47 protein-coding genes (2 of these 47 running past the window's edge) are annotated in these 57091 nt (G+C 69.5%); 20 read left to right on the forward strand and 27 right to left on the reverse strand.

Features of this window, described 5'->3' with window-relative positions; all coding sequences use genetic code 11:
- The 6 genes in view from ACEN9Q_RS07925 to ACEN9Q_RS07950 are tightly spaced (at most 40 nt apart) and all read right to left on the reverse strand, a layout consistent with a single transcriptional unit that may run on beyond the window.
- Nucleotides 1–921 carry the 5' portion of a HAMP domain-containing methyl-accepting chemotaxis protein gene (locus tag ACEN9Q_RS07925; RefSeq protein WP_495627953.1) on the reverse strand. It extends 981 nt beyond the left edge of the window, so the window shows 921 of its 1902 coding nt (coding positions 1–921); its start codon is at nt 919–921; its stop codon lies beyond the left edge, outside the window.
- Between the two features lie 33 nt (nt 922–954).
- On the reverse strand, nt 955–2589 hold the full coding sequence (locus ACEN9Q_RS07930) for a methyl-accepting chemotaxis protein (RefSeq protein ID WP_495627954.1): 1635 nt from the start codon (nt 2587–2589) through the stop codon (nt 955–957).
- Nucleotides 2590–2629: 40 nt separating this feature from the next.
- Nucleotides 2630–4747 (reverse strand): chemotaxis protein CheA, encoded by a 2118-nt coding sequence (locus ACEN9Q_RS07935; RefSeq protein WP_495628927.1) that lies wholly within the window; start codon nt 4745–4747, stop codon nt 2630–2632.
- Nucleotides 4748–4749: 2 nt separating this feature from the next.
- Nucleotides 4750–5049 (reverse strand): STAS domain-containing protein, encoded by a 300-nt coding sequence (locus ACEN9Q_RS07940; RefSeq protein WP_056450413.1) that lies wholly within the window; start codon nt 5047–5049, stop codon nt 4750–4752.
- Between the two features lie 39 nt (nt 5050–5088).
- Complete coding sequence (locus tag ACEN9Q_RS07945) at nt 5089–5457, reverse strand: response regulator (RefSeq protein WP_056450415.1); 369 nt, start codon at nt 5455–5457, stop codon at nt 5089–5091.
- An 8-nt stretch (nt 5458–5465) separates the two neighbouring features.
- Nucleotides 5466–6599, reverse strand: coding sequence for a methyl-accepting chemotaxis protein (locus ACEN9Q_RS07950; protein ID WP_495627955.1), 1134 nt, complete (start codon nt 6597–6599; stop codon nt 5466–5468).
- Nucleotides 6600–7002: 403 nt separating this feature from the next.
- Here ACEN9Q_RS07950 and ACEN9Q_RS07955 point away from each other — a divergent pair, with 403 nt between their 5' ends.
- Nucleotides 7003–7755, forward strand: coding sequence for a sulfite exporter TauE/SafE family protein (locus ACEN9Q_RS07955; protein ID WP_056450420.1), 753 nt, complete (start codon nt 7003–7005; stop codon nt 7753–7755).
- 147 nt (nt 7756–7902) lie between these two features.
- On the opposite strand, the gene ilvD is transcribed toward ACEN9Q_RS07955, so the two are convergent.
- Nucleotides 7903–9765 carry a dihydroxy-acid dehydratase gene (gene ilvD, locus ACEN9Q_RS07960; RefSeq protein ID WP_056450424.1) on the reverse strand — a complete coding sequence of 621 codons (1863 nt, stop codon included), beginning with the start codon at nt 9763–9765 and terminating at the stop codon, nt 7903–7905.
- 228 nt (nt 9766–9993) lie between these two features.
- Here ilvD and ACEN9Q_RS07965 point away from each other — a divergent pair, with 228 nt between their 5' ends.
- Nucleotides 9994–10812, forward strand: coding sequence for an alpha/beta hydrolase (locus tag ACEN9Q_RS07965; RefSeq protein ID WP_495627956.1), 819 nt, complete (start codon nt 9994–9996; stop codon nt 10810–10812).
- 128 nt (nt 10813–10940) lie between these two features.
- Here ACEN9Q_RS07965 and ACEN9Q_RS07970 read toward each other — a convergent pair whose 3' ends face one another.
- Nucleotides 10941–12623 carry a sodium:solute symporter family transporter gene (locus tag ACEN9Q_RS07970; RefSeq protein WP_495627957.1) on the reverse strand — a complete coding sequence of 561 codons (1683 nt, stop codon included), beginning with the start codon at nt 12621–12623 and terminating at the stop codon, nt 10941–10943.
- Between the two features lie 428 nt (nt 12624–13051).
- Nucleotides 13052–14653, reverse strand: a complete 1602-nt coding sequence (locus ACEN9Q_RS07975; protein ID WP_495627958.1) for a methyl-accepting chemotaxis protein — start codon at nt 14651–14653, stop codon at nt 13052–13054.
- Nucleotides 14654–14879: 226 nt separating this feature from the next.
- On the opposite strand from ACEN9Q_RS07975, the gene ACEN9Q_RS07980 reads away from it, so the two are divergent.
- From ACEN9Q_RS07980 to ACEN9Q_RS08035, 12 genes are read left to right on the forward strand one after another with little or no spacing between them, the layout of a single operon-like run.
- A complete protein-coding gene (locus ACEN9Q_RS07980) occupies nt 14880–15530 on the forward strand; it encodes a cytochrome c3 family protein (RefSeq protein ID WP_495627959.1) in 651 nt (216 codons plus the stop codon).
- 10 nt (nt 15531–15540) lie between these two features.
- Nucleotides 15541–18330, forward strand: a complete 2790-nt coding sequence (locus tag ACEN9Q_RS07985) for a 4Fe-4S dicluster domain-containing protein (protein WP_495627960.1) — start codon at nt 15541–15543, stop codon at nt 18328–18330.
- The gene (gene nrfD / locus ACEN9Q_RS07990; protein ID WP_495627961.1) at nt 18327–19724 is read left to right on the forward strand and encodes an NrfD/PsrC family molybdoenzyme membrane anchor subunit; all 1398 of its coding nucleotides are present in this window, start codon (nt 18327–18329) and stop codon (nt 19722–19724) included. Before ACEN9Q_RS07985 ends, nrfD begins: the two co-directional genes overlap by 4 nt.
- Entirely contained in the window at nt 19721–20257 is a 537-nt protein-coding gene (locus ACEN9Q_RS07995; protein WP_495627962.1) for a DUF3341 domain-containing protein, read from the forward strand. Before nrfD ends, ACEN9Q_RS07995 begins: the two co-directional genes overlap by 4 nt.
- The gene (locus ACEN9Q_RS08000; protein WP_495627963.1) at nt 20254–20853 is read left to right on the forward strand and encodes a c-type cytochrome; all 600 of its coding nucleotides are present in this window, start codon (nt 20254–20256) and stop codon (nt 20851–20853) included. Before ACEN9Q_RS07995 ends, ACEN9Q_RS08000 begins: the two co-directional genes overlap by 4 nt.
- A complete protein-coding gene (locus ACEN9Q_RS08005) occupies nt 20850–21887 on the forward strand; it encodes a hypothetical protein (protein ID WP_495627964.1) in 1038 nt (345 codons plus the stop codon). Before ACEN9Q_RS08000 ends, ACEN9Q_RS08005 begins: the two co-directional genes overlap by 4 nt.
- Entirely contained in the window at nt 21880–22275 is a 396-nt protein-coding gene (locus ACEN9Q_RS08010) for a hypothetical protein (RefSeq protein ID WP_495627965.1), read from the forward strand. The genes ACEN9Q_RS08005 and ACEN9Q_RS08010 overlap by 8 nt, the downstream gene beginning before the upstream one ends.
- The gene (locus ACEN9Q_RS08015; RefSeq protein ID WP_495627966.1) at nt 22272–23048 is read left to right on the forward strand and encodes an SCO family protein; all 777 of its coding nucleotides are present in this window, start codon (nt 22272–22274) and stop codon (nt 23046–23048) included. Before ACEN9Q_RS08010 ends, ACEN9Q_RS08015 begins: the two co-directional genes overlap by 4 nt.
- Nucleotides 23045–23995 carry a cytochrome c oxidase subunit II gene (gene coxB, locus ACEN9Q_RS08020; RefSeq protein ID WP_495627967.1) on the forward strand — a complete coding sequence of 317 codons (951 nt, stop codon included), beginning with the start codon at nt 23045–23047 and terminating at the stop codon, nt 23993–23995. The genes ACEN9Q_RS08015 and coxB overlap by 4 nt, the downstream gene beginning before the upstream one ends.
- Nucleotides 23970–25616, forward strand: a complete 1647-nt coding sequence (gene ctaD, locus ACEN9Q_RS08025) for a cytochrome c oxidase subunit I (RefSeq protein ID WP_495627968.1) — start codon at nt 23970–23972, stop codon at nt 25614–25616. The genes coxB and ctaD overlap by 26 nt, the downstream gene beginning before the upstream one ends.
- Nucleotides 25613–26296, forward strand: a complete 684-nt coding sequence (locus ACEN9Q_RS08030; RefSeq protein ID WP_495627969.1) for a cytochrome c oxidase subunit 3 — start codon at nt 25613–25615, stop codon at nt 26294–26296. The genes ctaD and ACEN9Q_RS08030 overlap by 4 nt, the downstream gene beginning before the upstream one ends.
- Before the next feature lies 1 nt (nt 26297).
- A complete protein-coding gene (locus ACEN9Q_RS08035; protein WP_229412709.1) occupies nt 26298–26624 on the forward strand; it encodes a cytochrome C oxidase subunit IV family protein in 327 nt (108 codons plus the stop codon).
- 15 nt (nt 26625–26639) lie between these two features.
- Here the strand turns inward: ACEN9Q_RS08035 and ACEN9Q_RS08040 are convergent, their stop codons facing one another.
- The 3 genes from ACEN9Q_RS08040 to ACEN9Q_RS08050 form a co-directional block, all read right to left on the reverse strand.
- Entirely contained in the window at nt 26640–27041 is a 402-nt protein-coding gene (locus tag ACEN9Q_RS08040) for a hypothetical protein (protein WP_495627970.1), read from the reverse strand.
- Between the two features lie 101 nt (nt 27042–27142).
- On the reverse strand, nt 27143–27430 hold the full coding sequence (locus ACEN9Q_RS08045; RefSeq protein WP_056442378.1) for a high-potential iron-sulfur protein: 288 nt from the start codon (nt 27428–27430) through the stop codon (nt 27143–27145).
- Nucleotides 27431–27458: 28 nt separating this feature from the next.
- Nucleotides 27459–28766: a cytochrome C gene (locus ACEN9Q_RS08050; protein ID WP_495627971.1), complete on the reverse strand. Its 1308-nt coding sequence runs from the start codon at nt 28764–28766 to the stop codon at nt 27459–27461.
- 236 nt (nt 28767–29002) lie between these two features.
- On the opposite strand from ACEN9Q_RS08050, the gene ACEN9Q_RS08055 reads away from it, so the two are divergent.
- Entirely contained in the window at nt 29003–30160 is a 1158-nt protein-coding gene (locus tag ACEN9Q_RS08055) for a GGDEF domain-containing protein (protein WP_495627972.1), read from the forward strand.
- Nucleotide 30161: 1 nt separating this feature from the next.
- Here ACEN9Q_RS08055 and ACEN9Q_RS08060 read toward each other — a convergent pair whose 3' ends face one another.
- From ACEN9Q_RS08060 to ACEN9Q_RS08095, 8 genes are read right to left on the reverse strand one after another with little or no spacing between them, the layout of a single operon-like run.
- The gene (locus tag ACEN9Q_RS08060) at nt 30162–30959 is read right to left on the reverse strand and encodes a YdcF family protein (protein ID WP_495627973.1); all 798 of its coding nucleotides are present in this window, start codon (nt 30957–30959) and stop codon (nt 30162–30164) included.
- A gap of 55 nt (nt 30960–31014) precedes the next feature.
- A complete protein-coding gene (locus ACEN9Q_RS08065) occupies nt 31015–32190 on the reverse strand; it encodes a family 1 glycosylhydrolase (protein ID WP_495627974.1) in 1176 nt (391 codons plus the stop codon).
- Nucleotides 32190–33347 carry an alpha-hydroxy acid oxidase gene (locus ACEN9Q_RS08070; protein WP_056442369.1) on the reverse strand — a complete coding sequence of 386 codons (1158 nt, stop codon included), beginning with the start codon at nt 33345–33347 and terminating at the stop codon, nt 32190–32192. The genes ACEN9Q_RS08065 and ACEN9Q_RS08070 overlap by 1 nt, the downstream gene beginning before the upstream one ends.
- A 12-nt stretch (nt 33348–33359) precedes the next feature.
- Nucleotides 33360–34997, reverse strand: coding sequence for a GMC family oxidoreductase (locus ACEN9Q_RS08075; protein WP_495627975.1), 1638 nt, complete (start codon nt 34995–34997; stop codon nt 33360–33362).
- Nucleotides 34994–35596: a gluconate 2-dehydrogenase subunit 3 family protein gene (locus ACEN9Q_RS08080; protein WP_495627976.1), complete on the reverse strand. Its 603-nt coding sequence runs from the start codon at nt 35594–35596 to the stop codon at nt 34994–34996. The genes ACEN9Q_RS08075 and ACEN9Q_RS08080 overlap by 4 nt, the downstream gene beginning before the upstream one ends.
- A 10-nt stretch (nt 35597–35606) precedes the next feature.
- Nucleotides 35607–36551 carry a hypothetical protein gene (locus tag ACEN9Q_RS08085; RefSeq protein WP_495627977.1) on the reverse strand — a complete coding sequence of 315 codons (945 nt, stop codon included), beginning with the start codon at nt 36549–36551 and terminating at the stop codon, nt 35607–35609.
- Entirely contained in the window at nt 36530–38563 is a 2034-nt protein-coding gene (locus ACEN9Q_RS08090; RefSeq protein WP_495627978.1) for a thiamine pyrophosphate-requiring protein, read from the reverse strand. Before ACEN9Q_RS08090 ends, ACEN9Q_RS08085 begins: the two co-directional genes overlap by 22 nt.
- Before the next feature lie 25 nt (nt 38564–38588).
- On the reverse strand, nt 38589–39593 hold the full coding sequence (locus tag ACEN9Q_RS08095; protein ID WP_495627979.1) for an SDR family oxidoreductase: 1005 nt from the start codon (nt 39591–39593) through the stop codon (nt 38589–38591).
- Between the two features lie 212 nt (nt 39594–39805).
- On the opposite strand from ACEN9Q_RS08095, the gene ACEN9Q_RS08100 reads away from it, so the two are divergent.
- Together ACEN9Q_RS08100 and ACEN9Q_RS08105 are read left to right on the forward strand one after the other, a co-directional pair.
- Complete coding sequence (locus ACEN9Q_RS08100; RefSeq protein ID WP_229412707.1) at nt 39806–40297, forward strand: hypothetical protein; 492 nt, start codon at nt 39806–39808, stop codon at nt 40295–40297.
- A 48-nt stretch (nt 40298–40345) separates the two neighbouring features.
- Nucleotides 40346–41224: a hypothetical protein gene (locus ACEN9Q_RS08105; protein ID WP_495627980.1), complete on the forward strand. Its 879-nt coding sequence runs from the start codon at nt 40346–40348 to the stop codon at nt 41222–41224.
- Nucleotides 41225–41277: 53 nt separating this feature from the next.
- On the opposite strand, the gene ACEN9Q_RS08110 is transcribed toward ACEN9Q_RS08105, so the two are convergent.
- The 4 genes from ACEN9Q_RS08110 to ACEN9Q_RS08125 form a co-directional block, all read right to left on the reverse strand.
- Nucleotides 41278–42231: an IS1595 family transposase gene (locus tag ACEN9Q_RS08110; RefSeq protein ID WP_495627981.1), complete on the reverse strand. Its 954-nt coding sequence runs from the start codon at nt 42229–42231 to the stop codon at nt 41278–41280.
- Between the two features lie 137 nt (nt 42232–42368).
- Nucleotides 42369–43250 carry a PEP-CTERM sorting domain-containing protein gene (locus tag ACEN9Q_RS08115; protein ID WP_056442347.1) on the reverse strand — a complete coding sequence of 294 codons (882 nt, stop codon included), beginning with the start codon at nt 43248–43250 and terminating at the stop codon, nt 42369–42371.
- Between the two features lie 234 nt (nt 43251–43484).
- Nucleotides 43485–46229, reverse strand: a complete 2745-nt coding sequence (gene galB / locus ACEN9Q_RS08120) for a beta-galactosidase GalB (protein ID WP_495627982.1) — start codon at nt 46227–46229, stop codon at nt 43485–43487.
- A gap of 138 nt (nt 46230–46367) precedes the next feature.
- Nucleotides 46368–47573 carry an MFS transporter gene (locus tag ACEN9Q_RS08125; protein WP_495627983.1) on the reverse strand — a complete coding sequence of 402 codons (1206 nt, stop codon included), beginning with the start codon at nt 47571–47573 and terminating at the stop codon, nt 46368–46370.
- Between the two features lie 183 nt (nt 47574–47756).
- On the opposite strand from ACEN9Q_RS08125, the gene ACEN9Q_RS08130 reads away from it, so the two are divergent.
- Nucleotides 47757–50525: a glycosyl hydrolase 115 family protein gene (locus tag ACEN9Q_RS08130; RefSeq protein ID WP_495627984.1), complete on the forward strand. Its 2769-nt coding sequence runs from the start codon at nt 47757–47759 to the stop codon at nt 50523–50525.
- A gap of 107 nt (nt 50526–50632) precedes the next feature.
- Nucleotides 50633–51523, forward strand: a complete 891-nt coding sequence (locus ACEN9Q_RS08135) for an SDR family NAD(P)-dependent oxidoreductase (protein WP_495627985.1) — start codon at nt 50633–50635, stop codon at nt 51521–51523.
- Here ACEN9Q_RS08135 and ACEN9Q_RS08140 read toward each other — a convergent pair.
- The 3 genes from ACEN9Q_RS08140 to ACEN9Q_RS08150 form a co-directional block, all read right to left on the reverse strand.
- A complete protein-coding gene (locus tag ACEN9Q_RS08140; protein ID WP_495627986.1) occupies nt 51512–54076 on the reverse strand; it encodes a bifunctional diguanylate cyclase/phosphodiesterase in 2565 nt (854 codons plus the stop codon). The two genes, ACEN9Q_RS08135 and ACEN9Q_RS08140, sit on opposite strands and share 12 nt — an antisense overlap.
- Nucleotides 54077–54137: 61 nt before the next feature.
- Complete coding sequence (locus tag ACEN9Q_RS08145) at nt 54138–54944, reverse strand: LytR/AlgR family response regulator transcription factor (RefSeq protein WP_495627987.1); 807 nt, start codon at nt 54942–54944, stop codon at nt 54138–54140.
- Nucleotides 54941–56053 carry a sensor histidine kinase gene (locus tag ACEN9Q_RS08150; protein WP_495627988.1) on the reverse strand — a complete coding sequence of 371 codons (1113 nt, stop codon included), beginning with the start codon at nt 56051–56053 and terminating at the stop codon, nt 54941–54943. The genes ACEN9Q_RS08145 and ACEN9Q_RS08150 overlap by 4 nt, the downstream gene beginning before the upstream one ends.
- Nucleotides 56054–56196: 143 nt before the next feature.
- Here ACEN9Q_RS08150 and ACEN9Q_RS08155 point away from each other — a divergent pair, with 143 nt between their 5' ends.
- Nucleotides 56197–57091, forward strand: partial view of an MBL fold metallo-hydrolase gene (locus ACEN9Q_RS08155; protein WP_495627989.1) — the 5' portion only. 62 nt of this gene lie beyond the right edge of the window; 895 of the gene's 957 nt are visible here — the first part of the coding sequence; it begins with the start codon at nt 56197–56199; its stop codon lies beyond the right edge, outside the window.

Below are 57091 nucleotides of genomic sequence, written 5' to 3' on the forward strand. Positions count from 1 at the left end.
GGTCGTCGCAACCAGCTGGTTCAGGCCATCGCCCATCTCCTGCTGGAAGCCGCGCATGCCGGTGGTGTCGACGCGCACGTCGAATTCGCCGCGGTTCGCCGCTTCCACGACGGCGCGCTGGCCGGCGATCACCTGGCGCAGCTTGACGACCATCTGGCCGACGGCGTGCAGCATGCTGTCGTTGTCGCCGCGGCGCAGGTCGACGTCGCCGGACAGGTCGCCGTCCGCGATGCGCTTGAGCAGGTCGGCTGCGTAACCCGGCTCGCCGCCCAGCGTGCGCGTGAGGCTCAGCGTGATCCACAACGCCATGCCGACGCCCAGCAGCATGGCGGCCACGCCCAGCACCGTGAGCTGGCTGCGGGTGGCGGCGTATTCGGCGGCCGCGTCCTTGCCGGACTGCTGCATCGACGTGTCCTGGTGCTCGATCAGCTTTTCGATCGCCTTGATGTAGGCATCCTGCATGGGCTGGATCTGCGTCATCAGCAGGTCGCGCGCTTCGGCGCGCTTGCCTTCGTTCGCGAGACGGATGAACTGGTCCTGCACGGTCAGGTATTTCTGGCGCTGTTGCTGGACGCCTTCCAGCAGCTGCCGGCCCGTCCCCGACTTGACGCGCGCCTGCAGCTTCTCGACGTCCTTGCGCTGGTCGTTGCGCGATTCGTCGATCTGCGCCAGTTCGCGGCGCGTCGCGTCCGGGTTGTCCGTCAGGACGACATTGCGCATCGCGATGGCGATTTCCTCGATATTGCCGATCGTGTCGTAGGCGATCACGACTTTCGGATACTTGTCGGAGACCATTTCGTCGACGTTGGCGTTGAGGCTCGCCAGGCTGCGGACGCCCATCAGGACGACGGCGGCCAGCAGCAGGCTGACGATGCCGAAGCCCAGGCCCAGGCGGACACTGACTTTAAGATTGCGGAACATGTTATGTCTCCTCGCGGGGTTTGCCGTGTGTGATCAGAATCGGGTGAAGCTGGACTCGTCCAGGTCCGCTTCGCTGGCGAACGCTGGGTTGTGCATCGTGATGCCCTGGCGCTTGGACGGCGCGACCGGCGCGCGCCGCGCCGGCTTGCGGGCCGCTGGCGCAGCATCGCCGCCGGCGAGGCGGAAGAACGCCATCGCCTGCTGCAGCTGCTCGGCCTGGGAACTCATCTCCTCGGCCGTCGCCGCCAGCTCTTCGGAACTGGAGGCGTTCTGCTGCGTCGTCTGGCTCATCTGGCCGACGGCGGCGTTGATCTGGCCGACGCCGGCCGACTGCTCTTCCGATGCCGCCGTGATTTCCTGCACGAGGTCGGACGTCTTGCGGATGTTCGGCACCATGCGGTCGAGCAGGCCGCCGGCGCGTTCCGCCAGGTCCACGCTGTTCGACGCCACTTCGCCGATCTCCTGCGCGGCCACCTGGCTGCGCTCGGCCAGCTTGCGCACCTCGGCTGCCACGACGGCGAAACCCTTGCCGTGCTCGCCCGCGCGGGCCGCCTCGATGGCGGCATTCAGCGCCAGCAGGTTGGTCTGGTAGGCGATGTCGTCGATGATGCCGATCTGCCTGGCGATCTGCTTCATCGCCGCGACCGTGGCCTTCACTGCGTCGCCGCCTTCCGCCGCCTCGCGCGCGGCCTGTGCGGCCATGCCGTCGGTGACGCGGGCGTTTTCGGTGTTCTGCGCGATCGACGCGGTCATCTGTTCCAGCGAGGCGCTGGTTTCCTCGACGCCGGCCGCCTGTTCGGATGCCGCCTGCGACAGCGATTGCGCCGTGGCGCTGACCTGTTCCGACGCCGACGCCAGCGACTGCGCGCCGCCATTCACGTCGCCGACCACCTGCGTCAGCTTCGCGATCATGTTCTTCATCGCGGCCAGCAGCCGGCCCGCTTCGTCGCGCGACGTGGCGCCGATGTCGACGGTCAGGTCGCCGCCGGACAGGCGGTCGGCCGCATCGACGGCGATGCGCAGCGGACGGGTGACGGACAACGTGATGAGCGTGGCCACGAGCAGGGCGAGAATGGCGGCGCCGGCGGTCATGGCGAGCACCTGCTGGCGGGTCTGCTCGTAGTTGCGGCTTGCGTCGTCGGCCACCGTCTGCATCTTGTCCGACTGGTGCTTGGCCAGTTCGTCGACGGCTTCGATCAGCTCGCGGTTGAGCGGCATGTACTCCTTGCTGACGAATTCCGCCGCACGCTGGCGGTCGCCGCGCACCACGCCGTAAAACTGGGCGTACGCCGGTTCGATCGCCGCGTGCTTCTCGACGATTTGCTTGAGCAGCTTCTTGCCCGTCTCGCTGGCGACGAGTTTCGTCAGGTCGCCGACGCGTGCATTCGTGTCGGCGCGCAGCTGTTCGATCAGCTTGCGATAGCGTTCGTTGTCCGCCTCGTCGCTCGTGAGCAGCATGCCGCGCATCTGGCGCGGGATGTCGACGACGTCGCGGATCAGGTCCTTGGCGATGACGACTTTCGGATAGGCGTCCGCCGTGATGTACACGGTGGCCTGGTTCATCGCCGCCATGCGGTTCGTGGCGAGCAGCGCGATCGCCAGCAGCAACAGCAGCACCACGCCGAAGCCGAGGCCGAGACGGATACCGATTTTCAGATTCTTAAGCACGATGGCTCTCCACTTCATTTGAATTGAGACTGGCGATGTATCAGGCCGCCGCGGCCTGGCTTTCGGTTTCGACGCCGGCCAGCAGGGCCGCCATGTCGAGGATCAGCGCCACGTCGCCGTTGCCGAGGATCGAGGAACCGGACAGGAAGCGCGCGCCGGCGAACACCTTGCCCAGCGGTTTGATCACGGTCTGGAATTCGCCCAGCAGGCTGTCGACGACGAGGCCCGCCTTGCGGCCGCCGTAGCGCACGACGACGATGCTCTTGCGCCGCGCCGGCGCGCCCGCCACGCCGAAGCGCTCGCGCAGGCGCACGAAGGGCAGGGGCTGGCCGCGCAGGTCGACCCAGTCGCAGCCCGGCTGGTCGTGGAACTCGATGCATTCCTCGACCATCTCCATCGGAATCACGAACACGGACTTGCCGACGCCGACCTGGAACCCGTTGATGATGGCCAGCGTGAGCGGCAGGCGCACCGTGACGGTGGTCCCGACGCCTTCCGTGCTGGCGACGTCCACGCTGCCGCGCAGGGCGACGATGTTGCGCTTGACGACGTCCATGCCCACGCCGCGGCCGGACAGGTTCGTCACCTGTTCCGCCGTCGAGAAGCCGGGTTCGAAGATCAGGTTGAAGATTTCCTTGTCGGTCAGCAGGCGCCCCGGCTCGACGAGGCCGCGTTCGACGGCCTTGGCGAGGATGCGCTCCCGTTTCAGGCCGCCGCCGTCGTCCGTCACTTCGATCACGATGCTGCCCGAGTCGTGGTACGCGTTCAGGGCGACGGTGCCCTGCGACGGCTTGCCGCGCGCGGCGCGCACGTCGGCCGGCTCGATGCCGTGGTCCATCGCGTTGCGCACGAGGTGCGTGAGCGGATCGCCGATCTTTTCGACGACGGTCTTGTCCAGCTCCGCGTCCTCGCCGCTGACGTCCAGGCGGATGTCCTTGCCCAGCTCGCGCGCCACGTCATGCACGACGCGCTGGAAGCGGTTGAACGTCGCGCCGATCTTCACCATGCGCAGCTGCAGCGCATTGTCGCGTACCTCTTCCACGAGGCTGGACAGCGTGGAGGTGCATTCGAGCAGTTCGGGAATCTGTGTGCGGCGCGCGATGACGTTGGCGCCGGCGCCGGCGATGATCAGCTCTCCCACGAGGTTGATCAGGCGGTCCAGCTTGTCGGCGTCCACGCGCACGGAACGGCTTTCCTGCTGCGGCCGCGCTTCCGGTGCCTGGCGCTGTTTCGCGAGGGCGGCTTCGACGACGGGCGCGCGCACGGCGCCCTGGCTGACGAGGATCGCGCCGATCGGTTGGCCCGGCGCGGCGTTCGCCGCCTGCGCCGCGAGTGCCTGTTCCAGCTCGTGCGCGGTGATGCTGCCGCAGCGCACGAGCATCTGGCCGAGGCGTTCGCGCTGCGCGGACACTTCGTCCAGCCAGGCGATGTATTCGGCGATGCGGTTCTCGGGCGGCAGGATGCGGATGGCGCAGTCCTCGCGCACGAAGTCGAACACGCTGTCGATGGTCGCCTTGTCGGCGTTGCCGGCAAAGCCGATCTCGAAGCCGAGGTAGCAGGATTCGGGATCGAATTCGTCCGCCGCGGGCAGGTCGTCGGCGCTCGTCGCGACGCCCGTGACGGTGCCGAGCTGGCCCAGGTAGCGGATGAACGACAGTGGGTCCATGCCGTTGCGCAGGACGTCGGGTCCGAAGCGCAGCGAGATGTGCCAGTGGCCGGCGGCGCCGGCGTCCGGCGTGCCGGCGGCGCTGGCGCTGGCCGGCGCCGGTGCATCGCCCAGGTAGCCCTGCAGCGCGGCGACGAGCGGCGCGCCCGCGTCCGTGAGCGCGGCGTTGGCGGCGAGCGTGCCGTTTTCGACGGCGTCGACGAGCGCGCCGATGTGGTCGCGGCAGGCGAGCAGCAGCGCCACCAGTTCGTCGCCGAGGGGAACCGTCCCGTCGCGCACCTTGTCCAGGACGCTCTCGGCCACGTGGGTGAATTCGACGACGGGGTCGAAGCCGAACATGCCGGCCGATCCCTTGATCGTGTGGGCCGCGCGGAAGATCGCGTTGACGGCATCGAGGCCGTCGCGCGCGACGGCGAGGAGGGCGGACTCCATCTGCTCGAGCAGCTCGCGGCTTTCGGCGATGAAGGTGTGCGTCACCTGGTCGATGTCGATGCTCATGCCGGATCTCCGTCGAGGTCGACGCCGAGCAGGGCGCAGGCGTCGCGCACCGCGGGGCTGGCGCCGCGCAGCGCCAGATGCCGGCCGAGGCGCGCGGCCTCGCGCCGCGCCACGAGCAGCAACTGCAGGCCGGCGCAGTCGAATTCCGTGACGGACGACAGGTCGAGCGCGGGCGCGGCGCTCGCGCGCACGGCGTCCATCAGCGCGGGTTTCAGTTCCGCGGCGCGGTAGATCGTCATTTCGCCTTCGACCGCCAGGCATGCAGCGGCCCCTTGGCTCGTTTCGCCAATATTCATCATTGCTCCGGGATGCGCCGGCTGTTGCCGGCGGTGGGGTCAGGACAGGGTCAGCTTCTGGACGGCGGCCAGCAGGGCCTCGGGCTTGAACGGCTTGACCATCCAGGCGCGCGCGCCGGCGGCCTTGCCCTGTTCCTTCTTGTCTTCCTGCGACTCGGTGGTCAGCATCAGGACGGGCGTGAATTTGTACGCGGGACGGGTCTTGAGTTCGCGCACGAACGTGATGCCGTCCATGTTCGGCATGTTGACGTCGCTGATGATCAGGTTGACCTTCTGGCCGGTCAGCTTGGCCAGCGCGTCCTTGCCGTCGACGCCTTCGATGACGTCGTAGCCGGCCTGCTTCAGGGCGATGCCGACGACCTGGCGGATCGAAATCGAGTCGTCCACCACCATGATGGTTTTTGCCATGAGAGTTCCTAGAAAAATGTGATTTCTTCGGCCTGCCGCGGGGCCGCCTTGACACTGCTCTTGTGGAGCGTGCGTTCCTCGGCCATCGCGTACGTGCTTTCCAGCTCGGCCAGCAGGCTGCGCGCGTCGAGTGCCTGCGGCGTGCCGCCGTCCTGCGCCTGCTCGTCCAGCCATGCGGGCAGGCGCGCGATGTTGTCGCGGACGTGCGACAGGATCTGGCTGACGCGGTCCTGGAATTGCAGCTGCACGAGCGCATTGCCGACTTCACCCTGGATGCCGGCGCTCTCGCGCGCAAGCAGGTCGGACGATGCGACGAGGGCGTCGGTGACGCCGCGCAGCGAGCCGAGCACGTTGCCGATCATCTGGCCGGACGCCTGCACGGCGCGGGTCTCTTCGCGCATCGAATCGCCCGCGGCACGGCAGGTGGTGTCGATGGCGCTGCTGATCCGGCCGACCTGCTCGGCGATGTGCTTGCCCGCTTCGGCCGAGCGGTTCGACAGCATGCGCACCTCGTTCGCGACGACGGCGAATCCGCGCCCCGCCTCGCCCGCGCGCGCCGCCTCGATGGCCGCGTTCAGTGCCAGCAGATTCGTCTGCCAGGCGATGCTGGCGACGTCCGCCGCCATCTCCTGCAGGTGCGCGGTGACCTCCTGCAGGCCTTCGATCTTTTGCAGCATCTGCTGCTTGCTGGCGGCGGCGCCGGCCAGCATGTCCAGCAGCGAGCGCAACTCCTTTTCGCTCGCCGCGAACACGTCGACGATGCTGCCGCCCTCGCCGTTGCGGGCGGCGCCGGACGTCGCGAGCGCCTGTTCGAGGCGCATGACGATGCCGGAGAAGCGCTGCACGAGCTCCACGACGGCCGTTTCCATCTGCTCGCGCGAGGCGTCGATGTGCGACGTCCACACGCCGGCGACGTCGGCGCCGAACGCGCGGCGGCTGGCGAGGTAGTCGTCCGCCGGCGCATGGCCGTTTGCTGCCGCCGGCATCGCCGCGCGCACGGCGGCGAACGCACCGCCGGCCAGCAGCACGGCGGCGCACAGCCAGCCATGCCAGTGCCAGCCGGCCAGCGGCACGATGACGCAGGCCGCGGCCAGGGCCACGATCAGCGGGGAAGAGGTTTGCAGGGGGCGTAGTCGCGTCACGCGGCGCTCCGTTCGGTCAGTCGGTGTTCGGATGGGGCGAGCATCGGATCGGTATCCGGTGTGTCCCGTGTGTGCTGTTTGTGAACCGCACCGATGAGGATGATTACAGACCGAGTTGCCGTAGCGCAAGCTTTTGCGTCACAAATATGCTGATGGGTCGTATAAACGACACACCCGTTAGATGATCGCTAACATATTGTTATGGCAAGGATTTTTTGCCGGCCGGCGGCGCTTGCGCGGCGCCGGCGTCCGGATGTGCCGTTTGTTAATGTTCAAATATTTAACAATACGCATGCGCCGCGGCGTGCCGGAAGGGCCGGGAAACGCTGCATTCGGAAATCACGAAAGGACACGCCGGGATTGCCGGATTGTGGGGAGGCGCCGCCACGGCTACCATCGACTCATGAACACAATGATCCTGACGTTTGCCGGCGGCGCGGTGGCCGGTGCGATGAATGCGCTGGCGGGGGGCGGTTCGTTCGTCAGCCTGCCGGTGCTGATCGCGGCGGGCGTGCCTCCGGTGCAGGCGAACGCTTCCAGCACGGTCGCCCTGTTTCCGGGCGGGGTGGCGAGCGCATGGGCGTATCGGGACGGCCTGGGCACGGTCGGCGCCGTTCCGCTCCGCGGGTTGCTGGCCGCGACGCTGTGCGGCGGCCTGGTGGGTGCGGTGCTGCTGTTGCGGACGTCATCCGCGGCGTTCACGGTCGTGCTGCCGTGGCTGTTGCTGGCGGCGTCCGTCGCCCTCGCGTTCGGACGGCGCATCGGGGACGCATTGCGTGCGCGCTGGCGCATCCGCCCGCATGCGGTGCTGGCCGTGCAGTTCGCGCTCGGCATCTACGGCGGCTACTTCGGCGGCGCGGTCGGGATCATGATGATCGCGGTGTGGGGCCTGCAGGGCTGCCACGACCTGAAACGGCTCAACGCACCGCGCACCTTGCTGGTCAGCGCGGCGAATACGGTGGCCGTACTCGCCTTCATCGCGGCGGGCGCGGTGCGCTGGCCCGAAACGCTGGCGATGCTGGCGGGCGCGCTCGTCGGCGGCCATGGCGGCGCGCACCTCGGACGGCGCGCGCCATCCAACGTCATCCGCGCCGTCACGCTGTTCGCCACGACCTGCATCACGCTCGCCTTCTTCGTCAAAACCTATGTCATGTGAGGACACCATGCTCCAGGCCTTGCTCGCAACGACAGGACTGCTCGCCATCGCGGCCAGCATCGCGGCCAAATTCGTCAAGCTGCCGGACGGCGCCGGCGGGGATGACGCGCCGCGCGGCCGCCGGCGCCGACGCGGCGCGTGCGCCGGTCAGCGCTTCAGCTGCGCCAGGTCGCGCACGGCGCCGCGGTCGGCCGACGTGGTCAGCGCCGCGTAGGCCCGCAGCGCCTGCGAGACGGCGCGCTCGCGGTTCACCGGCTGCCAGGCGGCCGCGCCGCGCGCGTCCATCGCGCTGCGGCGCTGCGCCAGTTCGTCGGCCGTCACGCGCAGGTTGATGGTGCGGTTCGGGATGTCGATGTCGATCATGTCGCCTTCTTCCACGAGGCCGATCGCGCCGCCTTCCGCCGCTTCCGGCGACGCGTGGCCGATCACGAGGCCGGACGAACCGCCCGAGAAGCGGCCGTCGGTGAACAGCGCGCAGGCCTTGCCGAGGCCCTTCGACTTGATGTACGACGTCGGGTACAGCATTTCCTGCATGCCCGGGCCGCCTTTCGGGCCTTCGTAGCGGATGATGACGACGTCGCCCGCATGTACCGTGTCGCCCAGGATGGCTTCGACGGCCGCGTCCTGGCTTTCGAACACGCGCGCCTTGCCGGAGAACTTCAGGATGCTGTCGTCGACGCCGGCCGTCTTCACGATGCAGCCTTTCTCGGCGATGTTCCCGTACAGGACCGCGAGGCCGCCGTCCTGGGAGTAGGCGTGCGCGCGGTCGCGGATGCAGCCTTCGGCGCGATCCAGGTCGGCCGTGGCGAAGCGTTCGGCCTGCGAGAACGCGGTCTGCGTCGGCACGCCGCCCGGCGCCGCGCGGAACAGGGTGTGCACGGCCTGGTCGTCACTGCGCTTGATGTCGTACTTTTCGATCGCGTCGCCCAAGGTCGGCGAGTGCACGGTCGGCAGCGAAGTGTCCAGCAGGCCGGCGCGCGCCAGCTCGCCCAGGATGGCGATGATGCCGCCGGCGCGGTGCACGTCCTCGATGTGGTATTTGTTGGTCATCGGCGCGACCTTGCACAGGCACGGCACCTTGCGCGAGATGCGGTCGATGTCCGCCATGTTGAACTCGACGCCCGCTTCGTGCGCGGCGGCCAGCAGGTGCAGCACGGTGTTGGTGGAGCCGCCCATCGACACGTCCAGCGCCATCGCGTTCTCGAAGGCGGCGCGGGTGGCGATGCTGCGCGGGAGGACCGTGTAGTCGTCCTGCTCGTAGTGGCGCTTGGCCAGGTCGACGATCAGGCGGCCCGCGCGCAGGAACAGTTCCTTGCGGTCGGCGTGCGTCGCGAGGACGGTGCCGTTACCCGGCAGCGACAGGCCCAGCGCCTCGGTCAGGCAGTTCATCGAGTTCGCCGTGAACATGCCGGAGCAGGAGCCGCAGGTAGGGCAGGCCGAGCGCTCGACTTCGGCGACGTCGGCGTCCGAGATGTTCGAATCGCCGGCCTGGATCATCGCGTCGACGAGGTCCAGCTTGATGATCTTCTTGTCGTTGTTGACGACCTTGAGCACCTTGCCCGCTTCCATCGGGCCGCCCGACACGAACACGGTCGGGATGTTGATCCGCATGGCGGCCATCAGCATGCCCGGGGTGATCTTGTCGCAGTTCGAGATGCAGACCATCGCGTCGGCGCAGTGCGCGTTGACCATGTACTCGACGGAGTCGGCGATCAGGTCGCGCGACGGCAGCGAATACAGCATGCCGCCGTGGCCCATCGCGATGCCGTCGTCGACGGCGATGGTGTTGAATTCCTTGGCGACGCCGCCCGCCGCCTCGATCTCGCGCGCGACCAGCTGGCCCAGGTCCTTCAGGTGCACGTGGCCCGGCACGAATTGGGTGAAGGAGTTGACGACGGCGATGATCGGTTTGTCGAAGTCGCCATCCTTCATGCCGGTCGCGCGCCACAGGGCGCGGGCGCCCGCCATGTTGCGGCCTTGGGTCGTGGTATGGGAACGGTAAGTGGGCATGCTGTCTCCTCTGGGAATCCGAAAAGCATCAGGGTGCCGTTTCGGCGGAGAGTTGTCCAATATATGATTCGGTGGCCTGTGATTCGTATTTCATATCAGCGCGCCAGAATTATTGCATTTTGGTAAATATATCTTTTACACTGGGGCATGCTGATCCGGACTATTGTCAATTCTGGGCTGAGACGCGGCCTGAAGCCGCTGTGGAACGACATCCCGTCCGTCGGGCGCATGCGCGCGACGTACCTGCGTATCGACCGTCTGGGGACGCTCGGCCGGCGGCCCGTGCGGGTCCATGCCGCTGAGGTCGGCGGTGTGGGCGTGGAATGGATCGGCCGGCCCGACGCGGCCCGCGACGGCGTCATCCTGTATCTCCATGGGGGCGGCTTCGCGGTACGTCCTGCATTGGCCGATCGCCGTTACTGTGCCGGACTGGCGCGCCGCACCGGATGTCCCGTCGTGCTTGTGCCGTACCGGCTCGCGCCCGAGTTTCCGTTTCCGGCGGGCCTGGAAGACTGCTGCGCGGCCTACGCGGGCCTGCTTGCCGCCGATATTCCGGCGCACAAGATCGTCGTGATCGGCCATTCCGCCGGTGCGAACCTGGCGCTCGTGCTGCTGATGCGGGCGCGCGACAACGGTTGGCCCCAGCCGGCGGCCGGCATCCTGCTGTCGGCACCGACCGACCTGACCGCCGGCAGTCCGTCCGCATCCGCCAACGCCGCGCGCGACAGCATGCAGGGACCGAACATCTGGCCGTGGGTGAGGATGACTTACCTTGGCGCCGTCGACCCGGCGCACCCGGACGTCTCGCCGCTGTTCGGCGACTGGACCGGCCTCGCGCCGCTCCATTTCCACGTCTCGGACACCGAGATCATCCTCGACGACAGCGGGCGGGCGGCCGAACGTGCGCGCCAGGCCGGCAATCGCGTCACGCTCTCCATCTGGCACGACGTGCCGCACAGCTTTTATTACATGAACGCGCTGCGGGAGGCCTGGCGGTGCCGTGCCGAGGTGGTGGCGTTCGTGACGGACGCGTTGCGGCGGACGTAAAAAAGGCGGCCCGCAGGCCGCCTCGATTCCGTGCGTAGGGTGGGCACCCTGTGCCCACGCGTAGCGCATGCGTGACGCGGACGTCCGCGTGGGCTCGGGGAGCCCACCCTACGTTGAATGTCACATCCTTACCACCACATGCCGTAGATGGTCGCCAGCGCCACGCAGATGACGGCCGAGCCGAAGGCGAACGCGCCGTCGACCTTGAACAGCTTGGTGTCGACGATCAGCGCTTTCACTTTGCCGCGGGCGAACACGGTGCTGAGCAGCACCATGCCGGCGACGACCAGCCAGAACACGATGAACATGCGGTCCAGGAACGGGATCTCGTACACGCCCGAGCCATTGTCGTGGGCGAAGCCGATCGGCGCCAGGAAGTGCAGGTCCATCATCGTCGGCAGGAACTTCAGGATGATCGAGAACACGAGACCGCCGATCGTGGCGAACATCGCCGCGTCCGCCGTTGTCTTTTTCCAGAAGAAGCCCAGCAGGAACATGGCCAGGATGCCCGGCGAGACGAAGCCCGTGTATTCCTGGATGTACTGGAAGCCGCCCTTCTTGTCGATGCCCATCAGCGGGGCGATCACGACGGCCAGCAGCATCGACACGATGACGGTCATGCGGCCGATCCACACCATCTTCTTCTCGCTGACGTTCGGGTGCAGGCGCTTCTGGTAGATGTCGAGCGTGAAGATCGTGGCGATCGAGTTGGCCTTGCCGGCCAGCGACGCGACGACGGCGGCCGTCAGCGCGGCGAACGCGATGCCCTTGATGCCCGACGGGAGCATCGCCAGCAGGGTGGGGTAGGCGCGGTCCGGATTCAGTTCGCCGCCGACGCGCATGGCGTCGCCCAGCACGCCGGCGCGGTCCAGCGCGAACGCGGCAATGCCCGGCATGACGACGATCATCGGCATCAGGAGCTTGAGGAACGCGGCGAACAGCAGGCCCTTGCGCGCGGTCGGCAGGTCGGCGCCGAGGGCGCGCTGCGTGATGTACTGGTTGCAGCCCCAGTAGTTCAGGTTGACGATCCACATGCCGCCGATCAGCGTCGACAGGCCCGGCAGGTCCATGTAGTTCTTGTTGTCGCGGCCCAGCACCATTTCGAAGTGGTCGCGGGTCGTGTTGTACAGGGTCGAAAAGCCCTGCAGCGCGCCGTGGCCCTGGCCCAGCTTGGCGACGAGGTCCAGCGCCAGCCACGTGGTCACGAGGCCGCCGATGACGAGGCAGGTCACCTGGATGACGTCGGTGTAGCCGATGACCTTCATGCCGCCCAGCGTGATGATGGCGGCGAAGACGGCCAGGAACAGCATGCAGGGCAGCACGCCGACGCCGGTGACGCTGCCGATGGCCAGCGCGCCCAGGTACAGGATCGAGGTCAGGTTGACGACGACGTACAGGCCGAGCCAGAACAGCGCCATCGTCGTGGCGACGGCCTTGCCGTAGCGCTGTTCGAGGAACTGCGGCATCGTGTAGATGCGGTTCTTCAGATACACCGGCATGAAGAACACGGCGACGATGACGAGCGTGGCGGCGGCCATCAGTTCGTACACCGCGATGGCCATGCCGATGCGGAAGCCCGAGCCGCTCATGCCGATGAACTGCTCGGCCGAGATGTTGGACGCGATCAGCGACGCGCCGATGGCCCACCAGGTGAGGGAGCCTTCGGCCAGGAAGTAGTCGTGCGAGGCAGACGTGGGAGCGTCACCGTGCTTGATGGCGTTCTTGCGGCGGTAGATCCAGATGCCGTAGCCGGCGACGACCAGGAAATACACGAGGAAGACAATGGAGTCTAGAGGGGAGATCAGGTTCATGAGATTGTCTCGTATGACAGGCGGCGCTCGAACGAGGCGCCATCCGCTGGTTTGTTATATCGTCCGCCGACGCCGGCATGTACCGGTGGCTGCCGGGAATACCGTCGTCGAGCTTCCAATTTACAAGAGACTATCGGAAACGCAGAAGAAATGCTATTCCAAAATATGCTTTTTGGGCAATTTTATAACACTTTTTGTTTGCGCAAACATGTAGGGTGGGCACCCCGTGCCCACGCGTGACGCGCGCGTCGAGGCGAACGCAAATTGTGGGGCAGAGCACGTTGTGTGGACGCGCACGTTGCGCCAACGTCCGCGTGGGCGGGGGCCGCCCACCCAACGTGGTGTCATCGGAACTGGCTTTGGAACAGAAACGGACGCGGAGACCGCGGATGCACGGCGCCAGGCCGGCGCCGTGCGGAGGAGACCGGTCAGGCGACGACGAGCGCCCGGCCGCCGGACGCGCGGCGTGCGTGCGCGTCGAGCTTGAACACGCTGACCAGGTGGTCGAGCGCCTCGGCCTGCTCGTGCAGGCTGTGGGCGGCCGTCGCGGCTTCTTCGACGAGGCCGGCGTTCTGCTGCGTGACCGTGTCCATCTGCGAGATGGCCTGGTTGACCTGCTGGATGCCGGCGCTCTGTTCGCGGCCGGCGTGGCTGATCTCGACCATCAGCTCGTGCATCCGCTGCACGGTCTGCAGCACTTCACGCATGGTGGCGCCGGCTTCGGACACGAGGCCGGCCCCGCTTTCGACCTGCTGGACCGAAGCGCCGATCAATTCCTTGATTTCCTTGGCCGCCGCCGCCGAACGCTGGGCGAGGGTACGCACTTCGCCCGCCACGACCGCGAAGCCGCGGCCCTGCTCGCCGGCGCGCGCCGCTTCCACGGCCGCGTTCAGCGCCAGGATATTGGTCTGGAAAGCGATGCCGTCGATGACCGCGATGATGTCGACGATCTTCTGCGACGACGCGTGGATCGAGCCCATCGTGTCGACGACGCGCGCCACGGCGGTGCTGCCCTGCTGGGCGACGCCGGCCGCCGTGTCGGCGAGGGCATTGGCCTGCTGCGCGTGTTCGGCGTTGTTGCTTACGGTCGTCGTCAGCTCTTCCATCGAGGCGGCGGTCTGCTGCAGCGCGCTGGCCTGCTGCTCGGTGCGCGACGACAGGTCCATGTTGCCGGCCGCGATCTGCGTGGAGGCGCTGGAGATGGTGCCGGTGGCGGCGCGCACGTTGCCGACGATGTGGGCCAGGTTGGCCTGCATCGACTTCATGGCCGCGAGCAGGCTGGCGTCGTCGCCGGGGCGCGTCTCGACTTCCATCGACAGGTCGCCGGCCGCGATGTGCTTGACGATGTCGGTCGCGTAATCCGGCTCGCCGCCCAGGCGGCGCATCAGCCAGCGCGTGAGCAGCGCGGCGCCGGCGGCGCCCAGCAGCACGCTGCCGCAGAGGAGGGCGATGATCAGCACGCGCGACTCGGCGTAGCGCTTCGAGCCGTCGCGGGCGGCCGCGGGGCCGCCTTCCGTATACATGTCGACGGCCTTGTCGACGTTCTTGCGCAGGGCGACGATCAGCTTGTTCGATTCGCCGCGGATCAGCGTCTTGGCCAGCGCGTCGTCGTTCTGGCGCGCGGCGGCGCGCACCTTGGCGTCTTCCGCCATGTAGCGCTGCCACATGTCGAGGAATTCCGCGTAGCCCTGCTTTTCTTCCGGCGTTTCGAGCAGCTTGACGTAGTCGTCCTGCATGGCTTTCAGGTCGACGAGGTCTTGCGCGATCACGTTGTCGTACTTGTCCATCTCGGACTGGTCGCTGGAGATGATGTATTGCAGCTCGCGCGTGCGGATGCGGGCGATCTGGGACTTGATGTCTTCGATGACGCGGATGCCCGGCATCCAGTGCCCGGACAGGCGCAGCGACGTCTCGTTGACCTTGGCCAGCTGGTGGATGGAGAAGACGCCGACCAGCACGGTCAGGGCGAGGACGGCGGCGAAAGTGATGCCCAGCTTGCTCGCGAGGCGGAGTCGGTTGAACCAGTTCATCGGGAGTGTGTTTTCGTGAGAGTTAAGGGAAAAGGAATGTTTCCGAAAGTCAATAATGATAACCGACATTCGATCCGCGCGTCATGTCCTGGCGCAGTATTTACGTTCTAAACCGCAACTAAATTGCCACAAATGTGTGCTGCCCGGCGGTAACGTGCGCGAGGTTGCATGAATGACAGCCTATACTCGGCTCGTTGTTCCGTAACTTCACACGTACACTCCATCGATGGCGCCACCGTTTTCACGTCCCGCGGTACTGTTCGTCAAGCTGATCCTGCTGGGTCTGCTGGTCGCGGTTGCAGCCTGGATCGTACTGGCTCGCTGGACAATGACACCCCGTCACGTGGCGTACGCACCGGTGGCCCAGCCCATCGCCTTCAGCCACAAGCACCACGTGTCCGACGACGGCATCGATTGCCGCTACTGCCACACGGCGGTGGAAAACTCGGCCACGGCGGGCATGCCGTCGACATCCGTCTGCCTCAGCTGCCACTCCCAGCTGTTCCTCGACTCGCCCGCGCTGGCCCCGCTGCACGACAGCGCGCGCACGGGCAAGCCGATCCACTGGGTGCGCGTGCACGACCTGCCGGACTTCGTCTATTTCGAACACGACATCCACGTGGCCAAGGGCGTGGCCTGCATCGAATGCCACGGCCGCGTGGACCAGATGCCCATCACGTGGCGCACGGCGTCGCTGGAAATGCAATGGTGCCTGCGCTGCCACCGCGATGCGCCGCACCACGTGCGGCCGTTGAACCAGGTGCTGTCGATGGCGCCGGAAAAGCCTTTGCGTCCGGAAGAAATCCGCCAGCTGAACCGCCTGTACCAGCTGCGCGACGCCCAGGCGCTGACCAATTGCTCGACCTGTCACCGCTAGGTTGCCGACAATGACGAAGCACGACCATCCCATCATTCCCATCGCCCAGGACGAGCCGTCGCGGCGCCGTTTCCTGAAGCTGATGGCCGCATCGGCGGCGCTGGCCGGCGCCGGCTGCAGCGGGCCGCCGGCCGAGCCCATCGTGCCGTACGTGACGATGCCGGAGCAGGGCGTGCCGGGCCTGCCCATGTTCTACGCGACCGCGTTCGTGCGCCACGGGCTCGCGCACGGCGTGCTCGTGGAATCGAACATGGGGCGGCCGACGAAGGTCGAGGGCAATCCCGACCATCCCGTGAGCGCCGGGACGACCGACGTGTTCGCGCAGGCGTCGATCCTGCAGCTGTGGGACCCGGACCGCTCGCAGGCCGTGTTCCGCGGCGACGAGTTGGCGACGTGGGGCGCGTTCGAGGCCGCGCTGCAGGCGCGCCGGCCCCGCTTCGAACGGGACGGTGGCGCCGGCCTGCGTATCCTGACCGGCACCGTCACGTCGCCGACCCTCGCGAACCAGCTCGCGGCCCTGCAAAAGCGCCTGCCGAACGCGCGCTGGCATGCGTGGGACCCGCTGCACGACGACGGCGCCGCGCAGGCCGCGCAACTGGCGTTCGGCCGTCCCCTCGACGCATCGTACCGGCTGGACGGGGCGGGCGTCGTGCTGGCGCTGGACGCCGACCTGTTCGGGACCATGCCCGGCAGCCTGGCCCACGCGCGGGCGTTCACGGCGCCGCGCCGCCTCGGCGCGCAAGCCGGCGCGAATCGCCTGTACATGCTGGAAGCGACGCCGACCCTGACCGGCGCCTACGCCGACGCGCGCCTGGCGCGGGCGCCGCACGAGATCGAGGCCGCGCTGTGGCGCATCGCCGCGCGCCTGGGCGCCGCGCCGGACGTGGGCGGCGCCGCCGACCCGGCGCTGGAGCGCTGGGAGGCGGCGGTCGCGAAAGCGCTGGACGGCGCCCGCGGCCGGGCCCTCGTCGTCGCCGGTCCGGCCGTGAGCCCGGCCGGCCGCGCGCTGGCGTACGTGCTGACCCGGCGCCTGAACGGCGGCGCGGACGGTCCGCTGGCCTTCATCGAGCCCGTCGAACGCAGCCCGCTGGACCACGGCGAATCGATCGCCGCGCTGGCCGACGACATGCGCGCCGGCCGCGTCGACACCTTGTTGATGCTGGACGCGAATCCCGCCTACGACGCGCCGGCCGACCTCGATTTTTCCGCGCTGCTGGCGCGCGTGCCGCTCAGCGCCCACCTGGGCCTGTACCGCGACGAGACGGCGCGCGCGGCCGGCTGGCACCTGTCGATGGCGCATTGCTACGAGGCGTGGAGCGACGCCCGCGCGCACGACGGCACGGCGAGCATCGTGCAGCCGCTGGTCGCGCCGCTGTACGGCGGCCGCTCCGCGCACGAGATCCTCGCGCTGCTGGCCGGCGCCGACACCCGCGACGGCCACGCGCTCGTGCGGGCGTCCTGGCCGGACGGCGACGCGGCCTGGCGCGACAGCCTGCGCCGCGGCATCGTCGACGGCAGCGCAGCGGTGCCGGTCGCGCCGCCGGCCGCGCGCGCCGTCGTGCCGCCAGCCGCGGCGACGGCGGCGCCGCTCGTCGCCCTGTTCGCACCCGATCCCGCCGTCGACGGCGGCGCCTTCGCCAACAACGCCTGGCTGCAGGAGTTGCCGCGCCCGCTGACGTCGCTCACGTGGGACAACGCGGCCCTCATCGGCCCGGCCACGGCGGCGCGCCTGCACCTCGCCGACGGCATGGTGGCGCGCCTGCGCGTCGCGGGCCGCGCGATCGAGGCGCCCGTGCTCGTCGTGGCCGGACAGGCCGAGGGCGTCGTCACGCTGCCGCTCGGATATGGCCGGCGCGCGGCGGGCGGCGTCGGGGAGGGCGTCGGCTTCGATGCGTATCGCCTGCGCACGCGCGCCGCGCTGGCCGCGCCGCCCGTCCTGACGGTGGAGACGACCGGCCGCACGCACGATCTCGTGTTCCGCCAGCGCGAAGTCGACATGCACGGACGCGCGCCGGTGCACGTGCGCGAACTCGCACGCGGCGCGCCGCGCGAGCGCGAGAACGAAGAACACGGGTCGATGTATCCGAAGCGCGAGTACGACGAGTACAAGTGGGGCATGGCGATCGACCTGAACGCCTGCATCGGCTGCGCGTCGTGCACGATCGCGTGCCAGGCCGAGAACAACATCCCCGTCGTCGGCAAGGAAGAAGTGGCGCGCGGCCGCAGCATGCACTGGATCCGCGTCGACCGCTACCAGGCCGGCGCGCGCACGCTGTTCCAGCCGGTGCCGTGCATGCATTGCGAGCACGCGCCGTGCGAGGAAGTGTGCCCGGTCGGCGCCACGATGCACGACAGCGAGGGCCTCAACGTGCAGGTCTACAACCGCTGCATCGGCACGCGCTTCTGCTCCAACAATTGTCCGTATAAAGTCCGGCGCTTCAACTTCCTGCAATACTCGAACCAGAACGTCGAGAGCCTGAAGGCGCTGCAGAACCCCGAAGTGACGGTGCGCCGGCGCGGCGTCATGGAAAAGTGCAGCTACTGCCTGCAGCGCATCACGCGGGCCCGCATCGAGGCCGAAAAGGCCGGGCGCCGCATCCGCGACGGCGAGATGGTCACCGCCTGCCAGGCCGTCTGCCCGACGCGCGCGATCCGCTTCGGCGACCTGAACGACCCGGCAAGCGACGTCGTCGCGGCCAAGGCGTCCGATCTCGGCTACGATCTGCTGGAAGAGCTCAACACGCGGCCGCGCACGAGCTATCTCACGCGCGTGCTGAACCCCGATCCGGAGCTGGAATGAGCACGCCCGACACGCGCGCCAACACGGACAGCCTGCATTCGAAGGGGAGCGCCGTGCTGCGCCCCGGCTGGGGGTATGCGAGCGTCACGGACAAGATCGCGGGCATCGTCCTCACCGACCATTTCGGCTGGCGCTGGTGGACCGCGTTCCTGTTCGCGTCCGCCGGCGTGTTCGCGCTGCTGCTCGCCATCACGTGGCTGCTCGTGAAGGGCATCGGTATCTGGGGCGTCGACATGCCCGTCGCCTGGGGCTACGCCATCGGCAACTTCGTGTGGTGGATCGGGATCGGCCATGCGGGCACGTTCATCTCCGCCGTCCTCCTGCTGCTGCGCCAGAAGTGGCGCACGTCGATCAACCGCTTCGCCGAGGCGATGACGCTGTTCGCGGCGGGCATCGCCGGCCTGTTCCCGATCCTGCACCTGGGGCGGCCGTGGTTCTTCTACTGGCTCGTGCCTTACCCGAACGTGATGAACGTGTGGCCGCAGTGGCGCAGCCCGCTCGTGTGGGATTTCTTCGCGATCGCGACCTATCTCACGGTGTCGCTGCTGTTCTGGTACGTCGGCCTGATCCCCGACCTGGCCACCCTGCGCGACCGCGCCGGCCAGCGCGGCGAGCGCACCGCCCAGGTCACGTACGGCCTGCTGGCGCTGGGCTGGCGCGGCGAGGCGCGGCACTGGGCCCGCTACGAATGGGCGTACCTGCTGCTGGCGGGGCTCGCGACGCCGCTGGTCGTGTCGGTGCACACGATCGTCTCGCTCGACTTCGCGGTCGGGAACACGCCCGGCTACCACTCGACCATCTTCCCGCCTTACTTCGTGGCCGGCGCGCTGTTCTCCGGCTTCGCGATGGTGCTGACCCTCGCCATCCCGCTGCGTCACGCGTTCGGCCTGCAGGATTTCATCACGCAGCGGCACCTGGCCAACGCGGCCAAGGTGCTGCTGGCGACGAGCTGGCTCGTGAGCTACGGCTACATGGCGGAGATGTTCACCGCGTTCTACAGCGGCGACGTGTACGAGCGCTACATGACGCTGAACCGCTTCGCCGGCCCGTACGGCCCCGTGTACTGGGCCATGCTGACCTGTAACGTGCTCGTGCCGCAGCTGTTCTGGTTCCGGCGCGTGCGCCACAGCGTCGCGCTGTTGTTCGTGCTGAGCCTCGTCATCAACTGCGGCATGTGGATGGAGCGCTTCCTCATCGTCGTCACGTCGCTGCACCGCGACTACCTGCCGTCCGCCTGGGGCATGTTCTACCCGACGCGCTGGGACTGGATCACGCTGTTCGGCTCCATCGCGCTGTTCGTCTGGCTGTTCCTGCTGTTCGTGCGCTTCCTGCCCGCGATCTCGATCGCCGAGATGCGCGAGCTGGTGCGCGAATCCGCCAAGGGGGAAGCATGAGCGAACGCGCGCTCTACGGCCTGCTGGCCGAATTCCCCAGCGCCGAGGCCCTGTGCGCGGCCGCGCGCCACGTGCGTGCGCGGGGCTGGACCCGGGTCGAGGCGTATTCGCCGTTCCCCGTCGAGGGCCTGGACGCGATCATCGGCGCCGAGAAGGGCTGGATCGCGCCCGTCACGCTGCTGGGCGGGATACTCGGCGGCGCGGGCACCTACTTCCTGCAATGGTATGCGGCCGTCGTCGACTACCCGATCAATATCGGCGGGCGGCCGCTGAACAGCTGGCCCGCGTTCATCCCGGCCACGTTCGAGATCACGATCCTCGGCGCGGCGCTGGCGGCCACGGTCGCGATGCTGGCGCTGAACGGCCTGCCGCGCCTGTATCACCCGCTGTTCGAGGTCGAGGAGTTCGAGCTCGCGAGCCGCAACCGCTTCTTCCTGTGCCTGCCCGCGCGCGACCCCGTGTTCGCGCCCGGCCCCGCGCGCGACCTGCTCGCGGAACTGCATCCGCTGCTGCTGCGCGAGGTGCCGGCATGAACCGCGTGCTGCTGGCATTGACGGCGGCCGGCCTGCTCGCCGGCTGCGAAGGCGCGAAGCAGGACATGTACGACCAGCCGCGCTATAAAACCTACGCACCGAGCCCGCTGTTCGACGACGGCGCGTCGGTGCGGCCGCCCGTCGCCGGCACGGAACCGCGCGCCCGCGGCGCCTTCGCCGACAGTTCCGGCGGCCGCCAGGGCGTCGACCTCGTGCGGCGCGACGTCGAGGCCGAGGCGGCGCAGACGAACCCGTACCCCGTCGACATGACCCTGCTGAAGCGCGGCCAGGACCGCTACATGATCTATTGCATGCCTTGCCACAGCCCGGCCGGCGACGGCGACGGCCTCGTCGTGCGGCGCGGCTTTCCGGCGCCGCCGACCTATCACCAGGACCGGCTGCGCAACGTCCCCGACCGCCACATCTACGACGTGATCAAGAACGGCTACGGCGTGATGGTGCCCTACGGCGACCGCGTCGAACCGGCCGACCGCTGGGCCATCGTCGCCTTCATCCGCGCGCTGCAACTGAGCCAGCACGCGGAGGTGGCCGCGCTGCCGCCGGACGTGCGCGCCCACCTCGGAGGCCAGCCATGAAGCCGCGCACGTTCGCCTGGCCGGCGCTGGCGCTGCCCGCCATCGCGCTCGTCGCCGCGTGGGCCGGCTGGCGCCTCGACCTGCGCGCGCTGCTGGCCAGCTACCTGGCCGCGTGGTGGTTCGTCACGGGCGCGCTGCTGGGCGGGCTCGCCAACGTGTGGCTGCACCAGCTGACGGGCGGCGCGTGGGGCGAGACGATCCGCAGCCCGCTGCTGCGCGCGGCCCGCTGGCTGCCGCTCGCCTGCATCCTGTTCCTGCCCGTGCTGCTGGGCGCGCCGCTGCTGTATCCGTGGCAGCACGGCGTCACGGGTGCGTCGGACGCGGCGTTCCGCCACGCGTGGCTGAACCCCGTGTTCTTCACGGTGCGCAGCGTCGTCTATCTGCTGCTGTGGAGCGGCCTCGCCATCGTCGAGACCCGCGCCCGCACCCGGTCGACGGCGCGCGCCGCGGCCTGCCTGCTCGTGTACGGCTTCTCGGTCAGCCTCGCGGCCGTCGACTGGATCATGTCGCTGCAGCCGGAATGGTATTCCAGCGTGTTCGGCTGGCTGGCCGGCACCGGGCAGATGCTGACGGGGCTCGCGCTGGCCGTGGTGCTGATCGACCGCGGCGCCGCGCGCAAGCGCCTGCCCGACCTCGGCAACCTGCTCATGATGTACGTGCTGACGTGGGCCTATCTCGCGTACGTGCAATTCCTCATCATCTGGGCGGCCGACCTGCCGCATGAAATCTCGTGGTATCTGCGGCGCGGCGCGCCCGGCTGGCAGGCGGTGGCGTGGGTGCTCGTCGTCGGCCACTTCGCCGGGCCGCTGTGCATCCTGCTGTCGCGCTACGCGAAATCCGCGCCGGCGCTGATGGGCGTGCTGGCCGGCGCGCTGCTGGCGGCGCACCTGCTCGACTGCTGGTGGCTCGTACTGCCGTCCGTCCAGCACCTGACGCGGCACTGGCTGTGGCTCGCGCCGCTCGTCGCCAGCGGCTTCGGGTTGCTCGCGTGGCTGGCGCTGACCCGTCACGGAAAGGAGGGCGCGCATGCCTGACCACACCGGCAACGACCTCGACCTGCGCGGCCTGCGCCGCGGCGCGTACGTCATCGTGGGCGGCATCGCCTGCGCGCTCGCCGCCGGCGCGCTGGTGCTGCGCGCATGGGGACCGGCCGCCAACACGCCGGCGCATCCGTTCCAGGGCGCGGCGCCGCTGCTGCAGCCGGCGCCGCAGCCGGACCGCGTCGATTATTTCGCCGAAAAGCGCCGCGTCACCGGAAGCTACGGCTGGGTCGACCGCCAGGCCGGCATCGCGCGCATTCCGCTGGACGAGGCGATGCGGCTGCTGGCCGCGCGCGGCGGCGCCGCCAGTCCCGCCGGCGCGCCGGCGCCGACCCCGGGCCGGACGCCGCCCGTCCTCGCTCCCGGCAAGGTGGCGCGATGAAGGCCGCCGCCGCGTTCCTGTTCGCCTTCGTGCTGCTGGCCTGCGGCCCGGCCGCCGCGGGGGCGCTGGCGTTGCCGCCGCCACCGGCCGCGCGCTTCGATCCCGTGCCCGGCGCCCGGCTGCCGCTGGACGCCGTCCTGCGCGACGAGGCGGGCCGCCAGGTCCCGCTGGCCACGCTGTTCGACCGTCCCGTCGTGCTGGTGCCCGGCTATTACACGTGTCCGAACCTGTGCAGCACCCTGTTCGAAGGCGTGCTGCAGGCGCTCGCGCTGTCCGGGCTGGCGGCGGGCGACTATCGCCTCGTCGGCCTGTCCGTCGACCCGCGCGACGGCGCCGCGGCGGCGTCGGCGAGGAAGCGCGCCTATGCCGCCCTGCTGCCCGGCGGCGCGGCCGACCTCACCCTGCTGACGGGCGATGCGGCCACGCTTGCGCGGCTGCAGGCGGCGCTCGGCTACCGCACCGTGCCCGATCCGCGCACCGGCGAACTGGCGCACGCCGCCGGCTTCGCCGTGCTGGATGCGGACGGCCGCATCGCGCGCGGCTTCTCCGGCGTGCGCTTCGATCCGGCCGCCCTGCGCGCCGCCGTGAAAGCGGCCGCGCGCGAAGAACCGGCGCCATCGTTCGGCCAGCAGGTGCTGCTGCTGTGCGCGCACTACGCGCCGACGTCCGGCCTTCACACCGGCGGCGCGCTGGCGGCCGTTCGCGCCGGCGTGCTGCTCCTGCCATTGCTGTTCTGCGGCTGGCTGTGGCGCCGGCGGGGAGGGCGGTCGTGAACACGGACTTCCACCTGCTGCCGGCGGACGCCGCCGCCTCCGCCGCGCGCCTCGACAGCCTCGCGCTCTGCCTGCTGCTGCTGACGGGCGCCGTCGCACTGGTCCTGCTCGCGCTGATGATCGGTTTCTCGATCCGCTACCGGGCCGGCTCGAAGGCCGACCGCACCCACGTGCCCAAGAAGGGCCTGCCGGTGGAGATCGCGTGGACCGTGATCCCGCTGCTCCTGTTCCTCGGCATCTATGCGTGGGGCGCCGTCGACTACATCAAGCTGTACCAGGCGCCGGCCAATGCGATGCCCGTGTTCGTCGTGGCCAAGCAGTGGATGTGGGAGGCCGAACACAAGAACGGCCGGCGCGAGATCGGCCAGCTGCACGTGCCGCTGGGCCGGCCCGTGCGCCTGACCATGACGTCGCAGGACGTGATCCACAGCTTCTTCGTGCCGGATTTCCGCGTCAAGCAGGACGTCGTCCCGGGCCGCTACACGTCCATCGTCTTCACGCCGAGCCGCACCGGCGAGTACCGGCTGTACTGCGCGGAGTACTGCGGCACGGAGCACGCGATGATGCTGGGGCGGGTCGTCGTCATGCAGCCGGCCGCATTCGCCCAGTGGCTGGAGGCGGGCCCGCGCCAGCCCGGCATGGCGGCGCGCGGCCACGAGCTGTACCGGCGCTACGGCTGCAGCGGTTGCCACGATCCGGGGTCGAGCGTGCACGCGCCCGATCTGACCGGGCTGCTGGGCCGGCGCGTGCACCTGGCGGACGGGCGCGAGCTGACGGCCGACGAACCGTACGTGCGCGACTCGATCCTGGTGCCGGGCAAGGACGTCGTCGCGGGCTACGCGCCGATCATGCCGTCGTTCGCGGGACAGGTCGGCGAGGAGGACATCCTGGCCATCATCGAATACATCAGGGAGAGCGCGCATGACCAGCGCACAGAACGACGCTAGCGTCGTCGACGAGGGATCGCCGCCGCACGCGCGGCACGCGCCGAGCTACCTCGAGGGGGGCTACCGGCTGACCGACTGGCTCACGACGCGCGACCACAAGCGCATCGCCGTCCTGTACGCGATCTCGATCACGTTCTTCTTCTTCCTCGGCGGCGTGGCGGCCGCGCTGATCCGGCTCGAACTGGCGACGCCGGCGGGAGACCTCGTCAGCGACGACACGTACAACAAGCTGTTCACGGCGCACGGCATCATCATGGTGTGGCTGTTCCTGATCCCGTCGATCCCGGCGGTGCTCGGGAATTTCCTGATGCCGCTGATGATCGGCGCGCGCGACCTCGCCTTCCCGCGGCTGAACCTCGCCAGCTGGTATCTGTACATGCTGGGCGGCGCGATCGTGCTGTGGGCGCTGCTGGCGGGCGGCGTCGACACGGGGTGGACGTTCTACACGCCGTTCTCGTCGATGTTCTCGAACTCGCACGTGGTGGCGGCGCTGTCCGGGGTGCTGGTGCTCGGGTTCTCGTCGATCCTCACGGGCCTGAACTTCATCGTCAGCGTGCACACGCTGCGCGCGTCGGGCCTGTCGTGGTTCCGCCTGCCGCTGTTCGTGTGGGCGAACTACGCGACGTCGCTGATCCTCGTGCTGGCCACGCCCGTGCTGGCGATGACGCTCGTGCTGGTCGCCATCGAGCGGCTGTTCCAGGTCGGGATCTTCGACCCCGCGCTCGGCGGCGACCCGCTGCTGTTCCAGCACCTGTTCTGGTTCTATTCGCATCCGGCCGTGTACATCATGGTGCTGCCGGCGATGGGCGTCGCCAGCGAGATCATCCCGTGCTTCGCGCGCCGCCCGGTGTTCGGCTACCGCTTCATGACGTATGCGATCCTCGCCATCGCCGTCATCGGCTTCCTCGTGTGGGGCCACCACATGTTCGTCAGCGGCCAGTCGATGTATGCGGGGCTGGTGTTTTCGCTGCTGTCCTTCCTCGTCGCCATTCCGTCCGCGATCAAGGTGTTCAACTGGACGGCCACGCTGTACAAGGGCAGCATCGTGTTTTCGGCGCCGATGCTGTACGCGCTCGGCTTCGTCGGCCTGTTCACGATCGGCGGCCTGACGGGCCTGTTCCTCGCGGCGCTCGCGCTGGACGTGCACCTGTCCGACACGTATTTCGTCGTCGCCCACTTCCACTACATCATGGTGGGCGGTTCGGTGATGGCCTACCTGGGCGGCATCCACTTCTGGTGGCCGAAGGTCACGGGACGGATGTATTCCGAGACGTGGGGCAAGGTCGCGGCGCTGATCATCTTCGCCGGCTTCAACCTGACGTTCTTCCCGCAATACCTGCTGGGCTATGCCGGCATGCCGCGCCGCTATCACACGTATCCGCCGGAATTCCAGCTGCTGCACGTGCTGTCGTCGGCCGGCGCCGTGACCCTGGCCGTCGGCTACCTCATGCCGCTCGGTTACCTCGCGTGGTCGCTGCGCTTCGGCGCGCGGGCGCCGGCGAATCCGTGGCGCGCCACGGGCCTCGAATGGCAGACGGACTCGCCGCCGCCCGAACACAATTTCGCGACGCCGCCCGTCGTCGTGCGCGAGCCCTACGCCTACACGCCGGAGTCGCCATGAGCGCGCACGAGACCTCGTTGCCGCCGCTCGAACCGCAGTTCGGCAGCCACGCGCAGCAGGATTTCGCGCGCTCGTTCGGCATGTGGGTGTTCCTGTCCAGCGAGCTGCTGTTCTTCGGCCCGCTGCTGTTCGGCTACCTGTATCTGCGCATGCATTATCCGCAGGCGACGGGCATGGCCAGCCGCCACACCGACATGCTGCTGGGGACCGTCAACACGGCCGTGCTGCTGACCAGCAGCTTCTGCATGGCGCTTGCCGGCCACGCCGCGCAACATGGGAAGGACATGCGCGGCCGCCGCCGCGCCGCGCGCCTGCTGGCGCTGACGGCGCTGCTCGGCGTCGTCTTCCTCGCCATCAAGGGCTATGAATGGCACCAGGAATTCGGCGAGCACCTGTTCCCGGGCATCGGCTTCCGGCCCGACGATGCGACCGATCCGGCCACCGTCCACGGCATCGAGCTGTTCTTCCTGCTGTACTTCGCGGCCACCGGCCTGCACGCGCTGCACCTGCTGATCGGCGTGTCGGCCTGCGTGTGGCTGATGCTGGTGCTGCGCCATGCGCCGCCGCGCGGACCGGGCAACGAGGCGGTCGAACTCACCGGCCTGTACTGGCACTTCGTCGACGTGGTGTGGATCTTCCTGTACCCGTTGCTGTACCTGACGGCGCGCTCGGGAGGCTGACGTGGACAAGGCGACCCGCCCGCTCGTGCTCACCTGGATCGCGTTGATGGCGCTGCTGGCCACGACGGCGGCCTGCGCGCTGCTGCGCCTGGGCTGGCTGAACACCGCGATCAGCCTCGCGATCGCGCTCACCAAGGCGCTGCTGGTGGCCATCGTGTTCATGCGCCTCAGGCGCGCGCCCGCGCTGCTGCGGCTCGCCGCCGTCGCCGGGGCCGTGACGCTCGTGCTGCTGTTCGGCCTGTCGTTGACGGATTACACGACGCGCGCCGAACTCAAGGCGCCGTGGCAGCAGCCGGCGACGGTGGCGCCGCGGTTCGGGAGTGGGTGAGGGGCGCCGCCGGCGTCATGCGGCCGCCGTCACCGACTCCCCAAGTTGACTCGCAATCATTTTGATGGCGCGCCGGATGAGCATGGTCTGGACGGTCAGGATCAACAGCGGGGAGAGCGCCACGATCGGCGTGCCGAAGCCCGATTTGCCGAGGACCGTCGGCTTGATCGCCCACATCACCCATGGCGCCAGGATGGAGATCAGGGCCAGGATATCGAACCACGGATTGAACATGGTTTCTTTTTTCGCTTGCCGGACGACCTCCGCCTGCAATACCACCGGCACGGAGCGCAAGGCCCGGCAACGATACAGCCAGTGAACAGGTGTGCTTGCCGGACGATAGAGACGCGGCCTGGCGGCGCGGGCCTCGTCGAGCAACGCATCGGCGATGGCATGTGCCTGTTCCTTCGATAACATCGGGTCCTTCCGTGTAGCCTGTTCATCAAGACATGCCAGTTTACCGGTCGGTGACGGGAAATAATGCGTCAATTGTAACGACCCCGCCCCGCCGGGTGCCGTCAGGAACGATCCTGCCTGGGCGTGAACGCCATGCACCAACCGTCCGCGCTGATCGCGCCGGCGACGATCCGGCAGGCGCCCGCCTGTCCCTTTGCCGCCGGAATGAACTGAGCGCAATCGGCGCAACGCTTTCCCTCGTTGGGATGTTCCTGGTAGTGAAAATCCTCCTTGCTCCCCGTGCCCGTCCCGGCCGACGCGGGCACGGACCGCAGCGGCAGCGCGAGCAGGATCGGCAGTGCGGCGGTGCGCGCCAGCAGGCGGCGGCGCGTCGATTCGTGGTCGTTCATGATCGTGTTCCTGCGAGTGGCCGGGGGGTCAGAACATGAACCAGCCCAGCAGATAGACGGTGTCGTTGTCGGCGGCGTTGCGGCCGGCGCCGTCGTAGTCGCGCCTGGCGCCGTTGAACTTGCCGTAGCGCGTGAACTGGAGCGTCAGGCGGATGTCGCGGCGCGGCAGGTAGTTGAATTCGGCGATGTAGCCGTCGCTGTCGGGGCTGCCGTTGGCACTGCCCGTGACCGCGTCGCCGGTGTCGTACAGCCCGCTGTCGGCCGTGCCGTCGACGCGGAAGCGCGCCACGTTGATGCCGAACTTCCTGTCGAAGTAGTAGCCGGCCTTGGCGCGGAGCGCGTGCAGTTCGTCCGTGCCGTTGCTCGTCTGCGCGCCGGGGTTCCAGGACACCCGTTCGCGCACGTAACTGAGCTGTCCGGAAAAGCGGTGCCGGTCGGTGACGTACTGGCATTGCGCGTCGACGCCGACGTCGCGGAAGCGGTCGGTCGGGCCGGTCAGGAGCTTGTTGTCGGGGAAGACGTCCGCGACCAGGCCGAAGGTGCCGATCATCGCCGAATACCTGCCGCCGTCCCAGTCGTGCTGCAGCGCGAAGCGCCAGTACGGGTTGTAGCCGTCGAGGGAGGCGGCGGTATCCCGTTCGACGCCGAGCCGCAGCGGGGAGAACAGGTGGTTGCCGGTGCGGTAGGCCGTGAGTTCGGCGTAGAACGTATTGCGCCATAAGACGTAGGCGCCCATGCCGGCCACCTGCTGGCCCAGGTTTTCGATCAGCGGCGCGGCGGCGGGTGCGTTGGCGGCCGGCGACGAGGCGAACGGAAAGCCCCAGGTGCTCACCGTGTTGTAGACGTCCTGCACCTGTGGATTGTTGTGCAGGGTGAAGCCGTAGAGGAGGCTGTGCCCCGCGACGTCGACGCGGTTGGCGTAGCGCAGGTCGACGTTGTCGATGCTGGTGTGGTGCTCGACGCCGTCGTAGGTCAGCTGTGAAAAGATCCCCACGTGGTCGCTCAGCTTGCCGTTGAAGAAGAGGCTGGCCTGCTGCAGCACCGTCTCGCGGTCCTCGGGAAAATTCTGCTTGAAGTCGACGCCGCCGGTGTGCGTGGCGGCATGCGACAACTGGACCATGCCGGCGACCGGGAACGTCAGCCGCGGCCCCAGCGTATAGCCGTTCAGCTTGAACAGGCGGCCGGTGGGCGTCAGTTCGGGCCAGCTGACGTGGCAGGTGAAACAGTCGAACCCGGTCTGGCGCGCGAAACTCGGGACGGCGCGGGCCGGGACGACGCAACAGGCGAGGATGACGGCGACGATCGTTCGCCACGGCACGTTCGCAAACAGTCTCATGACTATGCACCCGCAGGACGTTGACGTCGGTATGATCGGCCGCTCAGCGATTGGTTCCGGCCGCGCCCTGTGTGTAACTTAAATTTCCACTTGGAAATTATTATGGGTTAAAATACGAGGTTGCGCCGGCAGCCGTGCCGCCCCTCCATTCCCGTGCGAGCCATCCCCGACTGTCCGGCATTGCGTGCCATCCGGCAGCGTATCCCGTTCCAATCCCCGTATTGCCGAAAGCCCCCGTGTCGTCCCGAGATCCATCCAGTCCCCGCCTGTCCATCGACCGCCGGCGCGCCGAGTTCGCGGACCGGGACAGCGAGGAACGCTTCCTCCGCCATTGCCTGCCCGAGCGCAATGCCCAGCTCAAGGCGAGCCTGGTGTTCGCGGCCGTGTTCTACGTCGCGTTCGGCGCGACCGATGTCGCCCTGATGGGCTTCACGCCCGCCGCCTGGGCGCTGGTCGGGTTGCGCGCCGCCGTGGCGCTCGTCGCACTGGGCGGCTGTGTCGCCATCGCGCGCCGGCCCGGGTCGGTGTCCGTGTCGATCGGGGCCGCCTGCACGCTGCTCGTCGCCGCGCTCGCCGTGTTCATGGTGGTGTGCTGGTGCCAGCCGGAAGCGCTGGCGTGGAACACGATGTCGCAGGCGTTGATCCTGATGGCGGTGTACGTCAACTTCCCGAACCGCTTCCTGTATGCCGTGGCGATCGGCGTCGGCTCCAGCGTCGTATTCGCGGCGCTGCTGTGCGTCCAGGGCCACCTGCGGGCGGACGACGTGCTGACCCTCGTGCTGCTGCTCGTCATGGGCAATGCCCTCGGCTGGATCGCGGCGCGGCGCTTCAACGTCGCGCAGCGCGCGCAGTTCCGCGCGGCCGTCCTGCTGGAGCAACTGGCGGACCGCGATCCGCTGACGGGCTGCTACAACCGCCGCATCCTGCAGAAAGGCTTGCTGGACGCCGAACTCGAACGCGCCCGCCGCTATGGCACGCCGCTGTCCGTGATCCTGTGCGACATCGACCACTTCAAGCGCATCAACGACACGTACGGCCACGCGGCGGGCGACCGGGTGCTGGCCGATTTCGCCGGCCTGCTGCTGACGATGACGCGCGACGCGGTCGACAGCGTGATCCGTTACGGCGGCGAGGAATTCCTGCTCGTGGTCCCGCAGACGGACCTGGCCGGCGCGCAGGTGCTGGCCGAACGCATCCGGCTGGCGTTCGCCGGCACCGCGGCGCCCGCCGCTTCGATCACGGCGACGGCCAGCTTCGGCATCGCGGCCGTGCCGGCGCAGGCAGCGGCGCCGCCGTCGACCTCCGAAGCGTTGATCGGCGCCGCCGACGCCCAGCTGTACGCGGCCAAGCGGGGCGGGCGCAACACCGTGCGCGGCACGGTGGCGGGACGGTGAATCAACGTCCGGCGGCCGCGCGCAGGCGGTACCAGACCATGCCGATCAGTTCATAGGACGCATACCACGAGCGGCGCATGCCTTCGGCGCTCGGGATCCACGCGTGGACCGACAGCGGCTGGCGGCCGAAGAACATCGTGGGCGCCGCGACGACGTCCATCCCGGCCCGCTCGAACACGGCGTGGGCGCGCGGCATGTGCATGGCGTCGGTCACGAGCAGGATGCGGCGGACGCCGTCCGCGCGCAGGATGGCGGCACTGAGCGTGGCATTGCCCGCCGTGTCGCGCGAGCGGCTTTCCAGCCATCTCACCGGCACGCCGAAGTCCTCGCGCAGCGCGGCGGCCATCCCGTCGGCCTCCGACCAGCCCGGGCTGCCCAGGCCTGGATCGCCGGCGCCGTCGCCGCCGCTGACGAGGACGGGCAGCCCGGTTTTCCGCTGCAGGTGCGCGGCGTAGCGCAGGCGCGCCAGCGCGACGTAGTCGGGGATGTCGCGGTCGTCGTATTCGGGCGCACGCCGGACCCGTCCGGCCGCCAGCACGACGATCGCCTGCGCGTCGGCGCGTTCGGGGGCGCGCAAGGGGGCCGTCATGTTCTCGAGCGGCGCGACGAGGAGCCGCGCGCCGCCCGTCGTCGACAGGAATGCCAGCAGCGCGAGCCCGGTGCCGGCCACGATGCGCCCGGCGCGCGGCCGCCGGCGCCAGAGCGCCAGGCCGATGGCGATGACGAGGAACAGGCTCGCGGGCGGGAGGATCAGGTCGCGCGGAATCTGGTTGAGCAGGTCGAGGACGGGTTTCAGCATCGTGGAGGCGGTCGGGGTGCGGGCGGCCAAAGTAGACCGCAGGCGCGGCGTGGCGTCAAGTCCCGATCCGCCCCTCCCACGCCGCGATCAGGTCCCGGTACGCCGTGCCGACGGGCCGGATGCGGCGCTGCAGGTCGTACAGCCCGCGCGGGTTGACGACGCCGCGCGCCTCGCGCAACTCGATGTTCCAGTCGATCTGGTCGGTCAGCGAAAACCACGTGAAGCCGACGACCGTCACGCCGCTGCGCATCAGGCTGCGCACGTGGGCCCACTGGCAGCGCAGCCAGTCGACCGCTTCATCGCCATGGCTGCCCTGGTCGACGTTCGTTTCCGTGTGCATCATCGGCAGGCCGTAGCGTTCGGCGTACTCGCGCGCGATCATCGCGTAGCCCAGCGTTTCGCCGGCGTCGTGCGTCGCGCCGTCGGGATCGATCTCGTGTTCGTTCGTCATGTAGTAGTCGCTGCCGAGGACGCAGTGGCCGCACAGCGCGTGCTCCTCGAAGAAGCGGCATTCGTCCGGCGTCATGCCGTTGGCCAGCACGAAGTCGCGCTGCAGCGGGTCGAGGGGGCGGCCGTAGTTGAAGTCGAGCGACAGGAAGCGCAGCTGGTTGCGCCGTTCGGCTTCCTCGACGGCGTCGGGCAGGCCCGCATGGAAGTATTCGCTCGACTCGCTTTGCACGAACACGGCGTCGGGGCGCAGCTTGACGATCTCGTGCATCGCCAGCACATTGGCCTTGGCCAGGTGCTTCAGCGCCGTCACGTACGAACGCTGGTCGCGCGCCTGCTCGTTCCACCAGCCGAACAAGGCGGAGAACTTGGCGCACACGTACATTTCGTTGACGGGGGTGTACAGGCCGATCCACGGGTAGCGCGTCGCGAACGCCCTGGCGTAGCCCTGGAACAGCGTGGGGAAATCGGGATTCTGGAAATTGCCGATCCAGTCCGGCACGCCGAAATGGCACAGGTCCGCGATCGGGGCGATGCCGAGGCGGCGTATTTCGCCGAAGGCCTGGTCGGCGAATTCCCAGTCGTAGCGATCCGGCGCCAGCCACGTCCGGTGCAGCGGCACGCCGTAGCGCAGGGTGCGGATGCCCAGCTGCGCGACGAGTTCGAGGTCCTTCTTCCACTGGCGGTAATGGCCGCATTCCTCCATCTGGTCGCGGCGGATGCGCCCATCGCCGATGGTCGGCGAACTGCTCTCGATCCCGGTGGCGAACATGAAAGGCAGCATCAGCGCCTCCCGAGAGGCGGCTGCGCGGTGACGACGCCCGGATCGATCTTGTGCAGGTTGTCGAGGCCCGTCAGCAGCATGCAGTCCTGCAGTTCCTGTTCCAGCAGCGTGAGGGCGCACGTGACGCCTTCGCGCCCGCGCGCCGCGAGGCCGTACAGCCACGCGCGGCCGGACAGGCAGGCGTGGGCGCCGAGGCCGATCGCCTTGACGATGTCGCCGCCGGTGCGGATGCCGCCGTCGAACAGCACTTCGATGCGGTCGCCCACGGCGTCGACGATTTCCGGCAGCACCGAGATCGACGACGGCGCGCCGTCCAGCTGGCGCCCGCCGTGGTTCGAGACGATGATGGCGTCGGCGCCGATGTCGATGGCGGTGCGCGCGTCGTCCGGGTTCATCACGCCCTTCAAAATCAGCTTGCGCTGCCACTTGTCGCGCACCCAGCGCGCCGTGTTCACGTCGAACGAGGCGTCGAACTGTTCCTCGATCCACTTCGACAGCGAGCCGATGGAGCCGGCTTCCTTGATCTCGTGCTCGAAATTGCCGAACGTGTGGCGCTTGCTGCCCGCCATGTTCGCGAGCCAGCGCGGGTGCCCGACCATCTGCATGATGTTCGACGGCGTCAGGCGCGGCGGCACGGCGAGGCCGTGCTTTTCGTCGGCCCAGCGCTTGCCCTGCGTGTGCAGGTCGATCGTCAGCACCAGCGCCGAGCAGTCGGCGTCGTGGGCGCGCCGCATCAGGCTTTCGTTGACCTTGTGGTCCTTCATGAGGTACAGCTGGAACCAGAACGGCGCCTGGATCGCCTCGGCCACGTCCTCGATGGAATTGATGGAGCACGTCGACAGGCAGAACGGCACGCCGAATTCCACGGCCGCGCGCGCCGCCTCGCATTCGCCGTTGGCCCACGTGAGGCCGGCGAGGCCCGTCGGGCCGAGGGCCAGCGGGATGCGGGCCCGGTCGCCCACCATCGTGACGGCCATGTCGCGGTGCGAGACGTCGCGCAGGCTGTGCTGGCGCAGGGCCAGGGCCCGCATGTCGTCGAGGTTGCGCTGGACGGTCAGCTGCTGTTCGCTGCCGCCGTGGATGTAGTCGAACACGACGCCGGGCAGGCGTTCCCGCGCGAGGCATTCGAGGTCGAAGATGCTGGCTACCTTGCTCATGCTGCGTTCCTTTTACAATTCACCGCGCGCCGCGAGGTCGCGGATGCGCGCGCCCATGCGGCAGGCGAGGGCCTGGATCGTCAGCGACGGATTGACGCCGCCCGCCGTCGGGAACAGCGAGCCGTCGCAGATCCACAGATTGGGCACGTCCCAGCTGCGGCCGTCCGCGTTCACGACGCTCGTGTCCCGGTCGCCGCCCATGCGGCACGTGCCCAGGATGTGGCTCGTGTCGTCGCTCGTCCACACGCCGCGGCCGCCCGCCGCTTCCAGCATCGTGCCCATGAAGCGGCGCGCGTGGTCCTGCATGCGGCGGTCGTTGTCGGAATATTCGAACGTGACGTGGGCGACGGGCAGGCCGTGGCGGTCGCGCACGTCGGACAGCGCCACGCGGTTGCATGCGCGCGGCTCCGTCTCGGCGACGGCGACCAGGCCGGCCATGTGGTTATAGTCCTGCATCTCGCGCCGCAGCGCCGCGCCCCACAGGTGCCGCTCGGTGACGAGCACCTGCGCCCACGCGCGCGGCAGCGGACCCTGGCTCATGAAGGCGTAGCCGCCGTGGAAGTCCTTGCCGGCGTCCGTGTAATTCCAGTGCTCGCACACGGCCATATTGGGCGGGCCCTTGTACCAGCGGATCTCCTCGTCGAAGCGCGCCCACATGCCCGGGCCGGCGTGCGTCGTCAGATGCGTGCCGACGAGGCCCGAGCCGTTGCCGAGGCCGTGCGGGAACCGGTCGCTGGCGGAATTGAGCAGCAGGCGCGGCGTCTCGATCGCGTACCCGGACACGACGACGTTGCGCGCGCGCTGGAAGCGCCATTGCCCGTTGCGGCGATAGTGCACGCCTTGGGCGCGGCCGTCCGGGCCGGTCTCGATGCGGCCGGCCATGGCGAGGTCGCGCACTTCGGCGCCCGCGGCCAGCGCGCGCGGAATCCACACGATCAGCGCGCTCTGCTTGGCATTCGTCGCGCAGCCGAAATTGCAGAAGCCCCGGTACACGCACGGCGGCGACTTGCCGCGCGGCGCGGACACGGTCGCCAGCGGCACGGCGGCCCAGGGTATGCCCATGTTCTCGGCGCCGCGCGCCAGCACGAGGCCGGCCGCGTTCATCTCGTGTTCGCGATACGGGTAGCGCCCGCGCGGCGGACCCCACGGATAGCGCACCGGTCCGGCCACGGCCAGCGCCCGCTCCGCCTCCTCGTAGTAGGGCGCCAGTTCGGCGTAGGTGATGGGCCAGTCGACGCCGTAGCCCAGCCGGCTGCGCGCCTGGAACCACTCGGGCCGGAAGCGCAGCGAGATCATGCTGAAGTGGACGGTCGACCCGCCCACGCCCCAGCCGGAATTGTTGCCGCCGAGGGCCAGCGCGTCCGCGCCGTCCGAAATCCGTTCCTCGGTCCAGTACAGCTGCTGCTGGGCTTGTTCGTCCGACGCGAAGTCTTCCAGCGGACGCCAGAACGGCCCGGCTTCCAGCACGACGACGGAAAAGCCGGCCTCCGCCAGCTTGCACGCGAGCGGGGCGCCGCCGGCGCCCGCGCCGACGATGGCGAAATCGACCGGCTCGTCGTCGGCGTATTCGCGCATGCTCACCCAGCCGCCGCGCTCGAACACGTCGGGGGCGCGGCCGGCGCCCGTGCGCGGCGCGTGGCTTGCGCTCATGGCGCCTCCTTCGCTTCCCACGGGTCGCGGCTGTCGAACCCGAGCCGCACATAGCCGCGCGGGCTCGCGGGGCCGCCGAAGCCGATCTCGTTCCACGCGAGCGGATGCGCATAATAGAAGCCGGCCGCCGTCTTGAGCAGGTGGTGGATGAAGAAGCGCTGCGCGTCCAGCCCGTGCCAGCGGGGCGATGCGGCGCGGCCGTCGGCCAGCGCCTGCAGCACGGCGTCCTGCGCGGCCGCGTCCAGCCGGGCGAACGGGAGGTCGTGCAGGCGGCGCGCCTCGTCGTCGACGGCGGCCAGGCCCTGGCGCCAGGCGGCGCGCAGCGGCGGCATGTCCGGATGGCGGTAGCCTTCGCCGCGGTCGTCATGGAGCATGGCGTCGATCCAGGGCGTGATCGGAATCGGCTGCTCGCGCTCGGGCTGGGGCAGCAGGCGCGCGTTGATCGCGTCCAGCAGGTCCCATTCGTCGGCCGTCAGCCAGCGCCGCGGCGGGACGGCGTCCAGCCGGTGCGCGAGGACGCCGCGGGTGACGTCGTCGAACGAGGGGCTGTCCCATTTGGCCAGCACGTCGTAGCCGGGGAAGCGCGGTGGCTCGGTCATGTGGTCTCCCTCATGCGGCCCCCTGCATGCGGCCCCGCGACGAGCCTTCCTGCGCCGCGCGCAGTGCCAGCGCCGCACGGCCGGCCAGCGCCAGCGCGCTGAAGCTGGGCGGCGCCGGCAGCGGCGGACCGGCCAGCAGGTTCTGGCTCCAGTTGCGCCAGCCGCCCATCTGGCGCGCGACGCCGCGCGCGTGGAAGCCCATCCCCAGCACGCCCAGCCACGTGCACGCGGTCAGCAGCGCGTTCGTCAGCCGGCGCGGGCCCCGGGCGCCGGGCAGCGCGGCGCCGGCCAGCATGACGGCCGTCACGGGCGGCACGCTGACGGGCACCCACATGGCGGGATGCTGGAAGGCGCCGCGGAAGTGCAGCAGCGCCGCTTCCGCGCTCGTGCCGGCCAGGCCGAACGCGGCGAGGCCGCACAGGGCGCGTCCGCTGGGCAGGCCGGCGAGCGTCGGCGCGCCCGCGGCGACGGGACGGGCGGCCAGGCCGATCACGCCGGCCAGCGCGCGGGCGGCCGGCGCGCCGAGCGGCGCCGCATAGAACAGGTTGGCCCACGACAGGCCGCCGGGCCGGCGCAACACGTTGTAGGCGTGGAAGCCGAAGCCGGCAGCGCCGACGGCGCAGGCCGTGGCATAAGGAACGGTGGCCATCAGGCCGGGCGGGCGCGACCCGGGCGGGCGCAACCCGGTCGTTCGTGGCCCGGTCGTTTGTGACCCGGTCGTTTGTGGTCCGGTCGAGCGCGGCCCAGTCGCTCGTGTCCCGGCCGAGCGCAACCTGTTCGTTCGCGACTCGGCCGCTCGTGGCCCGGCCATGCGTGGCCCGGACGTTCCCGCCCCGCGCAGCGCGCAGGCCAGCACGACGGCCGCGCTGGCGAGCGGTGCGAACATGCCGGGGTTCTCGAAGTCGCCGCGGTAGTGTTCCATCGCGCTGTCGCTCAGCACCGATGCGGCCAGCATCGCGGCAGCCTGGTACAGCCGGCGGGCTTGCGGTGCGGGGTCGGCGGCGATGTCGGCGCCGGCCGCATCGCGCGGCACTGGTGATGGCAATCGCGCCGGCACGGGCGCGGGCAGCCTGCGGCCGGACGCCGCCCGCCCCAGCAGCAACGCGCCCAGCGCCAGGCCGAGGGTGGCGGCGCCGAGCCCGCGCGCCCGCGGGCGCGCGTCCGCGGGCGCCGCCGCGGTGACGCTTTGTCCCCGGGCAGGATCGAGCTGAGCACCTGGCGCGCGACGCCGGCCAGCATCGAGCCTTCGCTCGGATCGCCCTTGCCGATGGTGGTCATGAAGTGCCTGGCTTCGTCGAGCGTGATGTGCGACGGCAGCGGCGGCACTTCGGGGTCGGTCTTGAATTCGAGGACGACGGGCCGGTCGGACGCCAGCGCCTCGCGCCACGCTTCGCCCACCTTGTCGGGATCGTTGCAGAAGATGCCTTTCAGTCCGATCAGTTCGCCGAAGCGGTGATAAGGGACATCGGGGATTTTTTGTGTCGCCTCGAACTTGGGGTTGCCTTCCATGACGCGCTGTTCCCACGTCACCTGGTTCAGGTCTTCGTTGTTGAACACGCACACGATCCAGCGCGGGTCCTTCCACTGCTTCCAGTATTTCGATACGGTGATCAGTTCCGCCATATTATTCATCTGCATGGCGCCGTCGCCGACGAGGGCGATCACGGGCCGGTCCGGGTGGGCGAACTTGGCGGCGATGGCGTACGGCACGGCCGCGCCCATCGACGCGAGCCCGCCGGACAGCGAATACATCTGCCCGCGCTGCACCTTGAGGTCGCGCGCATACCAGTTGGCGCAGGAGCCGGAATCGCTCGTGACGATGGCGTCGCGCGCGAGCAGCGGCGACAGTTCGTAGCACACGCGCTGCGGATTGATCGGGTTGGCGGATGCCAGCGCCCGTTCTTCCAGCAGCTTGTACGAGTCGCGCACCGATTTCTCGACTTTTTCGCGCCAGCTCGTCTCCGTCTTGTCCTTCAACAGCGGCAGCAGCAGGCGCAGCGTCTCGGCGCTGTCGCCGTGCAGGTTGACCTCGGCCGGGAAGCGGATGCTCAGCATCGACGGGTCGATGTCGATCTGCACCGCGCGCGCCTTGCCTTCCTTGGGCAGGAATTCGGCGTACGGGAAGCCCGTGCCGATCAGCAGCAGGGTGTCGCAATCGCTCATCAATTCCCAGCTGGCCTTCGTGCCGAGGATGCCGATCGTGCCCGTCACCCACGGCAGGTGATCGGGCAGGGCGGCCTTGCCCAGCAGCGCCTTCGCGGCGCCGGCCTTGAGGCGTTCTGCCACGGCGATGACTTCGTCCGTGGCGCGCAGGGCGCCGGCGCCGACGAGGATCGCAACCTTGCTGCCCGCGTTCAGCACGTCGGCCGCGCGCTGCAGGTCGACTTCGTACGGCACGACGCGCGGCTTGGTGTAGCCGATGCCGGAAAAGACGTTGCCGTGCTTGCGGGCCGGCTCTTCGTATGGTTTGTCCTGGACGTCGTTCGGGAGCACGAGCACGCTCACGCCGTTGCGGCCCAGCGCCGTGCGCATGGCGCGGTCTAGCAGGTGGCGCACCTGGGACGGCTGGCTCGCCTCGTAGACGTAGTCGGCCACGTCCTGGAACAGGCGCTCGAGGTTCAGTTCCTGCTGGTAGTGGGCGCCGCGCGACGTCGTCGGCGCCTGGCCGGTGATCGCCAGCACGGGCACGTGGTCCATCTTGGCGTCGTACAGGCCCGTCACCATGTGGGCCGCGCCGGGGCCGCCCGTCGACAGGCAGACCCCCGGTTCGCCCGTGAACTTGGCGTGCGCGGAGGCCATGAAGGCCCCCATTTCCTCGTGGCGCACCTGGATGAAGCGGATCTTGCCGCCAAAGCGGTCGAGCGCGCCCAGCACGCCGTTGATGCCGTCGCCCGGATAGCCGAAGATCGTGCGCACGCCCCATTCGTACAGGCGTTCGACGAAGAAGTCGCCAACTGTTTTGCTCATGTCATGTCCTCGTTTCGATGGTTGGTCAGTGGCGGCGCAGCTGGCGCAGGCCGAGCGCGACGCCCGCTGCCGCGCCCACGCCGGCCAGCAGCCAGCCGCGGTGCGTGGTGGCCCACAGTTGCACGCTCCGGGTGCTGGCGCCGGCGTCGAACGTGCCGTGCGCGCCATACGGACCGGGCACGGGCCGCCACAGGTTGTTCGGGCGGTCGGCCGGGATCGTGTCGGCGCGCTGCTGGCCCGCGACGCCCTTGCGCGCCAGGTAGCGGTCGAGCAGGCGCGGCACGAATTTCTCGGCCAGCATGGTCGCCAGCGTGGGGTAGCCGACGCAGATCTCGGCCCGGCGCGCGTGCGCCGCCCACCAGATGGCGCGGCCGGCGACCTCCGGCTGGTAATACGTGCCGATCGGCTTGGGATGGTGCGTCAGCGTCGTCTTGCACCATTCGAATTGCGGGGTGTTCACGCCGGGCATGTCGACGATGGCCACGTGGACGTCGCTGTGGTCGTGTTCCAGCTCCGTGCGCACGGATTGCGTGAAACCCTTGATCGCGTGCTTGGCCCCGCAATACGGCGATTGCAGGGGAATCGAGCGGTAGGCGAGCGCCGAGCTGACCTGCACGATGGTGCCGCGGTTGCGCGGACGCATGCGTTTCAGCGCCGCCATCGTGCCCCACACGAAGCCGTGGTACGTGACGTCGGTGACGCGGCGGAAGTCTTCCGGCGCGATGTCGGCGAACGGCGCGAACACGGTCGCCATCGCGTTGTTGACCCAGATGTCGATGGGGCCCAGTTCGTTTTCCACGCGCTCGGCGGCGGCGTCGACTTGCGCGTAGTCGGCCGTGTCTGCGGAGATGGCGATGGCCTGCGGCGAGCCCAGGCGCTCGGCCTCGGCGCGCGCGGCCTCCAGGCGGTCGGGGTCGCGCGCGACGAGCGCGATGCGTGCGCCGCGCCGGGCGAATTGCTGGACCGCCGCGCGGCCGATCCCTGCGCTGGCTCCCGTGATCACGACGACTTCGTGGCGTGCTTCCGACATGGCTGGGTCCTCCGATGTTGCGATGCAGGGCCAGCTTAGCACCAAGTGTCGCTGAGCCTCGCCACGTTATGTTTGTGAAAAAGTTCTTGAACAAATGCACGAATCCGATAATTTTTTTGTAACAATCGGCTGCGATACTGTCGAGCGGGATACGATCCATTCCCTGGCCTGCCGCCGGCGGGTTCACATAACGAACACTGAGGAAACGGAAAATGAAAAAAACGCTGTTGTCGCTCGTATCGTTGCTGCTGTTGTCCCAGGGCGCCTGTGCCTATGCTTCCGAGCAGAGCACCTGCACGACCAACAAGGGGGCCTTCCTGACCGGCACCGTCACGAGCGGCCCCAAGTTCCAGTCCGCCAGCCAGACCATCGACGGCATCAAGCTGTCGCACACGATCATCTACATGAAGGCCGACCAGGACGGCAGGTCGTACCAGGTCGCCATGGACAACGTCTACGCGGTGGACTACGTGCAGAATTCGACGTCCATCCCGGCCTCGCTCGCGGCCCTGAAGTCCGGCACGCGCGTCGAAGTGTGCGGCGAGAAGTATTCGGACGGCACGGGCATCCACTGGGTGCACAGTAACTGCGGCGACGTGCCGAAGACGACGGCGCCGAACGGCTGGGTGAAGCAGATCTCGACCAGCGGCACGATCGGCACCAACCTGGAGCGCAGCCAGGCCTATTGCTATTTGTGGAACTGACGTGAAACAGGGCGCCGTTCGCGCGGCGTCCACGCTACGATCGTGCCGATGACGTCCTCACGCATGCTCTTGACCGGTTGTGCCGCCGTGGCCCTGATCGCGGCCCTGCTGGGCGCGCTCGGCCTGCGCGGGCCGGACGTGCCGCCGTCGCCCGCACCGGCGCCGCAGCGCCAGGCCGGCGCAGCCGCGCGGCAGTGGTTCGCGCCGCCGCCGGCGTCCACGCCGGCACGGGCGGACTTCGTCGCGGCGCCGCGTTCCCCGCTGTACGGCCGCAATGGCCGCGTCGTCGACTTGCACGGCGAGGACGTCGCCACGTACATCGCCCGCCGCAACGCCGCCGCGCGTACGGGCGACACGCGCGCCGCCTACGACATCTACCAGGCCGCATCGGTGTGCGCAGCAAACGCGGACCCGCTGCCGGAATTCGCGGTGGCCGCGGAACGCGTCCAGGCCGAAGCGGAGCGCCGCCGCGTGCAAGCCCTGTGCGCGGGCGTCTCGGCCGTGCAGCTGCAGGAGCGCATGGCGTTTCTCGTGCGCGCGGCGGACGCGGGCAACCGCGACGCCCGCATCGACTTTTTCATGGAAGGCCCGATGGGCCGGCCGGCCGACCTCGACGCCCAGGCCGACGACCCGCAGGTCCAGGCCTGGAAGCGGCAGGCGCTGGGCTATCTGCAGGAGGCCGGCGCGCAATGCGACCATTTCGCGCTGTCGCTGCTGGCGAATGCGTACGACCTCGGCCAGCTGGTGCCGCGCGATCCGCGCATGACGATGGCGTATGCGATCGCGGCGGCCGCGGCCCGGCACGTGGTGCTGACCGAGGAGCAGTTGCGCGCGCGCTTCGGCGACGAGGTGACGGGTGCCGATTTCGCGGCGGCGCTGCGGGCGGGATCGTTGCTGTCGCACCAGGATTGTCCGGCCGGCCATTGAGGGACGTAAAAAAGGCTGTGTTCGCGTTACGTAGGTAACCGAGCGCAGCCGCCCTAGCCGAGCCGGGCCGCAGCGCACAGCAAATGCGCCGGCGTGGTCAGCTGCCGCGCATCCAGCAGCCGTTGCCAGCCCGAATAATTGATGAGGTAGCGGCTCGCGACGCCGCGGAACCGCACCAGCCAGCTCTTGAAGCGGCTGTGCCAGCTATTCACGTTCTGGATGTGGATCGCGCCGCGCGCCCGCACGCCGGCCTTCACGTTCACCGCTTCGTGCGTGATGCCCGCTTGCACGGCGAAACGACGATACGCCGCAGCCCCGTCGCTGATCAGCAACACGTCGGCAGGCAAGACCGGCTTGAGGCACGCATGCAATTGCGCAGCCGTCACCTGTCCCCGGCCCGTGTGAAAGTCCAGCGTCTGCTCAGTACGGTCGCGCGCGATGAGCAGGCAGTCGTATTCGCGATTGATCCCGCGCCGCGTGGCCACGCCGCCGCGCTTTCTCGGCCGTCGCGTCAGGTTGCGCGACCCCTTCTGCGATTCGAGGCGATAGGTCTCGTCCGCCTCGACGATGGCCGTCAACATTGCCGGACGGTCGCGCATCGCACCGGGCACGAACCGGTGGCGCCACCTGAAACTGGTCGTCCGGTGCACGCCGGTCACACGCGCGGCGTCGCGCACCGTGCGCGAGTCGAGGATGGATTGCAGGAACGGTAGCCAGCACTCTTTCTTGCGAAGACGAGCGAGCGGCGTGCCGGTCAGTGCGTTGTAGCTGCGTCCGCACCCGAGGCAACGAAAACGTTGCAAGCCGCTCGCCTGGCCGCAGCGGTGTACGCGACCACAGCCGCAGCGCGGACACGGCCGGCCTCTGGCGGCCTGTTCGATCAGGGCGATACATTCCGCCGGATGCGACAGACCAGCGATCCATTCGCGCAGCCGGACCAGGTCGGCAGCCGAGAGCTGCGCCGCCGACAACAGGCTGAGCACTTCGTCGAAGGGTAGGCCGCGCATCGTCACTCCTCATGAGTTAACTCGACGATGCGTATGACCTCTGCAACCGGAATCAGTTCACATACCTAACGCGAACACAGCCAAAAAAAACCGCGGTCGAAACCGCGGTTTTTCATGAGGCCGGCCTGGCAACCGGATCAGGCCTTCGGCGTACGGCGACGACGCTGTGCGCCGACCAGACCCAGCATACCCATGCCCAGCAGCATCATCGTGCCCGGTTCCGGCACCGCGTTCGTGAACGTGTTCGAGCCATCGACCTTGAACACGATGTCATTGGAGCCGGCGATATAGTCCGGGAACATGGCGCTGCCGCCCATGTGGAAGTTGGCGGTGTCCGAGTTGCCGGCCGGGTAGTTCAGGTTCGACTCGAAGTTCACGCCGAACAGCATTGCCGACACGCCCTCCAGATAGTTCGGGTCGATGAAGTCACCGGCCTCGGCTTTCAATGCGGTGATCTTGGTCGAGCCCTGGCCGCCCGCACCGGCGATGGTGAAGGTCGACTGGGTGTTGCCGGGAACGATGGTGAGCAGGGCGATCAGCTGGCCGTCGTCGAAACCGGTGCCGCCGGTGGTCGAGGCATTGGCGGCCGTGTCGTAGTAGATCGCGACCTTGTTGTCGGTCGAGGTGGGGTCGAGGCCGAACGTGGCGGTCGAGCCGGTCAGGCTCGTCACTTTCTCGTTCAGCTTGGCGACGATCGTGAATTCGAACGTCTTGCCGGAGCCTTTGGCACCGTTGGCGTTGAAGTCCAGACCGTTGAACAGGGACGTCGTGTCGCCGTCGACACTGGCCAGGTTCGACTGGTACAGGAACTGGAAGCTCTGGCCGACGGTCAGGGGGGCACCGAACGGGCCGACGCCTTTGGCGACGCCGCTACCGGTGGTGTTCCAGTCCAGGGTAGTAGAGTCCGATGCCAGGACGTTGGTGCCATCCTTCAGCGTGAACGCCTGTGCCGACGAAGCGGCGAAAGCGAAGCCGAGGGCGGCGGCAACCGGAATCAGTTTGCGGAACGATTTGATCATGTTAGCTCCAAGTCATCTGCTGGTTAAGGTATCGGGGGGATAGTCCAGCGCTTGTCTGCAAGCACGTCACCAAACGTGTGCAAGTCACGTGCCAGTGTTTCCCCAACCTTTTTAAATCAATGACTTGCGAAGCAACCTTCGAAAAATTCCCGCTTGCCGCCGGTACTATGTAAAAAATATCGACAGAAGATTTTGCATTCTGGAAACCGTCCAGCCGCCGCCGCCCGTGCCTCGCTAGTCGGCCGCTGGCCGGCTGTGCAAGGTCACGACCGCCTCCTTGAGACCGGCGCCGCTCGCCCGCACCGTGATCGTGCCGCCCGCGCCGGCCTTTGTCCGCACGATGCCCAGCAGCAAACCGTTGAACGCTGCGCGCTCCGGCGACTGGAACGATTCGAAGCTCGTCGGATCGCCGTTGTCGGTGGCGACGAGCTCCCCCGGTCCCTCGACGGTGAAGCGCACGCGGTCGTGCGCGCGCGGGGCCAGGCCGCCGTCCTTGTCGACGACGCGCACGGTGACGAACGCCAGGTCGCGCCCGTCGCTCGCGAGCGCGGTGCGGTCGGCCTGCGCCTGCAGGGCGGCCGGGGCGCCGGCCGTCTTCACCGTTTCGCGTGCCCATTCCTTGCCATCCTTGTAGGCGACGACCGTGATCTCGCCCGGCGCGTAGGTCACGTAGTCCCAGCGCAGGCGGTAGGCGTACGGCGCCTTCTTCTGGCGGCCCTGCGACTTGCCGTTGACGAACAGCTCGGCCTCGTCGCCGGACGTGAACACGTGCACGGGCGTCACCTGGCCGACGCGGTCCGGCCACGTCCAGTGCGGCAGCACGTGGACCATCGGCAGGTCGGGGCGCCAGCGCGACTGGTACAGGTAATAGCGGTCCTTCGGGAAGCCGGCCAGGTCGACGATGCCGGAGTAGGAGCTGCGCGCTTCGTAATACGGCGTCGGCTCGCCCAGGTAGTCGAAGCCGGTCCAGACGAATTCGCCGGCCGTGTACGGGTTCTGGTCGAGCGACGCGAACGCGCGGTCGGCCGAGGCGCCGAAGTCCGATGCGAACAGTTCGTAGGCGCTGACCTGATGGGTGGCTGGATCGCCGCCGATGCCGGGGCGCACCGACGCGCTCAGCACGCCCGGCACCGGGAACTGGTATTCGCCGCGGCTGGACAGCGCCGACGCGCTCTCGCTGTGCAGGATCACCTTGTGCGGAAACGCGGCGCGGAACATCGGGAACTGGCCGGGCAGGGTGCGGATGCCCGTGCCCTGGTAGTTCAGCGAAATCACGTCGACGACGCCCGGCAGCGGCATGTCCGCCTTCGCGTAGTTCATCGCGCTCGTGGCGGGACGCGTGGCGTCCTCCTCGTGCGCGATGGTCACGAGTTCGCGGCCGACCGCGGCGCCGTCCTCGCCCGTGTACTGCTCGCCCACCTCGTTCCCCACGCTCCACAGGATGATCGACGGGTGGTTGCGGTCGCGCCGGATCATCGCACGCAGGTCCTGCTCGTGCCAGTCGGGGAAGATCAGGTGGAAGTCCAGCGGCGTCTTCTTGCGCTGCCACGAGTCGAACACTTCGTCCATCACGAGGAAGCCCATGCGGTCGGCCAGGTCCAGCAATTGCGGGTCGGGCGGATTATGGCTCATGCGCAGGGCGTTGGCGCCCATCGCGCGCATGATCTCCAGCTGGCGCTCGGCCGCGCGCACGTTGAACGCGGCGCCCAGCGCGCCGAGGTCATGGTGATTGTTCACGCCGCGCAGCGGGATGTGCTCGCCGTTGACGACGACGCCGCGGTCCGGGTCGAAGCGCACGGTGCGGATGCCGAACGGCGTCTCGTAGCGGTCGACGACGCGGCCGTCCTGGCGCACGGTGGCGACGAGGGCGTAGCGCTGCGGCTTCTGCGTGGGCGGCGGGCCCCACAGGCGCGGGTGCGCGACCGTCGCCGACCCGCTGACGGTGCCGCTGGCGCCCGCGGCCACCGTCGTCGCCGGCGCCACGGCCGTCGCGACGGCCTTGCCGGCGATGTGTCCGCGCTCGTCGAGCGCATACAGTTCGGTCGTCACCGTCGCGCGCGCGGCTGCCGTGCCCTCGTTGTCGAGCGCGACCTGCCACGCGACGCGCGCGGCCTCCTTCGTCACCTCCGGCGTCGTCACCGTCACGCCCCACTGGCCCACGTGCACGGGCGCCGTCTTCGTCAGCCACACGTCGCGGTACAGGCCCGCGCCCGGATACCAGCGTGCCGATTCGGGCGGGTTGTCGAGGCGGATGGCCAGCTGGTTCACGGCGCCCGGCTGCAGCCACGGCGTCAGGTCGATGCGGAACGAGTTGTAGCCGTAGGGCCAGCCGCCCGCGAGGTGGCCGTTGACCCACACGCTCGCGTACGACATGGCGCCGCCCACGTCGAGGAAGATCTTCCTGCCACGGTCGGCAAGCGGGATATCCAGCTTGCGCCGGTACCACGCCGGACCCCACGTCTTGAGGCGTCCCATGCCGCCGTACGGGCCGGTCGTGAGGAACGGGCCTTCGATGGCCCAGTCGTGCGGCAGGGTGACGGCGCGCCAGCCGCTGTCGTCGAACGCGGCACGGGCGAACGGGGCGTCGACGGCCGGTTCGGCCGCGGGGCGCGCGTGGCGGTGCGCCGGATCGCGGATGAACGCGTTGCCGCTCGGGAGAATCCACGGTTTCAGCACGGGCGTGGTCGCGCGCGCGACGCGCGCCGCTGCTTCGGGGATGGCGTCGGCCACCTTGCCGTCGGCGGACGCGGTGACGACCGGGCGCACGTCATAGAGATAGGGCGCGGAGCCGCCGGCCGGATCGCCCGGATGGAAGCGCCAGCCGTCGTCCAGCAGGATGTGCTGGCGCGGCGCCGGCTGGCCGGCCGCGGCCTGCGCGTGCGCGATGACGGGTGTGAAAGCGGGCAGCAGGGTTGCGGCCAGGGTGATGCCGAGCGTGGCGGCGAGCCGGCGTGCGGCCGTGTGACGCGTGTCTTGCACAGTCTCCTCCAGGAATGGCGGTTGCTTGATCGGCGCGGCGCCGCACGTCGGGACGTGCGGTTCGATTGTTATAACAGCCGGCCTTGTATTCAGATGGTAGCGCAACCATCGGCAGTGTATGAGCAAAGCCGGATCGCGTCAATGGAGGCGGGCGTCCCGCTCCGCGCGGCCGCGGACGACGATCAGGATCGCGGCGAGCACGCTGAATCCCGCGCCCGCATGAAAGGTCGCGGCCGCGCCGGCGCGCTCCCACAGCACGCCGGCAACGACGCTCGCCGCCAGCGTGGCGACGCCGCCGACCAGGTTGAAGAAGCCGAACGCCGTGCCCTTCAGGTCGGGCGGCGCCGTCTGCGCCACCATCACCGCCAGCAGGCCCTGGGTCATCCCCATGTGCAGTCCCCACAGGCTCACCCCGAGCAGCACGGCCGGCCAGGCGCCGCTGTGGGCCAGCACCAGGTCCGCGCAGACGAGGAAACCGAGTCCGGCGACGAGCAGGCGCATATGGCTCATGGCGTCGGCCAGCTTGCCGAACGGGTAGGCGGACAGCGCGTAGACGACGTTCATCGCGACCATCAACAGCGGCACGAGCGCGGGCTCCATGCCGCCCTGCATGGCGCGCAGCACCAGGAACGCTTCGCTGAACCGCGCCAGCGTGAACACGGCACCGATGGCCACCACCCACCAGTAGCCGCCGGACAGTCGGGCGAGGTTGTCGCGGCGGATCGGGTTGACGCCCCGCGACCTTCCCGCGTGCTCCGGCTCCCTGATGCCCAGCGCCAGCAGCAGCACGGCCATGGCTCCCGGGACCACGGCGATCCAGAAGATGCGCCGGTAGTCGCCGGCCCACAGGAACATCAGGCCGGCGGCGACCAGCGGACCGGCGAACGCGCCGACGGTGTCCAGCGCCTGCCGCAGGCCGAACGCGGCGCCCCGGGACGCTGGCGGCGCGATGTCGGCCACGAGCGCATCGCGGGGCGCGCCGCGGATCCCTTTGCCGATGCGGTCGGCGAAGCGCGCCGCGAGGACGAGTTGCGCCGACGTCGCGACCGCGAAGAACGGCTTGCTGGCCGCGCCCAGCGCGTAGCCGGCCACGGCCAGCCATTTCCGGTTGCCCAGGTAATCACTGAGGCTGCCCGAAAAAATCTTGACGACCTGCGCCGACGCTTCGGCGATCCCTTCGATCAGGCCGATGGCCGGCACGCTCGCGCCGAGGGTCGACACGAGGAACATCGGGAGCAGGCTGTGGACCATCTCGGAGGAGACGTCCATCAGCATGCTCACGCAGCCGAGCACCCAGATGGGGCGCGGAATCCGGCGCAGCGTGGAAAACCGTCGATGTGCCATGCTGGTCCAGCCTTTCTCGCATCCCGGCAGCGGCTGCCGGTGGATGCATGCTAACCCGCCGGGTGCGCGGCCGGCGCGCGTGATCCGCCGCGCGGATCAACTTCGTGATCGTTTCGGCGACCGCTTGCATTCCATGACGCCGGCACACTACTATTTCAGTCCGTACGCCGATCCGATCCGCCCATGCTCCTGCGCCGCCTTCCTCTCGTCCTGTCGCTCGCGGCCGGCCTCGCCCACGCCCAGCCGTTCGAACTGGCCGCGCCCGGCCAGGCACCCGTCATCGTCCACGACGCCCAGGCCACGATGCGGCTGGCGGCCGGCATGCTGAAACGCGACCTCGAACGCGTGAGCGGACAGGCCGCGGCGGACGCCACCCGGCTCGACGACTGCCCGCGCCGCTGCATCGTCGTGGGCACGGCCGATTCGCCGCTCGTGCGCGCCGCCGCGCGGGCGCTGGGCGCGGACCTCGGTCCGCTGGCCGGGCAGTCCGAGCGCTACCTGCGCGTGGCGGGTGAAGCGGACGGCCGCGCGATCCTGCTCGTCGCCGGCGCGGACCGGCGCGGTGCGGTGTACGGCGTCGTCGACCTGTCGCGCGCGCTGGGCGTGTCGGCCTGGGAATGGTGGGCCGACGTCGCGCCGGCGCACGTGGATCGTCCGGTCGTCGACGGCGCGCTGCGCCTGTCGGCCGCGCCGTCGGTGGCTTACCGCGGCATCTTCATCAACGACGAGGACTGGGGCCTGCAGCCGTGGGCCGCCAGGACGTTCGACCCGGCCGGCGACATCGGCCCCACCACGTATGCCCGCGTGTTCGAACTGCTGTGGCGCCTGAAGGCCAACCTGATCTGGCCCGCCATGCACCCGTCGACGAAGGCGTTCTATTCGATCGCCGGCAATGCGCAGGTGGCGGACGATTACGCGATTGCCGTCGGCACGTCGCATGCGGAGCCGATGATGCGCAATAACGTCGGCGAGTGGAAGAAGGAATTCGGGCCGTTCGACTGGTTCACGAACCGCGACCGCCTGGTCGATTACTGGCGCACGCGCATCGAGGCCGTGAAAGGCATGGACACGGTGACGTCGCTGGGCCTGCGCGGCGTCCACGATTCGGCGATGGAAGGCGCGGCGACCCCGGAACAGGCGCGCGACGCGCTGCAGGACGTGTTCCGCGTCCAGCGTGCCTTGCTGAGCCGCGTGCACGGCGAACCGGCGGCGCGCATCCCGCAAGCCTTCACGATGTACAAGGAGGTGCTGGACTACTGGAACCTCGGCCTGGCCGTGCCCGACGACGTGACGCTCGTCTGGCCGGACGATAACTACGGCTACCTCGCGCAGCTGGGCACCGACAGGGAACGCCGCCGGCCGGGCGGGGCGGGCATCTATTACCACGTGTCGTACTGGGGCCGGCCGCACGACTACCTGTGGCTGGGCACGACGCATCCGGCGCTGATCCGCGACCAGCTGCAGCGGGCCTGGGCGACGGACGCGCGCCGGCTGTGGGTGCTGAACGTCGGCGACATCAAGCCCGCGGAATACCTCGTCCAGTACTTCCTCGATGCCGCGTTCGACGCGGACGTGTTGCAGCAGGACCCCGCGCGCCACCTGGACGCCTGGGCCGCCGCCCAGTTCGGGCCGGCGCTCGGGAACGAAGCGGCGGCCATCCTGCGCGAGTACTACCGCCTCGCGTGGGAGCGCCGTCCCGAATTCATGGGCTGGAGCCAGACGGAGCCCACGCGGCCGGTGCGCACGACGGCCTATGTGCGCACGGGCGGCGACGAAGCGGAGCGCCGCCTCGCCGACTACGGCGCGCTGGCGGCCCGCGCCGAAGGGCTGGCCGCGCGCATGCCGGCGCCGCTGCGCGACGCCTACTTCGAACTGGTGCTGTATCCGGTACGCTCGGCCGCGAACCTGAACACGCGCATCCTGAAACTGGACCTCGCGGCCGAATACGCGCGCCAGCAGCGCCCCGCCGCCAACCTGTACGTGCGCCAGGCGCGCGCGGCGCAGGCGGCGCTCGGCGCCGACGCGGCCGCGTACAACGCGATCCACGGCGGCAAGTGGGCGGGCATCATGGACATCGCGCCGCGCCGCCTGCCGGTGTTCGCGGAACCCGAGTACCCGGCGTGGAGCGATTCAAACCGGCGCGGCTGCGGGATCGTCTATCCGGCGCCGTTCGCCGCCGACGGCGACCGGCTGCTGCTGCGCCAGGGACAGCCGGCGACGCGCACCGTGACGCTGGTGAGCTATGGCGGCCGGGATGCGCGCTGGTCGGTCCGCGCGGGCGCCCGCGCCGTGCGCGCGGACGCGGACGGCGGCATGCTCGACGCGGCCAACGGCCACGAGCAGCGCATCGCCTTGCACTACGACGGCGGCGCGGCCCCGGCGCTGTCCCTGCGATGCGGCGACGAGACCGTCGCCGTAAATCTGAAGACGGAAGGGACCGCGGTGCCGGGCGTGCCCGGCGAGCGCGGACGGATCGTCGTGCTGCGCGCCGGCGCGGCCGGCCCGACGCGCGACTGGAGTGCCATGCCGGGCCTCGGTACGTCCGGCCAGGCGATGCGTGCCCGTCTCGACCTGCCGTCGCGCGCGCCGACCGATCTCGCCGCCAGCGCGCCGCTGGCCTACCGCTTCGCGACGACGAGCGACGGCGATGCGACGCTGCGCCTCGTGGCCGTCCCGGAACATCCGCTGACGGCGGGCAACCGGGTGCGTTTCGCCGTCAGCCTGGACGGCGGCGCGCCGACGGTGGTCGACACGACGACGTCCGGGCGCAGCGAGGAATGGAAGGAAGACGTCCTGTCGAACATGGCCGTGCGCACGTGGCGCGCGGGACGCCTGAAGCCCGGCATGCATACCTTGGCCGTGCACGCGCTCGACCCGGGCGTGGTGCTCGACAGGATCGACGTGGTGCTGGACGGCGCCCCCGATTACTACGGCATGCCGCCCGCCGATTGAATGATGCTCAGAATTTTAGGCAAGACTTTCGGAATATCGCCCATGGAACGATACCCTTCCAGCATCTAGAATCTTCCTTTGCCGTACCTGTGAAGCGAGGAGGAACGATGTCCGATACGAAGCAACCCGTCTGGTTCATCGCCGACGCCACGACCGGCCTGGCGGCCGCGCTGGCCGAGGCCGTGCTGGCGTCCGGCCACCATGCCGTGCTCGCGGCGCGGCTGCCCTCGCAGCTGCACGCGCTCGTCGCGCGCCACCCGGAGCAGGCGCTCGCGCTGGCGCTGGACGTGACCGACACCGCCGCCGTCGACATGGCCATCGCCGCCGCCGAGCGCCGCTTCGGCCGCATCGACGTGCTGGCGACCAGCGCCGCCCAGCGCTATCCGGGCGCGATCGAGGAGGGCGAGGAGGGCGCCATGCGCGCGCTGTTCGACGAGAACGTGTTCGGCCCGATCAACCTGGCGCGGCGGGTCCTGCCGGCGATGCGCGCGCGCCGCGCCGGCCACGTCGTGATGCTGACCTGCGCCTCGGTGCAGGCGCCCGCGTTCGAGGGCTTCGGCCATGCCGCGCGCTCGGCGCTGGAAGCGCTGGCGGAAGCCCTGTTCTATGAAGTGGAGCCGCTCGGCATCGGCGTGACGCTGGTCGATCCGGGCAGCGGCGACGACGCCGGCGCGACCGCGCCGCGGGCCGCCGGCATCGCCGACTACGACGGCCTCGCCGGCCGCGCAGCGCGCGCCAGCGCCGCCGTGCCGGTGGACGCGGCCCGCGCCGCCCAGGCGATCATGCAGGCCGTCGCCGCCGGCCGCGGCCCGCTGCGCCTCGTGCTGGGCCGGGCGGCGCTGCAGCGCGCCTACGACCGCCTGCGCGTGCTGAAGGTGGGCTTCGACGCGTGGGCCGACCTGGCCGCGTCGGCCGACGTGCCGGCGCCCGGCCGCACGGTCCATCCGCCGCCGAGCCACGGCGGCCGGCCGCGGCGCGGGGTGCGCTCACGAGCCTGATGCGCGCAGCAGGGCCGGCACGGCCGCCGCCTCCATCGGCCGCGCGAACAGGAAGCCCTGGAATTCGTCGCAGCCGAGCGTGCGCAGGATCTCCAGCTGGGATTCGGTCTCCACGCCTTCGGCCACGATGCGCATCTGCAGGCCGTGGCCCAGCGCGACGACCGAGCGCACGATCGCCGCGCTGTCGGCGTCGCGCCCGAGGTCGCGCACGAAGGCGCGGTCGATTTTCAGGCGCTGCACGGGGAAGCGTTTCAGGTAGGCGAGGCTCGAATACCCGGTGCCGAAATCGTCGATCGACAGCTCCACGCCCAGTTCGCGGATGCCGCCCAGCAGGCGCTCGACGACGTCCACGCGGCTCATCGCGATGCTTTCCGTGATTTCCAGCTCGAGGGCGTCGGGCGTGAGGTCGGCGTCGGCCAGCGCCTGGCCGAGCACCTGCAGCAGGTCCTTCTGGTAGAACTGGCGGATCGACAGGTTGACGGCGATGCGGGTCGCGATGCCGTGCTCGCGCGCCCAGCGGCTGGCCTGCGCGCACGCGGTGCGCAGCACCCACGTCCCGATCGGCACGATGAGCCCCGTCTGTTCCGCGATGGGGATGAAGCGCGCGGGCGACACCGCGCCGAGCACCGGGTTGTTCCAGCGCAGCAGGACCTCGAACCCCGTCACGCGGCCCGTCGCGATGTCGACCTTGGGCTGGTAATGCGGCGTCAGTTCGTTGCGTTCCAGCGCATGCCGCAACTGCTCCTCGATGGTGAGGCGCTCGTTCAGCTGGATGTGCGTGGACTCCGAATGAAAGTGCACAGGCTCGCCCGACTCGCTGCGCGCGCGGTGCTTGGCGATATCGGCCAGGCGCATCAATTCGTTGGCCGAGCCGGCGTCCTGCGGATACAGGGCGATGCCGATCACGGGCGCCAGGTGGAACTCGCGCCCGCCCACGTGGAAGGGCTCCGACAACATGGTGTACAGCTCGAGCGCGACGGCGTCGGCCGGGCGGTGCGCCGGTCCGGCCGGCAGGACCAGGCCGAACTCGTTGGCCTTGACGCGCGCGACGCACAGCGGCGCCGGGGCGAGCGTGGCGAGGCGCGCGGCCACTTCGCGCACGGCGTCGTCGCCGGCTTCGTGGCCCAGCAGGTCGGCCACTTCCTGCTGGCGTTCGAGTGCGATCAGCAGCAGCACGACCTGTTCGCCCCGCGCGGCGGCGGCCTGCAGCGCGTCCCCCAGCACGCGGCGCAGGCGGTTCAGGTTCGGCAGGCCGGTGAGCGGATCGTGGTCGGCCAGGTACGCAAGGCGCAGCTCGACCTGCTTGCGTTCCGTGATGTCGGTGAGGCTGTTGACGATCTGGACGGCGTCGCCCTCGCTCGTCAGGCGCGCGGCCAGCTGGATCGTGGTGCGGGTGGCGCCGGCGCCGTCGCGGATCTCCGCTTCGAGCGCGTGCACGCCGTCCGCGGCGCTGCCCGCGTACAGCTGTTCGCGCGCGAGCGCGCCGGCCGGGTCGAGCACCTCCGCTTCGGGGCGCCCCGTCACCGCGTCTTCGCCGCGGCCGGTGAATTGCAGGAAGGCGCGGTTGAACAGGACCACGCGCCGCTCGGCGTCGAGCACCCACAGCGGCGTGGCGAGCGAGTCGAGGATCGACTTCAGGTAGCGGAAGCTGTGCGCGAGGCGGCTCTCGCTGGCCTGCAGGCGGGCGATCAGCGCGGCCTGGCGCGCCGTTTCGCGGCTCGTGCGCCACGCCAGGACCCCGAGCGTCGCCGACAGCAGGCCCCAGGCGACGATCGCGACCCACAGCCAGCCGCGCCACACGGCCAGCGTGTCGGACAGGTCGCGCCCCGTGACGATCACGAGCGGATACCCGGCCACGGCGCTGTAGCCGTACAGGCGGCGCACGCCGTCGATCGGGCTCGTCGCCTCGAACGCGCCGACCGATGCGCGTGGCAGGTATTTCTGGAACAGCGGCGTGTGGATGAAGGAATGGCCGATCATGTGCGGCAGCGTCGGGCTGCGCACGAGCATCGTGCCGTCGCGCGCATGCAAGGTCACGGAACCGCCGCGGCCCAGGTCGGCCGGGTCGAAGATGCGCTGGAAGTAGGCGACGTCCGTCTCGATGACGGCCCTGCCGGCGGGCAGGTTGCGCGCCAGCGTGATCGTGGCCGGCCCGCCGCCCGGCCTGGGCAGGGCGATGCCGATGCGCGGCGCGGCGCCCGGCGCCGGCGGGGGCGACGCGTCCGGCCCGAGGCGGCGGACCCGCGCGGGAATGTCCTCGAACGCGCCGCCGGGCATCGCGGCGGCCGTGCCGTCCGGCGGCGTGCGTTCCGTGGCGCGCGCCAGCGCCAGGTCGAGCGCGAGGGTGGCGTAGTGGGTCTGGGCGGCGAAGGCTTCCGCGAGGTTGCGCAGATTCGTCTGTTCGCGCGCGATGGTGTCGTGGTAGCTCGATACGAGCAGGCCGGCGAGCGTCAGCGTGATCGTGACGATCACCATGGCGGCGGCCGCGAGCGGTCGCAGGTTGCGGTGCCTGTCTGGCGGCGGGGCGGGAGTTGGAATGGGCACGTTCGTCATTACGCTGGTGGACGAGCCCGAGTATAAACCCGCAGGCCGCCGCCGCAGGCATCCGCCGGGGTCACATTTGCCGGAAGAGGTGCGCCAACAACGGACTGACGCGCAGCGTGTCCGCGCGGTCGCGCAAGTGCAGGGTCAGTTTGCCGGCGTCGTCGCGGCTCGCGCTCGTCACGTGCCGCAGATTGACGATGGCGCCGCGGCTGATCTGGCGGAACTGGTCCGGGTCGAGCTGGGGCAGCAGGTCCTTGAGGCTCAGGCGGATCAGCGCGTCGCCGCCGGCGCTCGCCACGTTGACGTATTTGTCGAGCGCCTGGAAGTACGCGACGTCCTGCACGGGGATCATGCGGACGATGCTGCCGACGGCCGCGCGGATGACGGTCAGGCGCTCGGCGGGCGCGCCGGCGTCCGGCAGCAGGGCGCGCATCTGCTCGACCAGCCGGGCCAGGCCGTCGTCGGCGGCCGCCGCCGGCGCGGGCGCCATCCTGGCCTTGAGGCGTTCGACGGTGCGGGCGAGGCGCGCGTCGCTCACCGGCTTCATCACATAGTCGACGGCGGCCTGCTCGAACGCCTGCACGGCATAGTCGTCGTAGGCCGTCACGAACACGACCTGCGGGAACGGACGCGCGCCCTCCCAGCGCTCGGCCAGTTCCTGCGCCGCTTCCAGGCCGCTCTGGCCCGGCATCTTGATGTCCAGGAACAGGATGTCGGGCTGCAGTTCCAGCGCCTGCCGGACGGCGGCGACGCCGTTCGGCGCCGTGGCGGCGATGTCGAGCTCGGGCCACAGGCGGCGCAGGGTGGCGGCGAGCGTGGCGGCGAGGATCGGTTCGTCCTCGGCGATGAGGGCGCGCAGTGGTACGGACGGATTCATGCGGTCTCCAGGGGAAGGGTCAGGCGGGCCAGCACGCCGTGCGGCTGGGCGGGAAGCAGGGTCAATGCGGCGCGCGCGCCGTACAGCACGTGCAGGCGTTCGCGGGTCGTGGTCACGCCGACGCCGCTGCCTTTGGCGGCCGTCTGCGTGTCGTCAAGGCCCAGGCCCGTGTCGCTGACGCAGATGTCGAGCAGGCCGGCGCGCACGCTCGCCTCCACTGTCACGGTGCCGCCTTCGATCTTGGGTTCCAGGCCGTGGATGATGGCGTTTTCCACGAGCGGCTGCAGCAGCATGGCGGGCAGCCGCGCGCCGCGCAGGTCGTCCGGCAGGACGCAGCGATAGGACAGGCGCGCGCCCATGCGCACGGCCATCAGGCCGAGATAGGCTTCGGCCGCCGCGAATTCCTGCCCCAGCGTCGTGGTCTCGGCACGAGTGGCGGACAAGGTGGCGCGCAGGTACTGGATCAGGTGGTCCAGCATCCGGCTCGCCTGCTGCGGGTCGATGGCGATCAGGCCCTGCAGGTTGGCGAGCGTGTTGAACAGCATGTGCGGTTCGATCTGCGCTTGCAGCAACCGCAACTGGGCCTGCAGGACCTGGCGCTCGACCGTCTCGGCGCGCACCCTGGCCTCCGTGCCTTCCTGCTTGATGCGCTCGACCCGTTCGCGGTTCAGGATCAGGAGGGCCATCGCGCAGATGGCCAGGAGGGTGAGTCCGATCATGCCTTTCTGGCCATGGTCGTTCGGGTAGTCGGACAGGTCGGGCAGCGGGCGGCCGAGCAGCAGGCTGCCCAGCGAAATGCCGCCGAAGTGGGCGACGGGCGCCAGCGCGACGAGCACCACGATGCAGGGTACCAGCCAGCGGCGGCGCCGTGCCGGATCGTCGAGGAGGGCGAAGCGCATGCCGTCGATGAAGACCAGCGCGATGAGGCCGACACAGATCGAGTACACCATCTGGTCGTACAGTTCCCACGTCCTGCCGGTGACGAGCGTGATCAGGACGGCGACCAGCGTGCAGACGATGACGGATACGCCGGCGTCGTCGGCGATGCGGCGAAGCAGCGGCCGGCAGGTGCCCGGCGCGGGCTGGAAGAAGCGGGTGAGGGTGGTCATGGTTGGCCTGTCTGCTGACGCTGTACGATTGCCCGCATTGTGCCGCCGCTGTCGGGCGCGGGCAAGCCGGCTGCGACGAAACCGCTGTGGCGGCGACCGAAACGGGGCATAATCGGACCGAACCCGCTTCCGACCCACGCGACATGGAATTCCAGTTCCTCGGCACCTCGTCCGGCACGCCGAGCAAGACCCGCAACGTGACCGGCCTGGCGCTGCGCGGCCCGGGCGGCGGGTGGTCGCTCGTCGATTGCGGCGAGGGCACGCAGCACCGCATCCTGCACACGACCTTGTCGCTGCACGACCTGCGCGCCGTCTTCATCACCCACCTGCACGGCGACCACTGCTACGGCCTGCCCGGCCTGCTGGCCAGCGCCGGCATGCAGAACCGCACGGCCCCGCTGACCCTCGTCGGCCCGCCGCCGTTGTGGACGTTCATCGAAGGCGTGATGGCGACGACCGGACTGGGGCTGCCGTATCCGCTGGCATTCGTTCCCGTCGCCGATCTCGCCGCGCGTACCGTCCTGCCCGACCTGGCCGTCGACGCGATCGCCCTGTCGCACCGCATGCCGTCGTACGCCTTCCGCTTCACGGAGCGCGCGGTGGAACGCAAGCTGGACACGGTCCGTTTGCGCGCGGCCGGCATCGCGCCGGGCCCCGCGTGGGGCAAGCTGCAGCGCGGCCTGGATGCCGTGCTGGACGACGGCCGCGTGCTGCGCGCGCATGAGTGGCTGCTCGCGCCGCGCAAGGCGCGCACGATCATCGTCGGCGGCGACAACGACGATCCGGACCTGTTGCTGGAGGCGGCGCGCACGGCCGACGTGCTGGTGCACGAGGCCACGTACACGGAAGAGGTGTTGCTCAAGGTGGGGCCGGGGCCGATGCACAGCTCCGCGCTGCGGGTGGCGCGCATGGCCGCGCGTGCCGGCGTGCCGAACCTGGTGCTGACGCATTTCAGTCCGCGTTACCAGGACGGCGACGGGCCGTTGTCGATGGCGGCGCTGGACGCGGAGGCGCGCGGCATGTATGGCGGACAGCTGT

It is taken from the genome of Massilia sp. Masssp93 (assembly GCF_059491295.1).

Excerpts from the sequence above, each read along its gene's own strand:
- ACEN9Q_RS07940 (WP_056450413.1), bottom strand. The coding sequence starts at position 5,049 with ATGAATATTGGCGAAACGAGCCAAGGGGCCGCTGCATGCCTGGCGGTC.
- ACEN9Q_RS07945 (WP_056450415.1), bottom strand. The coding sequence starts at position 5,457 with ATGGCAAAAACCATCATGGTGGTGGACGACTCGATTTCGATCCGCCAG.
- ACEN9Q_RS07955 (WP_056450420.1), top strand. The coding sequence starts at position 7,003 with ATGAACACAATGATCCTGACGTTTGCCGGCGGCGCGGTGGCCGGTGCG.
- ilvD (WP_056450424.1), bottom strand. The coding sequence starts at position 9,765 with ATGCCCACTTACCGTTCCCATACCACGACCCAAGGCCGCAACATGGCG.
- ACEN9Q_RS07965 (WP_495627956.1), top strand. The coding sequence starts at position 9,994 with ATGCGCGCGACGTACCTGCGTATCGACCGTCTGGGGACGCTCGGCCGG.
- ACEN9Q_RS07970 (WP_495627957.1), bottom strand. The coding sequence starts at position 12,623 with ATGAACCTGATCTCCCCTCTAGACTCCATTGTCTTCCTCGTGTATTTC.
- ACEN9Q_RS07975 (WP_495627958.1), bottom strand. The coding sequence starts at position 14,653 with ATGAACTGGTTCAACCGACTCCGCCTCGCGAGCAAGCTGGGCATCACT.
- ACEN9Q_RS07980 (WP_495627959.1), top strand. The coding sequence starts at position 14,880 with ATGGCGCCACCGTTTTCACGTCCCGCGGTACTGTTCGTCAAGCTGATC.
- ACEN9Q_RS07985 (WP_495627960.1), top strand. The coding sequence starts at position 15,541 with ATGACGAAGCACGACCATCCCATCATTCCCATCGCCCAGGACGAGCCG.
- nrfD (WP_495627961.1), top strand. The coding sequence starts at position 18,327 with ATGAGCACGCCCGACACGCGCGCCAACACGGACAGCCTGCATTCGAAG.
- ACEN9Q_RS07995 (WP_495627962.1), top strand. The coding sequence starts at position 19,721 with ATGAGCGAACGCGCGCTCTACGGCCTGCTGGCCGAATTCCCCAGCGCC.
- ACEN9Q_RS08000 (WP_495627963.1), top strand. The coding sequence starts at position 20,254 with ATGAACCGCGTGCTGCTGGCATTGACGGCGGCCGGCCTGCTCGCCGGC.
- ACEN9Q_RS08005 (WP_495627964.1), top strand. The coding sequence starts at position 20,850 with ATGAAGCCGCGCACGTTCGCCTGGCCGGCGCTGGCGCTGCCCGCCATC.
- ACEN9Q_RS08010 (WP_495627965.1), top strand. The coding sequence starts at position 21,880 with ATGCCTGACCACACCGGCAACGACCTCGACCTGCGCGGCCTGCGCCGC.
- ACEN9Q_RS08015 (WP_495627966.1), top strand. The coding sequence starts at position 22,272 with ATGAAGGCCGCCGCCGCGTTCCTGTTCGCCTTCGTGCTGCTGGCCTGC.
- ctaD (WP_495627968.1), top strand. The coding sequence starts at position 23,970 with ATGACCAGCGCACAGAACGACGCTAGCGTCGTCGACGAGGGATCGCCG.
- ACEN9Q_RS08030 (WP_495627969.1), top strand. The coding sequence starts at position 25,613 with ATGAGCGCGCACGAGACCTCGTTGCCGCCGCTCGAACCGCAGTTCGGC.
- ACEN9Q_RS08040 (WP_495627970.1), bottom strand. The coding sequence starts at position 27,041 with ATGTTATCGAAGGAACAGGCACATGCCATCGCCGATGCGTTGCTCGAC.
- ACEN9Q_RS08045 (WP_056442378.1), bottom strand. The coding sequence starts at position 27,430 with ATGAACGACCACGAATCGACGCGCCGCCGCCTGCTGGCGCGCACCGCC.
- ACEN9Q_RS08050 (WP_495627971.1), bottom strand. The coding sequence starts at position 28,766 with ATGAGACTGTTTGCGAACGTGCCGTGGCGAACGATCGTCGCCGTCATC.
- ACEN9Q_RS08060 (WP_495627973.1), bottom strand. The coding sequence starts at position 30,959 with ATGCTGAAACCCGTCCTCGACCTGCTCAACCAGATTCCGCGCGACCTG.
- ACEN9Q_RS08065 (WP_495627974.1), bottom strand. The coding sequence starts at position 32,190 with ATGCTGCCTTTCATGTTCGCCACCGGGATCGAGAGCAGTTCGCCGACC.
- ACEN9Q_RS08070 (WP_056442369.1), bottom strand. The coding sequence starts at position 33,347 with ATGAGCAAGGTAGCCAGCATCTTCGACCTCGAATGCCTCGCGCGGGAA.
- ACEN9Q_RS08075 (WP_495627975.1), bottom strand. The coding sequence starts at position 34,997 with ATGAGCGCAAGCCACGCGCCGCGCACGGGCGCCGGCCGCGCCCCCGAC.
- ACEN9Q_RS08080 (WP_495627976.1), bottom strand. The coding sequence starts at position 35,596 with ATGACCGAGCCACCGCGCTTCCCCGGCTACGACGTGCTGGCCAAATGG.
- ACEN9Q_RS08085 (WP_495627977.1), bottom strand. The coding sequence starts at position 36,551 with ATGCTGGCCGCATCGGTGCTGAGCGACAGCGCGATGGAACACTACCGC.
- ACEN9Q_RS08090 (WP_495627978.1), bottom strand. The coding sequence starts at position 38,563 with ATGAGCAAAACAGTTGGCGACTTCTTCGTCGAACGCCTGTACGAATGG.
- ACEN9Q_RS08095 (WP_495627979.1), bottom strand. The coding sequence starts at position 39,593 with ATGTCGGAAGCACGCCACGAAGTCGTCGTGATCACGGGAGCCAGCGCA.
- ACEN9Q_RS08100 (WP_229412707.1), top strand. The coding sequence starts at position 39,806 with ATGAAAAAAACGCTGTTGTCGCTCGTATCGTTGCTGCTGTTGTCCCAG.
- ACEN9Q_RS08105 (WP_495627980.1), top strand. The coding sequence starts at position 40,346 with ATGACGTCCTCACGCATGCTCTTGACCGGTTGTGCCGCCGTGGCCCTG.
- ACEN9Q_RS08110 (WP_495627981.1), bottom strand. The coding sequence starts at position 42,231 with ATGCGCGGCCTACCCTTCGACGAAGTGCTCAGCCTGTTGTCGGCGGCG.
- ACEN9Q_RS08115 (WP_056442347.1), bottom strand. The coding sequence starts at position 43,250 with ATGATCAAATCGTTCCGCAAACTGATTCCGGTTGCCGCCGCCCTCGGC.
- ACEN9Q_RS08125 (WP_495627983.1), bottom strand. The coding sequence starts at position 47,573 with ATGGCACATCGACGGTTTTCCACGCTGCGCCGGATTCCGCGCCCCATC.
- ACEN9Q_RS08130 (WP_495627984.1), top strand. The coding sequence starts at position 47,757 with ATGCTCCTGCGCCGCCTTCCTCTCGTCCTGTCGCTCGCGGCCGGCCTC.
- ACEN9Q_RS08135 (WP_495627985.1), top strand. The coding sequence starts at position 50,633 with ATGTCCGATACGAAGCAACCCGTCTGGTTCATCGCCGACGCCACGACC.
- ACEN9Q_RS08140 (WP_495627986.1), bottom strand. The coding sequence starts at position 54,076 with ATGACGAACGTGCCCATTCCAACTCCCGCCCCGCCGCCAGACAGGCAC.
- ACEN9Q_RS08145 (WP_495627987.1), bottom strand. The coding sequence starts at position 54,944 with ATGAATCCGTCCGTACCACTGCGCGCCCTCATCGCCGAGGACGAACCG.
- ACEN9Q_RS08150 (WP_495627988.1), bottom strand. The coding sequence starts at position 56,053 with ATGACCACCCTCACCCGCTTCTTCCAGCCCGCGCCGGGCACCTGCCGG.